This window comes from Ferrimonas gelatinilytica, from assembly GCF_039544205.1.
Classification (GTDB): Bacteria; Pseudomonadota; Gammaproteobacteria; order Enterobacterales; family Shewanellaceae; genus Ferrimonas; species Ferrimonas gelatinilytica.
The window spans coordinates 57,430-115,100 of record NZ_BAABLF010000006.1 but is presented as its reverse complement, the minus strand read 5'-3'; the positions used below and the strand labels follow the sequence as shown (position 1 = coordinate 115,100).

48 protein-coding genes (1 of these 48 running past the window's edge) are annotated in these 57,671 nt (G+C 61.7%); 21 read left to right on the top strand and 27 right to left on the bottom strand.

The window, feature by feature from the left end:
- The 4 genes from ABD997_RS05490 to ABD997_RS05475 form a co-directional block, all read left to right on the top strand.
- Positions 1-1,402 carry the 3' portion of an efflux RND transporter permease subunit gene (locus ABD997_RS05490; RefSeq protein ID WP_345316007.1) on the top strand. Its footprint begins 1,829 nt before the window's first position, so 1,402 of the gene's 3,231 nt are visible here — the last part of the coding sequence; its start codon lies beyond the left edge, outside the window; the stop codon is at positions 1,400-1,402.
- A complete protein-coding gene (locus ABD997_RS05485; protein WP_345316006.1) occupies positions 1,389-4,460 on the top strand; it encodes an efflux RND transporter permease subunit in 3,072 nt (1,023 codons plus the stop codon). Before ABD997_RS05490 ends, ABD997_RS05485 begins: the two co-directional genes overlap by 14 nt.
- A gap of 99 nt (positions 4,461-4,559) precedes the next feature.
- A complete protein-coding gene (locus ABD997_RS05480; RefSeq protein ID WP_345316005.1) occupies positions 4,560-5,420 on the top strand; it encodes an MBL fold metallo-hydrolase in 861 nt (286 codons plus the stop codon).
- Between the two features lie 13 nt (positions 5,421-5,433).
- Positions 5,434-5,817, top strand: a complete 384-nt coding sequence (locus ABD997_RS05475; protein WP_345316004.1) for a hypothetical protein — start codon at positions 5,434-5,436, stop codon at positions 5,815-5,817.
- Between the two features lie 45 nt (positions 5,818-5,862).
- Here ABD997_RS05475 and ABD997_RS05470 read toward each other — a convergent pair whose 3' ends face one another.
- The 6 genes from ABD997_RS05470 to ABD997_RS05445 all read right to left on the bottom strand — a co-directional run bounded on the left by ABD997_RS05470 (position 5,863) and on the right by ABD997_RS05445 (position 12,587).
- The gene (locus tag ABD997_RS05470) at positions 5,863-6,471 is read right to left on the bottom strand and encodes a hypothetical protein (protein ID WP_345316003.1); all 609 of its coding nucleotides are present in this window, start codon (positions 6,469-6,471) and stop codon (positions 5,863-5,865) included.
- 142 nt (positions 6,472-6,613) lie between these two features.
- Positions 6,614-7,360: a 3-deoxy-manno-octulosonate cytidylyltransferase gene (gene kdsB, locus ABD997_RS05465; RefSeq protein ID WP_345316002.1), complete on the bottom strand. Its 747-nt coding sequence runs from the start codon at positions 7,358-7,360 to the stop codon at positions 6,614-6,616.
- A complete protein-coding gene (locus ABD997_RS05460) occupies positions 7,360-7,539 on the bottom strand; it encodes a Trm112 family protein (protein WP_345316001.1) in 180 nt (59 codons plus the stop codon). The genes kdsB and ABD997_RS05460 overlap by 1 nt, the downstream gene beginning before the upstream one ends.
- Positions 7,529-8,521, bottom strand: coding sequence for a tetraacyldisaccharide 4'-kinase (gene lpxK / locus ABD997_RS05455; protein WP_425557049.1), 993 nt, complete (start codon positions 8,519-8,521; stop codon positions 7,529-7,531). Before lpxK ends, ABD997_RS05460 begins: the two co-directional genes overlap by 11 nt.
- Entirely contained in the window at positions 8,521-10,272 is a 1,752-nt protein-coding gene (gene msbA, locus ABD997_RS05450; protein WP_345316000.1) for a lipid A export permease/ATP-binding protein MsbA, read from the bottom strand. Before msbA ends, lpxK begins: the two co-directional genes overlap by 1 nt.
- Before the next feature lie 92 nt (positions 10,273-10,364).
- A complete protein-coding gene (locus ABD997_RS05445) occupies positions 10,365-12,587 on the bottom strand; it encodes a DNA internalization-related competence protein ComEC/Rec2 (RefSeq protein WP_345315999.1) in 2,223 nt (740 codons plus the stop codon).
- A 27-nt stretch (positions 12,588-12,614) separates the two neighbouring features.
- On the opposite strand from ABD997_RS05445, the gene ABD997_RS05440 reads away from it, so the two are divergent.
- Entirely contained in the window at positions 12,615-13,142 is a 528-nt protein-coding gene (locus tag ABD997_RS05440) for a DUF2062 domain-containing protein (RefSeq protein WP_345315998.1), read from the top strand.
- A gap of 128 nt (positions 13,143-13,270) precedes the next feature.
- Here the strand turns inward: ABD997_RS05440 and ppiC are convergent, their stop codons facing one another.
- From ppiC to ABD997_RS05415, 5 genes are all read right to left on the bottom strand, one after another.
- Positions 13,271-13,552: a peptidylprolyl isomerase PpiC gene (gene ppiC, locus ABD997_RS05435; protein ID WP_345315997.1), complete on the bottom strand. Its 282-nt coding sequence runs from the start codon at positions 13,550-13,552 to the stop codon at positions 13,271-13,273.
- A 181-nt stretch (positions 13,553-13,733) separates the two neighbouring features.
- Entirely contained in the window at positions 13,734-14,315 is a 582-nt protein-coding gene (gene speG, locus ABD997_RS05430; RefSeq protein ID WP_345315996.1) for a spermidine N1-acetyltransferase, read from the bottom strand.
- Positions 14,316-14,382: 67 nt separating this feature from the next.
- Positions 14,383-15,618, bottom strand: coding sequence for a lipoprotein-releasing ABC transporter permease subunit (locus ABD997_RS05425; protein ID WP_345315995.1), 1,236 nt, complete (start codon positions 15,616-15,618; stop codon positions 14,383-14,385).
- Entirely contained in the window at positions 15,611-16,309 is a 699-nt protein-coding gene (gene lolD, locus ABD997_RS05420) for a lipoprotein-releasing ABC transporter ATP-binding protein LolD (protein ID WP_345315994.1), read from the bottom strand. Before lolD ends, ABD997_RS05425 begins: the two co-directional genes overlap by 8 nt.
- Positions 16,302-17,516 carry a lipoprotein-releasing ABC transporter permease subunit gene (locus ABD997_RS05415; RefSeq protein ID WP_345315993.1) on the bottom strand — a complete coding sequence of 405 codons (1,215 nt, stop codon included), beginning with the start codon at positions 17,514-17,516 and terminating at the stop codon, positions 16,302-16,304. The genes lolD and ABD997_RS05415 overlap by 8 nt, the downstream gene beginning before the upstream one ends.
- A gap of 202 nt (positions 17,517-17,718) precedes the next feature.
- Here ABD997_RS05415 and mfd point away from each other — a divergent pair, with 202 nt between their 5' ends.
- Together mfd and ABD997_RS05405 are read left to right on the top strand one after the other, a co-directional pair.
- The gene (gene mfd, locus ABD997_RS05410; RefSeq protein WP_345315992.1) at positions 17,719-21,192 is read left to right on the top strand and encodes a transcription-repair coupling factor; all 3,474 of its coding nucleotides are present in this window, start codon (positions 17,719-17,721) and stop codon (positions 21,190-21,192) included.
- The gene (locus ABD997_RS05405) at positions 21,189-22,121 is read left to right on the top strand and encodes a CsiV family protein (protein ID WP_345315991.1); all 933 of its coding nucleotides are present in this window, start codon (positions 21,189-21,191) and stop codon (positions 22,119-22,121) included. Before mfd ends, ABD997_RS05405 begins: the two co-directional genes overlap by 4 nt.
- Positions 22,122-22,138: 17 nt before the next feature.
- Here the strand turns inward: ABD997_RS05405 and ABD997_RS05400 are convergent, their stop codons facing one another.
- Genes ABD997_RS05400 through nagZ form a run of 3 tightly spaced genes read right to left on the bottom strand, consistent with a single transcriptional unit; the run spans position 22,139 to position 24,058 of the window.
- Complete coding sequence (locus ABD997_RS05400) at positions 22,139-22,411, bottom strand: acylphosphatase (protein ID WP_345315990.1); 273 nt, start codon at positions 22,409-22,411, stop codon at positions 22,139-22,141.
- A gap of 40 nt (positions 22,412-22,451) precedes the next feature.
- Complete coding sequence (gene ycfP / locus ABD997_RS05395; protein WP_345315989.1) at positions 22,452-23,003, bottom strand: alpha/beta hydrolase YcfP; 552 nt, start codon at positions 23,001-23,003, stop codon at positions 22,452-22,454.
- A gap of 38 nt (positions 23,004-23,041) precedes the next feature.
- The gene (gene nagZ, locus ABD997_RS05390) at positions 23,042-24,058 is read right to left on the bottom strand and encodes a beta-N-acetylhexosaminidase (RefSeq protein ID WP_345315988.1); all 1,017 of its coding nucleotides are present in this window, start codon (positions 24,056-24,058) and stop codon (positions 23,042-23,044) included.
- Between the two features lie 102 nt (positions 24,059-24,160).
- Between nagZ and ABD997_RS05385 the strand changes: the two genes are divergently transcribed.
- Positions 24,161-25,534, top strand: a complete 1,374-nt coding sequence (locus tag ABD997_RS05385) for an L-serine ammonia-lyase (protein ID WP_345315987.1) — start codon at positions 24,161-24,163, stop codon at positions 25,532-25,534.
- A 34-nt stretch (positions 25,535-25,568) separates the two neighbouring features.
- Here ABD997_RS05385 and cysB read toward each other — a convergent pair whose 3' ends face one another.
- Positions 25,569-26,543, bottom strand: coding sequence for an HTH-type transcriptional regulator CysB (cysB, locus tag ABD997_RS05380; RefSeq protein WP_345315986.1), 975 nt, complete (start codon positions 26,541-26,543; stop codon positions 25,569-25,571).
- A 205-nt stretch (positions 26,544-26,748) separates the two neighbouring features.
- Positions 26,749-29,412 (bottom strand): type I DNA topoisomerase, encoded by a 2,664-nt coding sequence (topA, locus tag ABD997_RS05375; RefSeq protein WP_345315985.1) that lies wholly within the window; start codon positions 29,410-29,412, stop codon positions 26,749-26,751.
- Between the two features lie 312 nt (positions 29,413-29,724).
- On the opposite strand from topA, the gene astB reads away from it, so the two are divergent.
- Together astB and ABD997_RS05365 are read left to right on the top strand one after the other, a co-directional pair.
- A complete protein-coding gene (gene astB / locus ABD997_RS05370) occupies positions 29,725-31,059 on the top strand; it encodes an N-succinylarginine dihydrolase (protein ID WP_345315984.1) in 1,335 nt (444 codons plus the stop codon).
- Positions 31,060-31,548: 489 nt separating this feature from the next.
- Positions 31,549-32,838 (top strand): dicarboxylate/amino acid:cation symporter, encoded by a 1,290-nt coding sequence (locus ABD997_RS05365; RefSeq protein WP_345315983.1) that lies wholly within the window; start codon positions 31,549-31,551, stop codon positions 32,836-32,838.
- A 255-nt stretch (positions 32,839-33,093) separates the two neighbouring features.
- Here ABD997_RS05365 and ABD997_RS05360 read toward each other — a convergent pair whose 3' ends face one another.
- The 3 genes from ABD997_RS05360 to ABD997_RS05350 form a co-directional block, all read right to left on the bottom strand.
- Positions 33,094-34,227, bottom strand: coding sequence for a porin (locus tag ABD997_RS05360; protein WP_345315982.1), 1,134 nt, complete (start codon positions 34,225-34,227; stop codon positions 33,094-33,096).
- A 116-nt stretch (positions 34,228-34,343) separates the two neighbouring features.
- Positions 34,344-35,369: a porin gene (locus ABD997_RS05355; protein ID WP_345315981.1), complete on the bottom strand. Its 1,026-nt coding sequence runs from the start codon at positions 35,367-35,369 to the stop codon at positions 34,344-34,346.
- A gap of 238 nt (positions 35,370-35,607) precedes the next feature.
- Complete coding sequence (locus tag ABD997_RS05350; protein WP_345315980.1) at positions 35,608-37,920, bottom strand: DNA polymerase II; 2,313 nt, start codon at positions 37,918-37,920, stop codon at positions 35,608-35,610.
- A gap of 65 nt (positions 37,921-37,985) precedes the next feature.
- On the opposite strand from ABD997_RS05350, the gene dinG reads away from it, so the two are divergent.
- From dinG to ABD997_RS05310, 8 genes are all read left to right on the top strand, one after another.
- On the top strand, positions 37,986-40,061 hold the full coding sequence (gene dinG, locus ABD997_RS05345) for an ATP-dependent DNA helicase DinG (RefSeq protein ID WP_345315979.1): 2,076 nt from the start codon (positions 37,986-37,988) through the stop codon (positions 40,059-40,061).
- A gap of 19 nt (positions 40,062-40,080) precedes the next feature.
- Positions 40,081-40,860 carry a TSUP family transporter gene (locus ABD997_RS05340; protein WP_425557055.1) on the top strand — a complete coding sequence of 260 codons (780 nt, stop codon included), beginning with the start codon at positions 40,081-40,083 and terminating at the stop codon, positions 40,858-40,860.
- Entirely contained in the window at positions 40,857-41,489 is a 633-nt protein-coding gene (locus ABD997_RS05335; RefSeq protein ID WP_345315977.1) for a primosomal replication protein, read from the top strand. Before ABD997_RS05340 ends, ABD997_RS05335 begins: the two co-directional genes overlap by 4 nt.
- 26 nt (positions 41,490-41,515) lie before the next feature.
- On the top strand, positions 41,516-42,205 hold the full coding sequence (locus ABD997_RS05330; protein WP_345315976.1) for a DUF2057 domain-containing protein: 690 nt from the start codon (positions 41,516-41,518) through the stop codon (positions 42,203-42,205).
- Positions 42,206-42,230: 25 nt separating this feature from the next.
- Entirely contained in the window at positions 42,231-43,130 is a 900-nt protein-coding gene (locus ABD997_RS05325; RefSeq protein WP_345315975.1) for a histone deacetylase family protein, read from the top strand.
- Positions 43,131-43,171: 41 nt separating this feature from the next.
- Positions 43,172-43,909, top strand: coding sequence for a DUF3108 domain-containing protein (locus tag ABD997_RS05320; RefSeq protein ID WP_345315974.1), 738 nt, complete (start codon positions 43,172-43,174; stop codon positions 43,907-43,909).
- The gene (locus ABD997_RS05315; protein WP_345315973.1) at positions 43,872-44,360 is read left to right on the top strand and encodes a DUF2919 domain-containing protein; all 489 of its coding nucleotides are present in this window, start codon (positions 43,872-43,874) and stop codon (positions 44,358-44,360) included. Before ABD997_RS05320 ends, ABD997_RS05315 begins: the two co-directional genes overlap by 38 nt.
- A 204-nt stretch (positions 44,361-44,564) precedes the next feature.
- Positions 44,565-45,131, top strand: coding sequence for a chalcone isomerase family protein (locus ABD997_RS05310; RefSeq protein WP_345315972.1), 567 nt, complete (start codon positions 44,565-44,567; stop codon positions 45,129-45,131).
- 83 nt (positions 45,132-45,214) lie between these two features.
- On the opposite strand, the gene ABD997_RS05305 is transcribed toward ABD997_RS05310, so the two are convergent.
- Positions 45,215-46,084 (bottom strand): DUF6268 family outer membrane beta-barrel protein, encoded by an 870-nt coding sequence (locus ABD997_RS05305; RefSeq protein WP_345315971.1) that lies wholly within the window; start codon positions 46,082-46,084, stop codon positions 45,215-45,217.
- A gap of 54 nt (positions 46,085-46,138) precedes the next feature.
- Complete coding sequence (locus tag ABD997_RS05300; RefSeq protein ID WP_345315970.1) at positions 46,139-46,753, bottom strand: TetR/AcrR family transcriptional regulator; 615 nt, start codon at positions 46,751-46,753, stop codon at positions 46,139-46,141.
- Positions 46,754-46,858: 105 nt separating this feature from the next.
- Here ABD997_RS05300 and ABD997_RS05295 point away from each other — a divergent pair, with 105 nt between their 5' ends.
- Both ABD997_RS05295 and ABD997_RS05290 read left to right on the top strand, forming a co-directional pair.
- Positions 46,859-47,959 (top strand): efflux RND transporter periplasmic adaptor subunit, encoded by a 1,101-nt coding sequence (locus ABD997_RS05295; protein WP_345315969.1) that lies wholly within the window; start codon positions 46,859-46,861, stop codon positions 47,957-47,959.
- Positions 47,956-51,069, top strand: a complete 3,114-nt coding sequence (locus ABD997_RS05290) for an efflux RND transporter permease subunit (protein ID WP_345315968.1) — start codon at positions 47,956-47,958, stop codon at positions 51,067-51,069. The genes ABD997_RS05295 and ABD997_RS05290 overlap by 4 nt, the downstream gene beginning before the upstream one ends.
- Positions 51,070-51,141: 72 nt before the next feature.
- On the opposite strand, the gene ABD997_RS05285 is transcribed toward ABD997_RS05290, so the two are convergent.
- From ABD997_RS05285 to ABD997_RS05260, 6 genes are all read right to left on the bottom strand, one after another.
- Positions 51,142-51,384, bottom strand: a complete 243-nt coding sequence (locus ABD997_RS05285) for an HP1242/YdcH family protein (protein ID WP_345315967.1) — start codon at positions 51,382-51,384, stop codon at positions 51,142-51,144.
- An 85-nt stretch (positions 51,385-51,469) separates the two neighbouring features.
- Complete coding sequence (locus tag ABD997_RS05280) at positions 51,470-51,727, bottom strand: DUF3862 domain-containing protein (protein ID WP_345315966.1); 258 nt, start codon at positions 51,725-51,727, stop codon at positions 51,470-51,472.
- Between the two features lie 24 nt (positions 51,728-51,751).
- Positions 51,752-52,678 (bottom strand): ribonuclease T2 family protein, encoded by a 927-nt coding sequence (locus ABD997_RS05275; RefSeq protein WP_345315965.1) that lies wholly within the window; start codon positions 52,676-52,678, stop codon positions 51,752-51,754.
- A 314-nt stretch (positions 52,679-52,992) separates the two neighbouring features.
- Positions 52,993-53,100, bottom strand: coding sequence for a cytochrome bd-I oxidase subunit CydX (cydX, locus tag ABD997_RS05270; RefSeq protein WP_345315964.1), 108 nt, complete (start codon positions 53,098-53,100; stop codon positions 52,993-52,995).
- Positions 53,101-53,127: 27 nt separating this feature from the next.
- The gene (gene cydB / locus ABD997_RS05265) at positions 53,128-54,267 is read right to left on the bottom strand and encodes a cytochrome d ubiquinol oxidase subunit II (protein ID WP_345315963.1); all 1,140 of its coding nucleotides are present in this window, start codon (positions 54,265-54,267) and stop codon (positions 53,128-53,130) included.
- Positions 54,260-55,882, bottom strand: a complete 1,623-nt coding sequence (locus ABD997_RS05260; RefSeq protein WP_345315962.1) for a cytochrome ubiquinol oxidase subunit I — start codon at positions 55,880-55,882, stop codon at positions 54,260-54,262. The genes cydB and ABD997_RS05260 overlap by 8 nt, the downstream gene beginning before the upstream one ends.
- Before the next feature lie 993 nt (positions 55,883-56,875).
- On the opposite strand from ABD997_RS05260, the gene ABD997_RS05255 reads away from it, so the two are divergent.
- Positions 56,876-57,568: a hypothetical protein gene (locus ABD997_RS05255; protein WP_345315961.1), complete on the top strand. Its 693-nt coding sequence runs from the start codon at positions 56,876-56,878 to the stop codon at positions 57,566-57,568.
- Positions 57,569-57,671 lie beyond the last annotated feature (103 nt).

The following is a 57,671-nucleotide window of genomic DNA, read 5'->3' as shown; positions in this document are numbered from 1 at the left end:
CCCCATGGCGCAGGGTGAGTTTTACCTGGAACTGCAACTGCCCCCGGGCACCAACGTCAGCCGCACCGATGCGGTACTGACTCAGCTGGCCCAGGCGGTACTCGACCACCCGGGCGTGGCCCATGCCTACTCCCAGGCCGGCAGCGCGGCGCTGATGGCTTCCAGCAGTCAGCGCAGCGGCGAAAACTGGGGTCGTTTGCAAGTGGTGTTGAGTGCGCCAGAGCAGCAGGATGCGGTGATGAACGGGCTGCGCGACGCCGCAGGGCGGATCCCGGATCTCACCTACGAGCTGAAGCAGCCGCAACTGCTCACCTTTAAGCAGCCGATCACCCTGGAGCTGGCCGGCTACGATCTTGGACAACTGCGCCGTACCAGTGACCTTATGGTCGAACGGCTATCGGCGGATCCCCGTTTTCGCGACATCAGCAACAGTCTGAGGGATGGCCAACCGGAGCTGGCGATCCACTTTGACCATCCGCGCCTGGCGGCCCTGGGGCTCACCGCCCCCGACGTGGCGTCACGGATCGCCACTTTAGTGGGAGGGACCCTGGCTTCCCGCTACACCCTGGAGGATCGCAAGATCGACATCCGCGTGCGGGCCGACGAGTCTGCCCGGGATCAGATCGACGACATCGCCGCCCTGACCGTCAACCCGGAGAGTCCTCGTCCCATCGCCCTCGATGCGGTGGCCCGGATTGAGCAAAGCATTGGTCCCGCCACCATCACCCGGATCGACCAGGAGCGAGTAGCCCAGATCAGCGCAGACCTGGCGTATGGCAGTCTCAGCGAGGGGGTAGCCGCGGCGCAGCGGATATTGAGCCAACAGCCGCTGCCGCCGGGGTTGCGGCTGGATTTCGGTGGCCAAAGCGAGGAGATGGAGGCGTCTAGCCACTCCCTGAAGATCGCTTTGGCCTTGGCAATATTCCTGGTGTACATGGTGATGGCCAGCCAGTTCGAATCCCTGCTTCAACCCCTGCTGATCCTGGCGGCGGTGCCGATGGCGCTGGCGGGCAGCGTGCTGGGGCTGGCTCTGGCCGGGATGCCCCTGTCGGTGCTGGTGTTCATCGGTTTTATCCTGCTGTGCGGCATCGTGGTCAACAACGCCATCGTTCTGGTGGACTGCATCAATCAGGGGCGGCGCCAAGGCCAGGAGAAGCTGGAGGCGATCGAGCAGGCCGCCGCCCAACGACTTCGCCCCATCCTGATGACCACCCTGACTACCGTCCTCGGCCTGTTGCCGATGCTGCTGGGCCTGGGGGAGGGCTCGGAGCTGCGCGCGCCCATGGCGGTCACGGTGATCGCCGGGTTGAGCCTGGCGACCCTGCTCACCCTGGTGGTGATCCCAGTACTTTACGCTCAATTTGACGCCAGCCAGCCGGAGGTGCGCCATGATGCAGCATGATAATAACGCCGCGCCAAGCGGTGGTTCCCTAACCCGGCTGGCACTGGGCCGCCCGGTCACCGTCACCATGGCCTTCCTCGCCCTGGGACTGCTGGGACTGGTGGCGGCACGACTTCTGCCCCTGGAGATGTGGCCCGGCCTGGAGATCCCGCAGATCACCGTACAGGTCCCCTACGAAGGGGGCTCGCCCCGGGAGGTTGAGCGGGAGATCACCGAGGTATTGGAGGGTTCCCTGGCCACCTTGAGCGGGATCAAGCGGATGCGCTCCGGCTCCAGCCAGACCGAGTCCTGGATCCGGCTGGATTTTGACTGGGACGAGGCGATCGCCAGCAAGGTGGTCGAAGTTCGGGAGCGGGTCGACGCAGTGCGACACCTGCTGCCTGAGGATGTGGAGCGGGTGCTGATCTGGCAGTTTTCCACCGAGGATATGCCGATCCTCACCCTGCGTCTCTCCTCCGCCCGGGATCTCTCCGGTGCCTGGGACCTGCTGGACCAGCAACTGAAACGACCGCTGGAGCGCCTGCCCGGTGTCTCCCGGGTGGCGCTGTACGGGGTGGAACCCCAGGAGATCCAGATCCGCCTGATACCGGAGCGACTGATGGCCCACGACATTGACCCGAACTGGCTGGGGGACAGGTTGAAGCAGCAGAACTTTGTCCTCAGCGGGGGCACCCTGCGCCAGGGCGAACAACTGTGGCAGATCACCCAGAAAGGGGAGTATCGCTCCGTTGAGGCGATCCGCGCCCTGACGGTCAAACCCGGGCTCACCCTGGGGGATCTGGCCCAGATCCAGTACCAGCGCCCGGAGATCACCGAGGGAAGACTGCTGGATCGCCGCTACGCCGTGGGGCTGGATATCTTCAAGGAATCCGGTGCCAACCTGGTGGAGGTGGCCGACAGGGTGTTGGCGGTCGTGGATCAGGTCCGGGGCCAGCGGCAGTTCGACGGAATCGATCTCTACGTGATGGACGATCAGGCTGACGGGGTAAAGGCGTCCCTCAAGGACCTGGCGCTGGCCGGGGCGATCGGCGCCCTGCTCTCCTTTGCCGTGCTCTGGCTTTTTATTCGTAACCCGCTGACCACCCTGCTGATCGTCATCTCGGTACCGCTCTCCATCACCCTGACCCTGGGGGTGATGTACCTGTTGGGCTACAGCCTCAACATCCTGTCGATGATGGGGCTGTTGTTGGCGGTTGGCATGCTGATCGACAACGCCGTGGTGGTCTCAGAGAGCGTGCTGCAACAGGACAGCCGGGATCGTCGCCGGGCCGTGATCCTGGGGGTCGACCGGGTGGTACTGGCGGTGATGGCGGGCACCTTGACCACCGCCATCGTGTTCCTCCCCAACATCTTCGGCGTCAAGGTCCAGTTGACCATCTTCCTGGAGCATGTGGCCATCGCCATCTGCCTCTCCCTGCTGGCCAGCCTGCTGATCGCCCGTACCCTGCTGCCCCTGCTGCTCTATCACTTCGGACAACTGGGCCAGACCGCCGCTCCCCCGGAAGCAGCCCGCTACCGGCGTCTGCTGGGCTGGTGCCTGGACCGGCCGGTCCGCACGGGGGCGATGGCACTGCTGCTGCTTGGCTCCACGGCCTACCCCTTGTCGCAAATAAGTCAGGGCGACGATGATGAGGGCGATCCTCGGCGGCTCTACATCAACTACCAGGTGGAGGGGCGTCACAGTCTCAGGGTGACCGAGGGGATGCTGAACACCATGGAGGATTACCTCTACGCCAACCAGGCGCGCTTCGGCATCGAGTCGGTCTACAGCTACTTCTCACCGAACGACTTGCAATCAACGCTGATCCTCACCGATCCCCTGCCGATGCCGATGCCGGAGCTGAAAAAGGTGATCGCCGAGGGTTTCCCCAAACTGCCCTATGCCCGGCCGGTTTTTGGCTGGCAGGGAAATGACGACCGCGGCCTGCGCCTCTACCTGCACGGCCGCTCCACCGAGCGTCTGATGACGTTGGCGGACGACCTTCTGCCCCTGCTCGGTGAAGTGGAGGGTCTCAGCGATCTGCGTACCGAGATCAGCCGCAGCGAATCGGAGCTGGTGGTGCGTTTCGACCGGGATAAGCTGGCGCGGCTGGGACTGAGTCTGAGCGCTGCCTCCCGAACCGTCGCCACCGCACTGCGGGGGGAGAACCTGCGCTCCTTCCGCCATGATCCCAGTGGCGAGATCGCCATCCGCCTGCAGTGGCAACCGCAATGGCGACAGGCGCTGGAGCGCCTTGAGCAGTTACCCCTGGCGCGGATCCGCGGCCAGGTTGTGACCCTGCAGCAGGTGGCCACCCTGGCGGAGCAACCGCGGCTGGATGAGATCCGCCATGAGAACCGGCAAACCGCCCTGGCGATCGGCGGCAATATCGACAGTGACGTCGACTACAACCGCCTGCGCGATGCGATCCGCGCCCGGCTGGATGCATTACGCCTTCCCGAGGGCTACCACTACAGCTTTGGCGGCGGCTTCCAGTACCAGGATGAGAGCCAGGCCCTGATGGTCACCAATATGCTCCTGGCGGTGGCGATGATCTACATCGTGATGGCGGCGCTGTTCGAATCCTTGCTGCTGCCCACCGCGGTGATCAGCGCCATCCTGTTCTCCCTCACCGGCGTGTTCTGGGCCCTGCTGCTCACCGGCCAGAACCTCAGCGTCATGGCGATGATCGGGATCCTGGTGCTGATGGGGGTGGTGGTGAACAACGGCATCGTGCTGGTAGACCAGATAAACCAGCATGAGCCGGCGCCACAACGGATGCGTCAGGCGATCATCGACGCCGCCGTCAGCCGCTGGCGACCGGTGTTGATGACCGTCGCTACCACCATCCTGGGCCTGCTGCCACTGGCCCTGTGGGAGACCCGACTGGCCGGGGGGGGGCCGAGTTACTCGCCCATGGCGATCGCCATCATCGGCGGACTGGCGTTTTCCACCCTGACCAGTCTGCTGCTGGTGCCCTACCTTTACCTGATGCTCAGTCGTCTGCGCAGCCGGGTCTCGGCAGGAATAGGTCGAACCCTGGCCCGCTGTCGCCGCTGGCGACCCGCCTGGTTATAGCCGATTACAGCTAACCGGGGGCGATCATCGCCCCCGGCTTCCATCTGTCGGGCATTGCCATTACATTAACCCCACACCCAACCTGAAGGGATGGATCCCATGAACTCACACCTGATGGCGATACTGATGCTGCTGACGCCGCTCAGTGCCGTTGCCGCACCAGATTCTGACCGTTTTGCCAACACCCAGATCGACGCCACGCCGCTTCGAGCCGGGCTCTACATGCTGACCGGCAGTGGCGGTAATATCGGGGTCAGTACCGGCCCGGATGGGGTTTTGCTGGTGGACGATCAGTTCGCCCCCCTGGCGGAAAAGATCCAGGCTAAGCTCAATACCCTGGTCGATGGCGAGGGTACGCCGAAGCTGTTGATCAATACTCACTACCACGGTGACCACACCGGCGGCAACGCGATCTTTGGTCAACACGCCACCCTGATGTCCCATCACAACGTCCGGCAACAGATGCATCGCCAGGATCCAGACAACCTGGCGGCGCTGCCGGTGCTTACCTTCGGTGAGGGCGTGGATCTGCACTTCAACGGCCTGACAGTGGAGGTACGTCACCTGGGAGTTGGCCATACGGACGGCGACGCCGTGGTCTGGTTCAAGGAGGCCAATGTACTGCACACCGGCGACCTGTTCTTCCACGACCGTTTCCCCTATATCGACCAGGATCACGGCGGCACCGTCCGGGGCTACCTCGCCCGGGTTGAGACCCTGCTGACGTGGACCAACGACCAGACCCAGATCATCCCGGGCCATGGTGACCTGGCCACCCGGGACGACCTGATCCGCTTCGCCGAGATGATCCGAACCTCTCTGAGCTGGGCCGAGGCCCTGGCGGGCCAGCCCAAAGCCCAGTGGCAGCAGCAGGGATTGCCGACGGAGCTAAAGTCCTGGAGCTGGGCCTTTATCGACGAAGGGCGCTGGATAGACACCCTGTGGCGGGAGATGCAGTAAAATGGAAATGGCGATGCAACTGGGTCTCTTTCTTCTCTGTGCGCTCTTGCTAAGCCTGCTGCCGGTTTATGGCGGTGCCCGGCTTTTGGGCATCGGTAACCCAAGCTGGTGGGCGGCGCTGGCGGCCGTGGTCGCCGCCCTGGCGCTGCAGGATCTTGCCCTGCGCTTTCTCGAGGATCAAAGCCTGGCCTGGCTGGTGAGTCTGCTGGCCGGTGCCATCGCCTTCAGTCTGATGCTGGACTGCCCCTACTGGAAGGCACTGCCACTGTGTATCGTGGTGATGTCGATCCAGTGGGGGGCAACGGAGCTTCTGCTGGAGGGGGTTCCCGCCCATGTGGAGCTCAGCCGCCTGGTGGGGGAAACGCAAAAGGAGCTTTGGCCCCAGTACCACGAGTAGCCTCCCCTCGCCAAACGGGCCCGCCAACGCGGGCCCGCGCTATTTTCACGCCTCTGAGGGGCGGACCTCAAAGCGTCGACGCCGCGCTCGGCGCAACGCCTTTTTACTCTTGACCAGAGGCTGCAGCATGGCGCGCACCCCATCGGCCAGGTGCAATCCCAGGCGCTCGCCCGCCCCCAGCGCCTCGGGACAGTTGGCCCGGACCAATCGAGAGAGGTTGTACTGGGTCACCAGGGTCGCCACGACCCAAAGCGGACTGAAGCGGCAGCGGCGCAGCGTGGTGCGCTCGAAGTCCGCCATCCCCACTTCGCCATCGGTACTGACCACAAAATCCCGGATCGGTAACGAGTGGCGTGCCACCCCCTGGGCCAGCATACTCGCGACCCGCTGACGCACGAGCGCAACTTGCTGGGGGTTGAGGCTCTTAGCCATGGCACCGGGCAGTCGGCTCATGGTGATGGCGAAGTTCGACGAGTCTGCGTTGATCAGCTGCGGAAACCCCGCCACGCCCCGCAGGCGCTCGAGGGCACGCACTTCGCGGGGGAATCCGTTACGTTGCGCCTTGCTGCCGGTATAGGTTTTGGTAACGGAATGGGGGCCGATGCTCACATGCATCTTGCCGGTTTGATAAATGCCATCGATAACTTGCTTCATACGCCACCTCGCTGCTGATTGGGGCGCGAAACGTAACACGACTTTGAGCCACTCGCGGATGCGGCTGGCGGACTTTGGGATCCCAGGTACTTAAAACGGGCACCTTTCGGGCGCCCGTTTATCAAAGGTTCAGCTTCGAACGCTAGCGCGGTTCCAGCACACTCCGCACCCGGGCCAGATCCTCCGGTGTATCCACCCCCGCCTGGGGCGCTTCCAGCGCCTGGGCCACGTGGATCTTCTCACCCTGGTAGAGTACCCGAAGCTGCTCCAGGCACTCGATGGTCTCCAACGGGCTGACCGGCCAGGTGACATAGCGACGGATGAAGCCAGCCCGGTAGGCGTAGATCCCGATATGGCGCAGGGCGCCGGGGCTGACGGTGAGTTGCGCAGCAAAACCGTCCCTGTCCCAGGGAATGGGGGCACGGGAGAAGTAGAGCGCGTGGCCCTCTTTATCACACACCACCTTGACCGCGTTGGGGTTGTGCATCTCCTCGGGTTGCTCGATCGCCACCCCCAGGGTCGCCATCTGGGCCGAGCTCGATGCCAGGTTGTCCGCCACCTGGCGAATGATCCGCTCCGGGATCAGTGGCTCATCCCCCTGTACGTTGACGACGATGGTGTCATCGCTCAAGGCCAGGGTATCCACCACTTCAGCCAGCCGTTCGGTACCACTTTGGTGATCCGGGGAGGTCATCAACACTTCGCATCGGCCGGTGAGCGCATCCACCACCCGCTGATCATCGGTTGCTACCACCACACGGGTCGCTCCACAGGCCTTGGCCCGCTCCGCCACATGCTGGATCATCGGCTTCCCGGCGATCTCCGCCAGCGGCTTGCCCGGCAGGCGCGTGGACGCGTAACGCGCCGGGATCACCACCACGAAAGACATCAGTCTTGACTCTCCAGGGGGGTGGCACGATCCTCCAGCAATACCGGGATCCCCTCGGTAATGGGATACACCAGGCGATCCGCCTTGCAGATCAGGCGCTGGCCGTCATGGTCATACTCCAGCTTGCCCTTGCACACCGGGCAGGCGATGATCTCCAGCAGTTTCTTGTCAAACGCCATCGAGCTTTTCCTTCAGTTTTGCCAAAAATTGGCGGTCAAAATCTGGCCCCAAACTAGCAGTTACCGGTAGGTAATACCAGTTATCACGGGCAAAGGCGCGGCACTTAACCGCATCTTTTTCGGTCATTAATAACGCTTCTTTAGCGGGCGTTAGCGCGGCCAAAGAGGCCGGCTCATAAGCCTGGTGATCGGCAAAGCCGATGCAGCGCTTGGGATCAATGCCCATCGCCTTCAGAGTGGCAAAAAAGCGGGGCGGATGTCCTATCCCGGCCATCGCCACACAGGGCTCACTGGGCTTGGCTTCACCCCGGCCATCGACCGCTTGCCACTGGCCCGGCTCCAGGGTCATCGGCCACTCACCAGGCCCGGCTGGGCCGCCGTTGCAGAGCCGAAAATCGCACTCTTGCAGTCGCCGCACCGACTCCCGCAAGGGCCCCATCGGCAGCCGGTGACCGTTGCCGAAACGACGCTCGCCGTCAATCACCGCGACCTCCATCAAGCGACCAAGTCGGTAATGCTGCATCCCGTCGTCGCTGACGATGATGTCAACCTCGCCGGTCTCGATAAGGCTTTGCGCCACTGCCACCCGGTCCGGCCCCACCGCCACCGGCACACCGCTGCGCTGGTACATCAACAGCGGCTCATCGCCGCACTCGGCGGCAACGGTCGTCGGAGTCAGGAGCAGCGGGTAGTGTGCAGCCACACCGCCGTAACCACGGCTGATGATCCCGGGGCGGTAACCCTGTCGCTGAAGCAGCGCCACCAGCGCCAACACCGTGGGGGTCTTGCCGTTACCGCCCACGGTGATATTGCCCACCACGATCACGGGAACAGCCAGGGTGTGCTGCTGCAGCCAGCCCCGGCGATAGGCCAGCCGGCGCACGGCGGACACTGCGATGAAGATCCCCGCAAGTGGCGCCAGCGCCCATAGCAGCGGGTGCCCCTGCTGCCACGCCCGCTCCAGCCATTCTCGCAGGGCCATCAACTCTCCCCGAACTGCATCTGGTGCAGCTGACGGTAGGCACCGTTTTTGGCCAGCAACGCCTGGTGGCTGCCACGCTCGACGATACGCCCCTGGTCCATCACCACGATCTCATCCGCCGACTCGATGGTGGAGAGGCGGTGGGCGATCACCAGGGAGGTGCGGCCCCGCTGCAGAGTCTCCAACGCATCCTGGATCACCCGCTCCGACTCCGTATCCAGGGCCGAGGTGGCCTCATCAAGGATCAATACCGGCGCATCCCGCAGGATCGCTCGGGCGATGGCAATACGCTGACGCTGACCACCGGAGAGCATCACTCCATCCTCCCCCACCAGGGTTTCCAGTCCATCCGGCAGGCGGCTGGCAAACTCCATCACGTGGGCGGCCTTGGCAGCGGCCTCGATCTGCTCCCGGGAAACCCGGTCCCGACAGGCGTAGGCGATGTTGTTGGCGATGGTGTCGTTGAAGAGCACCACCTGCTGGGACACCGTGGCGATCTGGGCCCGCAGGCTGGACAGGGTCAACTGGGTAATATCCTTGCCATCCAGGCGGATGGTGCCGCTGTCCAGCTCGTAAAAACGCGGCAGCAACGTGGAGAGGGTGGTTTTACCGGAGCCGGAACGCCCCACCAGGGCCACGGTTTTACCGGCAGGAATGGTCAGGTCAATCCCCTTGATCACCGGAGCCAGGGTGTTGGGGTAGCTGAATACCACCTGCTCCAGGGCCAGGTCCCCCCGGGCATGCTCGATCACCTCGGTGCCCTTATCCTCGGCTTCCGCTTCATCCAGCACATCGAAGACGCTGGTGGCGGCGGCGATGCCGCGCTGAAACTCCGCATTGACCCGCGTCAGGCTCTTAACCGGTGACATCAGGCCCATCATGGAGCCGATGATCACCACAAAGGAACCCGGAGTCAGGTTTTGCAATACGCTCTCGAAACTGGCGACAAAGAGGACGGTTGCCAGGGCAAAGGAGCCGAGGATCTGGATAGAGGGTTGACTGATCGCCTGGGCAGCGGCCAGCTTCATGTTCTGTTGCCGGGTGCGATTGTTGACCTCGGCGAAACGGGCCGCCTCCAGCTGCTGACCACCGAAGGCCAACACGTTCTTATGCCCCTTGAGGGTCTGCTCGGCGGCACTGGTGACGCCGCCCATGGCGGCCTGGATGTTTCTCGACACCTTGCGAAAACGCCGGCTGACCAGGGCGATCACCCAGGCGATCACGGGGCCGACCAGGAAGAAGATGGCGGACAGCTGCCAGCTCTCGTTAAACATGATGAACAGCAGCGCCAGCACCGTGAACCCATCGCGCACCATGGAGACCAGGGCGCTGGAGGAGGCGCGGGAGACCTGTTCGGTGTCGTAGGTCACTTTGGAGATGAGATCGCCGCTGGAGCGAGTATCGAAGTAACTCACCGGCAGCCGCAGGTACTTCTCAAACACCGACTGGCGCATGGCGCGGATCACATGCTGGCTGACCCAGGCCATGCAGTAGGTGGAGACAAAGTTACCCAGTCCACGGATGATAAACAGTCCCACTATCAGTACCGGTGCCCAACGCAGTGCGGAGGCGTTGCCCTCGGCCAAGCCGGTGTCGATCAGGGGCTTCACCAGGTAGATCATGGCGGCATCGACGCCGCCGTACACTGCCATCGCCAGGATCGCCAGTACGAACGCCCCCTTGTAGGGACGAACATAGGGCCAGAGTCGCTTGAATGTGGGCCACACCTGGCCGGGATGTTTATCGCTCATATCTGCCGATAGTCATTGTTTCAGGAGGGCCATTCTACTCGGGCCGAGACGGGGAAACCAATGCCGGGCGCGCAAAAGCCACCGGGATGGCACTAACGACTCGCCAATTGTCGGTTATACCACCAGGGCGCCATCTGCTGACGATAGCTGCGAAACCGCGTTGGGGCCTCCTCATCGAAACGAAACTCCAATTGCCCCAGTCGCCCCGTATGCAAGGTCCGGCTGCCCAGGGCCCGATAGCGCTGCTCCACCTCAGGATGGGGGAAGCCCCAACGGTTGACCCGTCCCGCCGCATAGACCACCCAGTTCGGTTGCATCGCGTCCACAAACTCGGCGCTGCTGGAGGTGCTGGAGCCATGATGAGGAGCGAGCAACAGCTCGAACGGCCCCTTGACCCCCTGGGCCAGCAGATGGGCCTCGCCGCCGCGTTCAATATCGCCGGGCAGCAGCACCCGGCGCTGGCCATCGGAGAGCACCAGCACACAGGAGCCATCATTACCGGCCCTCTCATACTGGTACCAATGAAGATCCAGCCCCCGCCAGTGTGAGGGCCCCTGCAGGCAGGGACGCCCGCCAAACCCGACCTGCCCCCCCACCGGTATGGTTTCGCGCAGAGCGTCGACGCCCCCGCGATGATCCTGATCCCCATGGCTGACCACCAACCACTCCAGCGCCTCGACCCCCCGCTCACGAAGCAGCGGCAGGATCGCGCTCTGGGCATAACTGAACCCACTGGCAAAACCGGCACCGGTATCATAGAGCAGCGCCCCCTCTTGGCGTTGAACCAGGACCGCCAGCCCCTGACCGACATCGATCACATCGATACGCCACTCCGGCTCGGGCCGCTGGAGCAGCAGAGCAAACGGCAGCACAAGGATGGCCGCCTGCCAGCCCCAACCGCGCCAGGGACGCAGCCAAACCAAGGCAGCCGCCATCAACAACATCACCCCGGGTAACAGGATAGCTTGCGGGATCCCACCGGCCCCCCAGGGCAGCGCCGCCGCCCAGTGGGCCACCAATTCCAAAGGCCAGAGCGCCCAATCCGCCAGCAGCAAGACCTCCTGCGGCGCCCCGAGCAGGTAGCTCCCGGCAGCCAACAGGCAGAGCGGCAGTAACAACACGGAGAAAAGGGGCAGCAGCAGGAGGTTGGCCCAGAGGCCATGCAGTGTCGCTTCGCCAAACCAGGCCCCCTGCAGGAAGAAGAGGCCCAGGGTGATCACCCCCTGCAGCAGAAAGAGGCTGAGCAGGCGCTGAGTGAGGCGTTGGCCACCAAAGCCGACGCCCAGCCAGTGAAACAGCAGGATCAGCCCCACCGCACCAAACGAGAGCCAGTAGCCCGGGGCCATGGCGGCCAGCGGCTGGAACAGCAGCACCAGGGCCGCCACCCGCAGCAACACCTCCCAGGGTCGGGCGTTACGGTTGAGCCACAACAGCAGCATCCCCAGTAGCACCATCAGCAGGGCACGCTGGGTGGGCAGAGCGAAGCCGGCAAGAAGCGCGTAGCCCAATGCCGCCAGGCCAGCGGCCCACCAGACCAGCACCCGCCCACGGCCGCGGGGGTCCGGCCAGATCCTCGGCATCAGCGCATAACCCAAAGCCAGCACCAGGCCAGCCACGATGGAGAGATGCAACCCGGACACCGCCATCAGATGGATAAGCCCGGAGCGACGCAGTTGCTGCCAACGTTCCTGACTTATCCCTCGCTTGTCCGCCAACATCAAGGCACGGATAAGATCCCCTCGGGGCAGGGCTTCAACCCCCGCCTCCAACCGGGCCATCAGCGCCCGGCGCCAGTGGCCCGGATCCGTCAACAGTTCGCCCTCTCGCACGTAGCCGATGGCGGTGATCCCCTGGGCCAGACGATGGCGACGACCGTTGTGTCCCCCCAGATTACCGCTGCCATCGGGATCTTTGAGTTTAACCAGGAGACGGTAGCGCTCTCCCAGGGACAGAGTTGGGCCGTTGTACCAACTCAGCTCCAGTTGTCTAGGCTCATGCCAAGGGAAGGATTTCTTAGGGAACCTCTCGACCCGAAAATGGGTTCGTTGGTATAGTGCGTCGCCGACTGGCGCCGACGTCACTCTCGCGATCACCTCGTGATACCCCGCCGCCAGGGCCCGATCCGGGCTGGTCAGCCAATGGGCATACCCCTGGCCCCAACACAAGCCCAGCCCGATACCGATCAGAAAGGGGATCCGCCCCCAGACGGCAGCGGCCAGGGTGAGGATCATCAACACGGAGATGGGCAGCAGGAGCGGCCAAACTACACTTAGTGTCAGTGCCGCCACCCATCCCAGTAAAAGTCCATTGACCATCTGGGTTTAGGATTTCATCGCCAAAAGATGCCAAGAAGAACGTTTAAACGGATCATGCCCGACCCTGAGCGGATCCGTCAGCATAAATACCTTAGATTACTCGGCCCTTGGATGCAGAAGGCTAGCCTCTGGCATCTGAACCGTCGTTCCGCCAGCGGTGCATTGGCCCTGGGGGTATTCAGCGCCTGGATGCCGATCCCGTTCCAGATGGTGCTGGCGGCGATCCTGGCGATCATCGCCGGCGTTAACATGCCGTTGGCGATCATCGCGGTGTGGATCTCCAACCCCCTGACCATGCCCTTCATGTTCTACCTGGCCTACCTGCTCGGCACCTGGGTGATGGACTGGGAGCGCGGTGCCTTCGAGTTTCAACTCAGTTTCCAGTGGTTGGCCGACAGCCTGCACTCCTTCGGCCCCCCCTTCCTACTCGGATGTGCCCTGCTGGGCCTGATCTGCGCGGCCCTGACCTACCTGGTGATCGACAGCCTCTGGCGTTACTCGATCCTGTTTAACTGGCGCCGCCGCCGGAACGCCCGAACCCGCCCCCTGCCCTGACGCCAAGAACGCCCCGTTAACGCTCACCCTGGGCCTGCGTAAATGAAGCACAGACCGCAAGATAGGCGAAAACCCGGCAGCGTATCGTAAAAAAGAGTGGAAGGGGCCCCGGCGATGGGGCCGCATGCTCAGGTGCGGTAGAGCACCTTGATGATGTGGTAACCAAACTTGGTTTTAACCGGACCAATAGGGCTCAGGATGGGGCCGGTGAAGACCGCTTTATCAAAGGGCCCCACCATGTCGCCACGACGAAACTCCCCCAGGCTGCCACCCTTCTTGCCCGACGGACAGGTGGAGTGCTTCTTCGCCAGGGTCTGAAAGTTTGCGCCCTTCTCCAGTTGCTTAAGCAACTCCTGGGCCTTGGCCTCATGCTTTACCAGGATATGAAGGGCCGCTGCGGTTTTCGCCATGATGAACTCCAGTGAGAGATGAGGGGGCCGGATCCTAACAGACTCGCCGCCGGCGCCCTAGCATCAGTGTATCGCAGCACCGAAGCCGCTGGCAGCCTCAGGAGAAGCCCATGGCTTCTCCTACAGGAACGGTCGCACTCCCAACCGCTCTCCCTGCCACTTCCCTTTTCACTGCCCCCAATCAATGGGGAGCATCGATGGCGGTGTGGGGATCCCGCGCCAGGTAATCACTCTGCAGCATGTACATGCGGATGGCGTCACGGTAGTAACCATTGGTGAAAAACTCCTGCACAAGGCGGCCCTCCTCGACGAAGCCGAAGTCTTCATAGAGCTTGAGCGCCTTGGTATTGTCCACCGCGACTACCAGGTAGAGCTTATGAATGTTGAGCACCTTAAAGGCGTAGTTCACCGCCTGGCTCATCACCTCACGGGCGTACCCCTTCCCCTGGTGGATCGGATCGATGATGATCTGGAACTCCGCACGACGATGGATGTGGGTGATCTCCACCAGTTCCACCAGCCCCACTGCCTCACCATCCATATTCTCCGCGATGAAGCGTCGCTCCGACTGGTCATGGATATGCTTATCGTACAGCTCCTCAAGTTCAACGAATGCCTCGTAGGGCTCTTCGAACCAGTAAGCCATCACCTGACGATCGTTATTCAGGTGATGGACAAAGCTCAGGTCATCCCGCTCCAGCGCCCGCAGGCGGATGCGGGTTAAGATGGTGGAGGCTTGGTTCCGATCCGACGCGCTTTTCATAACAGACTCTCACTCCTTGTTCGTTACGACCCGACCACACGAGTACCGGGTCCTGCCGCTGCAACGCCTACAGAAGCTCGGCGGGTTGCAACCGGCTGGCTTTCCACGCTGGATACCAGGTGGCAATAAGGGTCACCCCAAACGCCAGCAGGGAAACCGTGGCCACGTCCCGCATCATCAGCTCCGACGGCAAAAAGTCGATAAAGTAAACCTCACCCGACAGAAAGTGCATGTCGAAGCGTGACTCGATAGCCGCCATGATACCGGACAGCCGCGTCGCCAGCAGGGCCCCGATAGAGGCTCCCAGGACGCAGCCGAGGGCCCCGGTGAGGGCACCCTGGACCATGAAACCGGTGAGGATCCCACCCCGGCTCATCCCCATGGTTCTCAGGATGGCGATCTCCGCCTCCTTGTCCCGTACCGACATCACCAGGGAACAGATGATGTTAAAGCTAGCCACCGCTACCACCAGCACCAGCACCAGGTAGGTCAGCATCCGTATCAGCTGAATATCCTGGTATAGATGGCCCTGGGTCCGAGTCCAGTCGGTCAGTTGCAGGTACTGGCTTTGCCGGAATCCCACCTTGCGCACCAGCTCCGGTGCCTGGAAGAGATCCGTCAGGGTCATGCGGACGCCACTGGCACCGCCAGGGGCCAAGCCGGTCATGGATGCCGCAAATGCCTGGTTGATAAAAGCCGCGGTGCGATCAATTTCGCCCCCGAGGTCGAACAGGCCGGTGACGGTAAAGATCTGGGTTCGGGGTGCACTGAGCGGTCCGGCAGCGGCGCCGGGCAGCAGCAGCGATACACGGTCCCCCACCTCGACCTCCAGCTGCCGGGCCAGGGCCTCACCCAGCACCAGGTGGTTGGCGTTTTCCCCCAAGCTAGACCAGGCCTCGGCAGACATGAACTGCGCCGCCGAGGAGACCCGCTGCTCCCACTCTGGGTCGATCCCCCTAAGCATCACGGGCTTCATCACCTCGCCGCGCTGCAACAGCCCCTCCACCTGAACGAAGGGCGCTGCCGCCCGCACCCCAGGCTCGGACTCGGCATCCGCCACCAGTGCAGGCCAATCCTGCAACGCCCCCTCCATCGCCAGCAACTCAGCGTGGGGTACCACCGCCAAGAGGCGATCTTTCAGCTCCCGTTCAAAGCCATTCATCGCCGACAGCACCAGGATCAGCACCGCCACCCCGAGGGTGATCCCCACCACCGAGGAGAGCGAGATAAAGGAGACAAACCCGTTGCCGGCCCGGCTGCGCAGGAAGCGCCAGCCGATCTGAAACGGCAGCCACCTAACCATGGGTAACCGCCTCACTGGACACCAGGTGGCCCTCTCGCATCTCCAACTGCCTATCCAGCCGCGCCGCCAACTGGCGATCATGGGTCACCACCACGAAAGCGGTGCCCCGCTCTGCCGCCAGCTCTCTCAACAGCTGGTACACCGACTCGGCGCTGTGCTCATCCAGGTTACCCGTGGGCTCATCCGCCAGCACCAGTGCCGGATGGTTGGCCAGGGCCCGGGCGATCGCCACCCGCTGGCGCTCCCCGCCGGAGAGCTCCCCGGGACGGTGGCTGAGACGGTGACTCAGCCCCACCCGTTGCAGCAGTGCCGTCGCCCGCTGCTCCGCATCCCGACGTGAGGCCCCACCGATCCTCAGCGGCATCGCTACGTTCTCCAACGCAGTAAACTCGGGCAACAGATGGTGAAACTGGTAGATAAAACCCAGCTGTTCATTGCGCAGTCGGTTGCGTTGCCGCTCACTGAGTCGGCTGAGATCCTGGCCCCTGAACAGGACTCGTCCCTCGCTGGGGCTGTCCAGGGTTCCCAGCAAGTGCAGCAGGGTACTTTTCCCAGAGCCGGAACTGCCCACCACCGCCACCAGCTCGCCGGGCGCCACCTCCAGGTTCAACTGGGCCAGAACCCGGGTTTCCTGCTTACCATCGCGGTACACCTTGCCGAGGTCCTGACATTGCAACAGGGGCTTATTCATAACGCAGAACCTCCGCGGGGTTGACCTGAGACGCCCGCCAGGCGGGATAGAGTGTGGCTAAAAAGCTGAGGAACAGGGCACCGAGCACCACCGTCAGTACCTGCAGCGGATCGATGATCACCGGTAACGGCTGGCCCGGGGGCAGCAGCCAGATCCCCAATCCCTGCAGCAGGGGCTGAAGGTGGTTAGCGAGCACGAGCCCCAGGGTCAAGCCCAGCGCAGTGCCAAGCAGGGCGCTGCTCATTCCCTGGACACAAAACACCCCGGTGATGGCGCCCCGGCTGATCCCCTGGGTTTTCAGAATCGCCACATCCGGCGTTTTGTCCGTGACCATCATCACCAGTGCCGAGACGATATTGAACGCCGCCACGGCGATGATCAGGCCAAGCAGCAGCGCCATCATTCGCTTCTCCATCTTCACCGCCGAAAACAGTTGGCCGTAATCGCTGCGCCAGTCGGCGATCTCCGGTGGCTCACTCAGCCCCTGCCACTGGGCATTGAGTCGCTCCCCTACTTCAGGGGCTCGAAAAGCATCCTCAAGATAGAGGCGCCAATTTGGCGGTGTACGCAGCAGGCGGCGGGCATCGTCGATATGGATGAGGGCCAGTGAGCTGTCGATCTGGGCGCCCATCTCGAACAGCCCCGTCACGGTGAAGGTACGCTGGGCGGGGATCCGCCCCATCGGGGTATAACGGGCCCCCTTGGCGGCCATGACACGCACCTGGTCTCCGGGGAAGATCCCAAGCTGGCGGGCAAGCTGGCTGCCAAGCAGGATCCGGTACGCCCCCCCTTCCAGGGAGTCGTAACGTCCCTGGAGCATATGGCTGGCGATGGGGGAGTAGTCCCGTTCGGCGCCGGGCTCGATCCCCAGGAGCTGAACGCCCCCCATCTGCCCTCCCCGCATCACCAGGGCTTCGCTGGTGAGCAGGGGAACGGTGGCGAGGATCTCCGGCATCCTGGCCAGGTCCGCTTCGAGGCGCGCCTGGTCGGCCTGGCCGGGGGTGATCACCAGCTGGGGCACCGCCCCGAGGATCTGTCCCTTGAGTCGCCCCTCAAGGCCGTTCATCACCGAGCTCACCAGGATCAGGGCCGCCACCCCGATGGTGATCCCCAGCACGGAGAAGAGGGTAATAAACGAAACAAAGCGCGTATCCTTGCGGGCACGCCAGTACCGTAAACCGATAAGAAGCGGCACCGGAGTGGTCATAGAGGTGGCTTGGCGAAAGTCATAAGTTCACGGATAATAATTAAAAATCAATGCCACACACAAGGACAATCCCCGATGAAACGCCAACCTGTCCTCGCACCATGGGCCGCCATCGGATCGAACTTGGGTGGGCAGAGCGGACTCCAACCTGTAGCCTTAACTCTCACCGCCGGACAACACCCGGCCTGAATACGGATCGTCCATGAGTCGTTTTTCCCCCTTAACTCCCCCGGCGCTCGGACCGGGGGACAAACAGCGTTTGACCGGCCTGGCCGGCGCCGCCCGCAGCCTCTGTGCCGACGCCCTGATCCGTCGGGACGCGGGTCTGACCGTGCTGCTCACCGAAGACACCCCCACCGCTTTGCACCTCGAGCAGGAGCTGCGTTACCTCAGCCGGGAAGACTACCCTGTGTTGCTGTTCCCCGACCGGGAAACCCTGCCCTACGACAGCTTCTCTCCCCACCAGGACATCGTCTCCCAACGGCTTCAGGCACTGGCGGCGCTGCCCACGCTCAAGCAGGGCGTGCTGATCCTACCGGTGCCCACCGCCCTGACCCGGCTCTGTCCCGTGGACTTTGTCGCCGGTAACGTGCTCAGCTTCCGTCGGGGCCAGACCCTGGATATCAACGCCCTGCGCCAGCAGCTCGCCGGTGCGGGTTATCACCACGTGGAGCAGGTCTACGAGCATGGCGAGTTCGCCGTGCGAGGGGCCATCGTCGACCTCTTCCCCATGGGGGCAGAGCAGCCGTTCCGGCTGGATCTGTTCGACGACGAGTTGGAGTCGATACGCCCCTTCGACGTCGACAGCCAGCGCTCCGAGGGGGAACTGACCGAGATCGCCCTGCTTCCTGCCCGGGAGTTTCCCACCGACGAGGTGGGGATCGAAGCGTTCCGGTTTAATTACCGCCAGCAATTTGAGCGGATCAGCAATGAACCGGAGTCCCTCTACCAGCAGGTCAGTAAGGGGATCCTGCCCGGTGGCGTGGAAGCTTACCTGCCGCTGTTTTTCGAGCATACGGCAACGGTTTTCGATTACCTGCCCAAGCAAGTTCAGCTGCTCAGTGTCGGGGATATCCCCGGGGGCTGCCAGCACTACCTGGGGGATGCCCAGAGCCGATACGACAACCAGCGGGTGGACCCGCTGCGGCCTCTGCTGCCGCCAGAGCAGCTGTTCCTGAGGGAGGAGGAGCTGTTTGCGGCCATCAAACCCCATGGCCGCATCGCCCTGGAGCAGGAGAGCGGCGCCATCACCAAGGCACCTCAGGCAAAAGCGGAAGCCATTACCGAGATCGAAGTTAACCATCAGCTGAAACGCCCCCTAGCTCCGCTGCTCAAGGGGATGCCACAGTGGCCTCGGGTCCTGTTCAGCGTCGAGTCGGAGGGGCGCCGGGAGGCGCTGCTGGAACTGCTGCGCAGCGCGGACCTGAAGCCGGTGACGTTCGAACACTGGCGCGATTTTGCCGCCGACGACGCGCCCCTGGGCCTGATTGTCAGCCCCCTGGCCCGCTCCGTGTGGCTGTCTGAAGAGAAGCTGGCGCTGATCACCGAGCAGGAACTGCTCGGTAGCCGGGTGCGCCAGCAGCGACGCAGTCGCAGCCGCAGAGGGGTCAGCTCGGATACCCTGATCCGCAACCTGGCGGAGCTCAAGGTGGGACAACCCGTGGTGCACCTCAAGCATGGCGTCGGCCGATACCTGGGGCTGGAAACCCTGGATGCCGGCGGCATGGTGTCAGAGTTTTTGAAGCTGGAGTACGCCACCGGGTCCAAACTCTATGTGCCGGTGAGCGCCCTGCACCTGATCAGCCGTTACAGCGGGGGCGATGACACCAACGCCCCGCTCAACAAACTGGGCTCCGAAGCCTGGGAGAAAACCCGCCGCAAGGCCGCAGAGAAGGTACGGGACGTAGCGGCAGAGCTGCTGGAGATCTACGCCCAGCGCGAGGCCAAGCCCGGACACCGCTTCGCCCTGGACAAAGCGGAGTATGCCCGTTTTACCGCCGGCTTCCCCTTCGAGGAAACGGCGGACCAGGCCAATGCCATCCAAGCGGTACTCAGCGACATGCGCGCCCCCAATGCGATGGACCGTCTGGTGTGCGGCGATGTGGGCTTCGGTAAAACCGAGGTGGCGATGCGGGCGGCCTTCGTTGCGGTCCATGCAGGCAAGCAGGTCGCGGTGTTGGTACCCACTACGCTGCTGGCCCAGCAGCACTACGAAAACTTTCTCGACCGCTTCGCAGACTGGCCGGTGCGGATCGAGGTGATGTCCCGCTTCAAGACCGCCAGCGAACAGAAGAAAGCGATGGCGGCCCTGGCGGAGGGCAAGATCGACATCATCATCGGCACCCACAAGCTGCTGCAGAGTGACATCCGCTTTACCGATCTGGGGCTGCTGGTGGTGGACGAGGAGCACCGGTTCGGTGTGCGTCAGAAGGAGAAGGTCAAGGCACTGAGGGCGGAGGTAGACATTCTGACCCTCACCGCCACCCCGATCCCCAGAACCCTCAACATGGCGATGTCCGGCATGCGGGATCTCTCCATCATCGCCACCCCGCCCAAGCGCCGCCTGTCGGTCAAAACTTTTGTCCGGCCCCAGGACCCTGCCCTGGTGCGCGAGGCTTTGATGCGGGAGATCCTCCGGGGTGGCCAGGTCTACTACCTGCACAACAGCGTCGAAACCATAGACAAGTGCGCCGAAGATCTGGCCGCACTGGTGCCGGAAGCCCGGGTCGTGGTGGCCCACGGCCAGATGCGGGAGCGGGAACTGGAGCGGGTGATGAGCGATTTTCACCATGGCCGGTTCAACCTGCTGGTGTGCACCACCATCATCGAGACCGGCATCGATATCCCCAGCGCCAACACCATCCTGATCGAGCGGGCCGACAAATTCGGCCTGGCCCAGTTACACCAACTGCGGGGCCGGGTAGGCCGCTCCCACCACCAGGCCTATGCCTACCTGTTGACCCCCAAAGAGGGCAAACTGACTAAGGATGCGCAAAAACGGCTCGAAGCCATTGAGCAGCTTGAAGATCTTGGGGCAGGCTTTATGCTGGCGACCCAGGATCTGGAGATCCGCGGTGCCGGTGAGCTGTTGGGGGATGAGCAGAGCGGCCACATCGCCAAGATCGGTTTTACCCTCTACATGGAGATGCTGGAGCAGACCGTCGAAGCACTCAAGGCGGGACAGCAGCCCTCCATGGACCAGTTGCTGTCGGAGCAGACAGAGCTGGAGCTACGGATCCCGGCACTGCTGCCGGAAGACTACATTCCCCACGTCAATACCCGACTGTCGATCTACAAGCAGATCGCTTCCTGTCGCAACGAGCAGGCCTTAGTGGAGGCCAAGATTGAGCTGATCGACCGTTTTGGCCGGTTGCCCGCTGCCACCGAGAACCTGCTGGCCCTGGCCAAGCTGAAACTCAGAGCCAGCCAGCTGGGGATCCGTCGCATCGAGGCCAGCGCCAAAGGCGGCAGCTTCGATTTCAGCGAACAGACTCCAGTCCAGGCCACCACCCTGATCGCCCTGCTGCAATCCCAGGCCGGTAAGCTTAGAATGGACGGACCGACCAAATTGCGATTCCAACAACCGATGGAGGATGCCGCCGAGCGCATCGCCGCGGTCAACCATTGGCTGGATCTGGTGTCCGCCGATCTTCACCAAGAGGTTCATCACTCGTGAAAACCCTGTTACTCCCCGTGCTGCTGCTCTGCCTCGCTCTGCCCGCAGCCGCCAATGCCGCCACCTGGTTCGAGGTCGAGGTTCTGGCATTCAGCCGCGATGACCAAAGCTCGGAGCGCTGGCCGGATGACACCGTCCCGCTGTCAGCCCGGCGTGGCATCGATCTGCTGAGCCCCCTGTGGCTGCCGGATACAGCCGCCATCTACCAGGCAGCGAACGGTTGCAACTCCACCCAATGGCTGCAAGATCCCGAAGGGTGCCGCCAGAAGGAGCAAGCGAACCAGCCGCCGCTGCCGACCCAGTTGCCACTGGTGGCCGCCGCCAAAACTTTGGGCAATCCGGCCAAGGGAGAAGCTTACCTGCTACCGGAATCGATGCTGCAGCTTGGCCCGCAAGCCCGGCAACTGGCCCGAAATGGCCACACCCTGCTGCTGCACACCGGTTGGCAGATGCCCGTTTACAGCCGCCGTTCCGCCAGCCCGGTGCTGCTCTTTGGCGGCCGTAACTTCTCGGAGACGTTCGAGTTCGATGGGCGCATCAAAAAGAGATCCGAGACGGAGGAAGCGTCACAGCCGAGCTACTTTAGCAGCGAAATCCTTGAACCCGAGATGGCAGTACCCGTCTGGCAACTTAATGGTTGGCTCAATATCTACCTTGACCGCTACCTCTTTATCGAGGCCCGCCTTGACCTGCGTGAACCGGGAGAGCGGCAATGGGAGCGAGAGGAGAACGAAGTATCTGAGCTGATTCAGGCAGACAGCGCCGACGACCTCGACGCGGCCGACACCCCCAGGGCCAGCGAGCCCTACCTGTTTACCATCCGGATGGATCAGAACCGTCGCGCCCGCAGTCGGGAGATCCACTACTTCGATCACCCCAAAATGGGGCTGGTGGTGCAGATCCGGCGGATGGCACAGCCTGGAGAGTGAGAAACCCCTGACAGCGGTTAATCGAGGATCTCGAAATCCAGGTAGAGATCCTCACCGTCATACTCATCGGCCAAAAGCTCGCTGACACTGGCGGAGCTGGGCCCACTTCGGGCCCAATCTATCAGCGCTTCCACAGCATTATCACCGCCCTGGGCCAGGATCTCGACGCGACCATCATCCAGGTTACGGACATAGCCGGTTACCCCGAGACGCTGGGCCTGCTCCAGGGTAGAGGCGCGAAACCACACCCCCTGGACCTTTCCCGACACCCGGGCCAATACGCTCTTCATTCACAGCCTCCTGTCAGGCCATCGCTACCAACGCTGGGCTTCAAACGGTTTCAGACTCCGACTTGAAGGCTTTGATCTCCTGCAGATGGGCACTGATCGACTTGAACTTGTGACCCTCCACCTCGTCCCAGATCACCGGGTAGTAGGGGGATAGGGCTTCCGCGATACGGCCCGTGTCCAGAACCTCGTCCTTTCGCGCCAGGATACACAGTGCCCGGCCCCGATTTTTTTGCCGAAACTGCGACACGCACTTAGAGGCGATATCCTCGTACTCCTCCGGCCGATCGATCTTGCCCGTCATGTTCTCCTCTGGCCAGAGGTTCGGATTGAAGAGCACCGAGCGGATCCCGCATAGGAAGCCAACACGCTCGGCCCAGTAGGCGCCAAGGCCGACTCCCACAACGACGGGGCTGGGGTCGTCACTGAGCTTGATGTGCTTATCCACCTCTTTGAGCAGGTGTTGCATATCGTGCTTGGGATGCAGGGTGGAGTAGCTGAGGAAACGCACATCGTCATCGATGAACTGCAGCTGCATCACCTTTTCATGGTTGCCGGGACTGGTCGCATCAAAGCCATGTAGATAGAGGATCATGCCTTTCTCCTTCGAGATCTCCGCTTAAGAATGGTGCTTTATCCGCGCCCTTGCCATTCCTCACACAAGGTTTTCGCCAGCGACTCGGCGTCCTGCCAGCGAGAGGAGCGCCGCAAGGCCACCGGCTCTTGCCGCTCTGCGCCTCTGAGTGCCCGGATGGCAGCCGGCACCGAGGACCAGGCGGGGATCGACTTAGCCACCTCAATGGCCAGCTCCGTCTGGTTACAGATCAGGGCGATATCGCATCCCGCCGCCAGTGCAGCCTGGGCTCGAGCATCCATTGCGCCCACCCCCGCCGCTCCGGCCATGCCGAGATCGTCAGAGAAGATCACGCCGTGGTACTGCATCTGATCCCGCAGTATGCTCTGGATCCAGACCGGGCTGAACCCCGCCGGACGATGGTCCACCGCCGGGTAGGTCACGTGGGCAGGCATGATCGCCTGCAGATGCGACGACAGAGCCCGGAAGGGTGCCATGTCTTGCTCCAGAGCCTCCCGGCTGCGGCTGTCCACCGGTGCACTAATGTGGGAGTCAGCCTGCACACTGCCATGACCGGGAAAGTGCTTGCCGACAGACGCCATGCCCGCTTCCCTCAACCCGGCCAGGTAGGCTCCAGCCAGAGCGATCACCGCCTCAGGCTCGGGAGCAAACGCCCGCCAACCGATCACCTCGGAGCAACCGTTGAGATCCAGTACCGGCGCAAAGCTAAAATCGATATCGACCGCCCGCAACTCCGCGGCCATCAACCAGCCCATCTCCTTGGCCCAGTCGCAGGCCAGGGGCAGGTCACCTTCGGCACAGGGCAGCAGGGCCCCCACCGGTGGCAAGCGGGTGAACCCGTCGATGAAACGCTGCACCCGTCCCCCTTCGTGGTCGACCGACAGCAGCAGCTCCGGTCGTCTGGCACGCACCTGCTCAATCAGCGCCTGCAGCTGCGAGGGGGTGTCGTAGTTGCGGGAGAAAAAGATGAGGCCGCCCAGGCTCGGGCAATCCAACAGGGCCCGGTCCGTATCGGTCAGTTCAGTACCGATCAGATCCGCCATGACAGGTCCCATTTACACGCTCCTTTGAAGAAATTGATTGGCGCTGTTTGGGGCTAGTCTACCATCGAGGTAGAGTGCTCGGCATCGGAATAAAACCAGAACAAGGACACAGGAATGATCAGCGTTTTTGACATGTTCAGTATCGGCATCGGCCCCTCCAGCTCTCACACCGTTGGACCGATGCGCGCTGCCAACCGCTTCGTCGCCGATCTGCGCCGTGAAGGCAAGCTGAATGCGGTCACCGAGGTGCAGGCGGAGCTGTTTGGCTCCCTGGGCCAGACCGGAAAAGGCCATGGCACCGGCAAAGCCGTGGTACTGGGGTTGCTTGGGGAGGAGCCTGAGCATTGTGATCCCGACACCGTTGAGCAGAAACTGGCCCAGATTGCCGAACGTCAGGCCCTGATGCTCGGCAATGAACAGCAGGTGGCCCTGACCCGAGCCAACGGCATCACCTACCATCGCCGCAAATCCCTGCCGGAGCATGCCAACGCCATGACGCTGAAGGCGATGAGTCGGGATACCCTGCTCTATCAGCGCACCTATTTCTCCATTGGTGGCGGCTTCGTTCTGGATGAGGATGAGATCAAAAGCAGCCAGCCGATCAACCAGGTGGCACAGCCCCAACCTTACCCCTTCGACACCGCTACCGAACTGATGGCCCTCTGCACTGAGCATGGACTCTCCATCTCATCGCTGATGTTGGCCAACGAAAAGGTATTGCGCGAAGAGTCGGATATCCACGATGCCCTTTGGTCGATCTGGCAGACCATGCGCGCCTGCGTCGACCGCGGCTGCCGCAGTGAAGGGATCCTCGAAGGGGGCCTGAAACTGCGCCGTCGCGCGCCAGCGCTCTACCGTCGTCTCCAGGCGGAAGGTCGCACCAGCCAGGATCCCCTGAACGCCATGGACTGGGTCAACCTGTTTGCCCTCGCGGTCAACGAGGAGAACGCTGCCGGGGGCCGGGTTGTTACCGCCCCCACCAATGGCGCCGCCGGGATCATCCCCGCAGTGTTGTGTTACTACGACAAATTCATCCAGCCGGTGGACAGAGAAACCTGCAGCCGCTACCTGCTGACCGCGGCGGCCATCGGCATCCTCTACAAGAAAAACGCCTCCATCTCTGGCGCCGAAGTCGGGTGCCAGGGCGAGGTTGGCGTCGCCTGCTCCATGGCGGCAGCGGCACTGACCGAGATCCTTGGGGGGACCGTGATGAACGTGGAGAACGCCGCCGAGATCGGAATGGAGCACAACCTGGGGCTGACCTGCGATCCTGTCGGCGGCCTGGTTCAGGTCCCCTGCATCGAGCGAAACGCCATGGGGGCGGTAAAGGCGATCAACGCCTCTCGCCTGGCCCTCCGGGGGGATGGTCTGCACAAGGTGACCCTGGATAAGGTGATCAAGACCATGTGGGATACCGGCAAGGATATGCGCTCCAAGTACAAAGAGACCGCCAAGGGGGGCTTGGCGGTCAATATCGTCGAGTGCTAAGCAGAGCGCCGGGCTCTTGGGCCCGGCGCTCACCCTATCGGATCGGCAGAGTCATCTCTGCAAAGAGTTCGTCGATCTGCTTCTGATCCCTCAGCCCCAGCGCCTGCTCCACCACGGGGCGGGTCAGGTGGGGAGCGAAACGCTCCATGAAGTCATACATGTAGCTGCGCAGGAAGCTGCCCTTTCGAAAGGCGATCTTGGTGGTGTTGGGTTCAAACAGCGCCGAAGCATCCACCACCACCAGGTCCTCTGCATCCCCCGGCTCCAGCGCCATGGTCGCCATCACGCCGACGCCAAGCCCCATGCGGACATAGGTCTTAAGCACATCCGCGCTGGCGGCAGAAAACACCACCCTCGGCTCGCCCTCCACCTGAGCAAAGGCCTTTTCCAGAGACGAATTACGGTTAAAGCCGAACACGTAAGTCACCAGCGGATACTTGACCAGCTCCTGCAGATCCAGGGTCTTGCACTTCGCCAACGGGTGATCCTTATGGAACACAATGGAGCGGTTCCAGTGGTAACAGGGCAGCATGATGAGGTCGTGGTAGAGGTGGATCCCTTCGGTGGCGATGGCGAAGTCCGCCTCGCCCCGGGCCACCATGTCACAGATCTGCTCCGGTGTGCCCTGGTGCATCATCAGATTGATGTCCGGGTAGCGCTGGATAAAACGCTGAATCACCTCCGGCAGGGCGTACCGAGCCTGGGTATGGGTGGTGGCGATATGCAGATCCCCCCGATCCGGCTGGGTATACTCCGCCGCCACCTTCTTGATCCCCTCAACCTTTCCAAGAATATCCCCGGCAATCGCAATCACCTGCTCACCCGCTGGGGTGACATGGGTGAGGTGCTTACCGCTACGGCCGAAGATCTGGATCCCCAGCTCATCCTCCAGCATCCGCACCTGCTTGGAGATCCCAGGCTGCGAGGTGTAAAGGCTCTCGGCGGTGGCCGAAACATTGAGGTTGTTATTCACTACCTCGACGATGTATCTCAGTTGCTGCAGCTTCATCGCTTCCCTGCTTCTCTCATGCTTTTAAGTTATATTGTTAGCATAATTGCAAGCCTCAATGGAATAAGTTGTCCACCGCAGAGGGGACGAATCTTCTCTGGTCGCCGAAAACGCAAACCATTTTCGACGGTTCGAGAACAGAAAAGGAGGACCACAGGGCCCTCCTTTTCGATCACCGTTACCGGCAGCTCCCTCGACTCAGGGGCTAGTCGTCCTTGGCTTTTTTCGCCTTGCTCTTTTTCGTCTGCTCTTCGTGCCACTGCTTGCCGTCAAACTTGGCCACCCAGCCAGTGGCCTTGCCATCCAGCTCCGACGCCACGTACTGCTCCTTGCTCTTACGGCTGAACTTGAGCAGGTAGGGGTGACCATCGGGATCCGCCGCTGGTGCTTCCGCCAGGTAGTGGAACTTTGGCGAGATCCGGTCCTTGAAGCGCTGCAACTCCTCCACCTTGGGCGCCCGGGTCTCCCGACTCTTCGGGAAGGTGCTTGCCGCCAGGAACAGCCCCGCCGCCCCGTCCCGCAGGACAAAGTGGGCATCGGACTTTTCACAGGGCAGCTCCGGCAGCGGCACCGGATCCTCCTTCGGAGGCGCTACTTCGCCGTTTTTCAGCAGCTTGCGGGTGTTTTTGCAAGACTCGGTGTTGGTGCAGGCGAAGTACTTACCGAAGCGACCATTCTTCAGCTCCATATCGGCGCCGCAGCGGTCACATTCGATGATAGGGCCATCGTAGCCCTTGATCTTGAAGCTGCCCTTCTCCACCTCGTAGCCTTCGCACACCGGGTTGTTCCCGCACACATGGAGCTTGCGGGTCTCATCGATGAGGTAGCTGTCCATGGTACTGCCGCAGATCTCGCAGCGACGGCGGGTGATCAACGCCTCCGCCTCCTGATCATCCGAGGTGATCGCTTCCGCTTCCTCGCCCGGCGTCAGGTTAACCGTGGTCTTGCAACGCTCCTTGGGGGGCAGGGCATAGCCGGAACAACCGAGGAAAACCCCGGTCGTCGCCGTTCGAATTCCCATGGGACGGTCGCAGGTCGGACAGGGGATGTCGGTCAGCACCATCTGGTTGGGGCGCATTCCGCCCTCGTCCACATCCAGTTCGGCGGTGTCCAGCTTCTGGCTCAGGTCCAGGTAGAACTCGTCCAAAACGTGCTTCCAGTCGAGTTCGGCCCGCGCGACCTTGTCCAAGGTCTCCTCCATGGACGCGGTAAAGTCGTAGCTAAGCAGCTCGGGGAAGTTCTCCACCAGGCGATCGGTGACGATCTCCCCCATCTTCTCGGCAAAGAAGCGCCGGTTTTCCACCCGAACGTAGCCCCTGTCCTGGATGGTACCGATGATCGCAGCATAGGTAGAGGGGCGGCCGATGCCCCGCTTCTCCAACTCTTTCACCAGGGAGGCTTCGTTGAAGCGCGCCACGGGCTTGGTGAAGTGCTGTTTCGGGTCCAGTGCGTTGAGGGTCATTGACTCTCCCACAGTGACATTGGGAAGGGTCTTGTCCTCCTCCCCTTTACGTCCCGCCGGCGGTTGGGCACGGGTCCAACCATCGAACACCATGATGCGGCCCTTGGCCTTTAACTCATAGTCGCCAGCCTTGGCGGTGATGGTGGTGGCATCGTATTTCGCCGGCGTCATCTGGCACGCCACGAACTGGCGCCAGATCAGCTCGTAAAGACGTTGCGCATCCCGCTCCATGTTAGAAAGGCTGGCGGCCTTGACCGTCACATCCGAGGGACGGATCGCTTCGTGAGCTTCCTGGGCGCCCTCTTTCGAGCCGTAGCGGTTCGGGGCTTCGGGCAGGTACTTCTTCCCATACTCGCTGCCGATGTAATCCCGCACATTGGCCACCGCCTCCTTGGAGAGGTTGGTGGAGTCGGTACGCATGTAGGTGATGTGCCCCGCCTCGTAGAGGCGCTGGGCAAGGGTCATGGTCTTTTTCACCCCGAAGCCCAGCCGGGTACTGGCGGCCTGCTGCAGGGTGGAGGTGATGTACGGGGCGGAGGGACGGCTGGAGCTGGGCTTATCTTCCCGGTTACTGATCACGTAGCTGGCTGCGTTCAGCGCCGCCAGTGCCTTATCGGCCTGGGCTTTGTTTTCCAGCTTCAGCGCTGAACCCTGGTATTTCGCCACCTCCATACGCAAAGCTGGGCCACTGGCCAGGCCCAGATCCGCATGGATATCCCAGAACTCCTCCGGCACGAAGGCACGGATCTCCCGCTCCCGCTCCACAATCAGGCGGACCGCCACGGATTGAACCCGACCGGCGGAGAGGCCTCGGGCCAGCTTCTTCCACAGCAGCGGAGACACTGAAAAGCCTACCAGGCGGTCCAGGAAGCGACGAGCCTGCTGAGCATCCACCTTGGCGTGATCCAGATGCAGCGGATGGGCAAATGCCTCCTGGATCGCCGACTTGGTGATCTCGTTAAAGACCACCCGACGGTAGCGGGCATCGTCACCGCCGATCACCTCTTGCAGGTGCCAGGCGATCGCCTCCCCCTCTCTATCCAAATCCGTTGCGAGATAAACGGTATCGGCTTTCTCCGCCAGGGTCTGCAACTCTTTGACCACCTTCTCCTTGCCAGGCAGGATCTGGTAGTCGGCACTCCAGCCGTTTTTCGGGTCGATCCCCATCCTTGCAATCAATGACTTGTAGTCACGCTCTGCTTTATATCGGGCTTTATCTTCCGGTGCCATCTTACGCACTTCGGCGGCGGTCTTAGTGGGGACCGGCTTATTCGCGGCTTGACTGGCGGAAGTCGGCAGATCACGAATGTGACCCACCGAAGACTTCACGACAAAATCTTTGCCGAGATACTTATTGATGGTTTTCGCCTTGGCTGGCGACTCCACAATGACCAGGGATTTGCCCATTGACAGGTTCGGACCTTATAAAATGCGGTGGAATTAGATTGGCTCATATATAGAGGCATGAGGGATCAACTTCAACCCTAGCGCCGGGTTAAGCCCTCTGCTAAGCCGATTTTTGCGCAGTTTAACTTTTTATCGACTGAACACGCAGTTGCGCAAAGTACTAATGCATTGGTTGGCGACAAGCAAGAAATAGTTATGCAGATGTTGGCTTTTTGTGCTGTTTCTCACCCTTGTCCACCCCTCCTAAGCCCGTATACTGAGCCTCTTTACGGGGATGTCCCGAACTGCAGTGTTTAAAAACGGAGGGAACCGATGCACCTCGAAGCCAATTTTGATGGACTGGTGGGGCCGACACACAATTATGCCGGCCTCTCTTTCGGCAATGTCGCCTCACAGTCCAACGCGGACGCCCACTCTAACCCCAAGGCAGCGGCACTGCAGGGGTTGGACAAGATGGTGTCGCTCTCCCGTCTCGGCCTCTGCCAGGGGGTGCTTGCCCCCCAGGCCAGGCCTGACCTGGATACCCTGAAGCAACTTGGATTTAGCGGTACGCCGGGGCAGATCCTGGATCGCGCCTACCAGCAGGCCCCGCAGCTGTTGATGGCCTGCTACTCCGCCTCCAGCATGTGGAGTGCCAACGCCGCCACCGTCTCCCCCAGTGCTGACAGCGCTGACGGCAAGGTGCACTTCACACCAGCCAACCTGGTCAATAAACTGCACCGGGCCATTGAACCGGCCCAGACCGGACGAACCCTGAAAGCGGTCTTTGGCGATCCCAACCATTTCGTGCATCACAGTGCCCTGCCGGGGCACGAAGCCTTCGGGGATGAAGGTGCCGCCAACCACACCCGGCTCTGCAGCGCCTATGGCGATCAGGGCCTGCAGCTGTTTGTTTACGGGCGTAGCGCTTACGATTCCAGCAAACCCGCGCCCCAGCGTTACCCCGCCCGCCATACCCTGGAAGCCAGCCAGGCGGTGGCCCGTCTCCATCAACTGGATCCGGCCCACACCCTCTATATTCAACAAAACCCCGAGGTGATCGATCAGGGGGTATTTCACAACGACGTGATCGCCGTGGGGAACCGCAACCTGCTGCTGTGCCACGAGCAGGCCTTCCTCAACCAAAAGGACGCGCTGGCTCAGATCCGGCAGCGGTTTGGCGAGCAACTGCACATTATGGAGGTGCCCACCAGCGCAGTATCCATCTCCTCTGCCGTCAGCAGCTACCTGTTCAATACCCAGCTGGTCACCCTGCCCGATGGCCGCCATGTCATCATCGCGCCCACCGAGTGCCAGGAAAATGGCGAAGTGGCCGCTTACCTTCAGTACCTTGTCGAGGGGGACAGTCCCATCAGCGACGTGATCCACTTCGATGTTAAGCAGAGCATGAAAAACGGTGGTGGTCCCGCCTGCCTTCGACTACGGGTGGCCCTGTCGGCGGCGGAGCGTCAGGCCGTCAACAGCGCCTGCCTGATGGACGAGGAGAACTACCAGCACCTGAGTGCCTGGGTAGAGCGTCACTACCGGGATCGTCTCAGTCGCGATGATCTGCGGGACCCCAGCCTTCTGCTGGAGAGTCAGACGGCCCTCGATGAGCTGACCCAGCTGCTGAAGCTCGGCAGCATCTACCCCTTCCAGCGTGTTTGACAATCACTCGCTCAGCAGCAGGGGGCCAGCCAATGCTGGCCCCCTGCTCGTTCTCGGCGACCCTCACACCGGATGCCATTGGTCTCTCGCCCACCCATACCTTTCACGCCCACCATGCGGGAAAGCCAAACCGAGTCACGCCGGTTAAAGTCTTGCGCTAATAAAGGCATGGGTGCGCAGAAGCGTCTGAAATGAAAAAGGGAACATCCACCCCCTGAGCAATCTCCGGCATCGGACTCAACCGCAACGCCAGCCGATTTAGGTGCAACACTGGCGACAACATTCGTTAAAACATCCGGCAACACTCAACAAACACACAAGCCACCAAACCGCCAATGCTCAGTTACAAATGCCACGTAATGAGATCATCGCATCACAATTCTCCACGGAAATCACGAAACCCTTTCACCTAAGGACTTTTTTGTTGCCTGACGTTCCTGATAGGCTATCGGCCATTAGAAAAACGATAAAAGATGTAAAGGAAGTTACATGATGACGAAATCGCCAAATAAAATGGGGCTGACCACCCAGATCCTACTCGGTATGTTTGCCGGGATCCTGGCAGCCATGCTGCTTCGAAATCTTCTGCCGGGCAGTGAATGGGTTCAAACCCTCTTTACTGACGGGATCTTTAATGTCCTGGGCTCCGTGTTCGTGTCAGCCCTTCGCATGCTGGTGGTTCCCCTGGTATTTGTCTCCCTGGTCTGCGGAACCTGTAACCTGTCCGAGCCCTCGAAGCTGGGACGGCTCGGTGGCAAGACCGTGGCCCTCTACCTTTTGACCACCGCCATCGCCATCTCCGTTGCCATGGCCGCCGCCATCCTTATCCACCCGGGCAGTGCTTCGCTGCAACAGGAGGAGATGGCCTTTGCCGCCAAGGAGGCGCCCTCATTGGCCCAGGTGGTGATCGACCTGGTTCCCCGTAACCCTCTGGCTGCCATGGTCGAAGGCAACATGCTGCAGATCATTGTTTTTGCAATTATCTTTGGCTTCGCTATCGCCCAGCTCGGCGACAAGACCCGCCAGGTCCGTGCGCTGTTCAATGAGCTTAACGAGGTGGTCCTTAAGATCGTCAACATCGTGATGATCCTGGCCCCGTTCGGCGTCTTCGGCCTGATCGCCAAGCTGGGGATGACCCTGGACCTGGCAGCCTTCGAATCCGTTGTGAAGTACTTCTTCGTCGTACTGGGCGTCCTGATCTTCCACGCGCTGGTGGTTTACCCGTTACTGCTGAGCGTTGTCGGCGGGCAAAACCCCATCACCTTCCTGAAGAAGATGGCCAGCGTCCAGATGTACGCCTTCTCCACCGCCAGCTCCGCGGCAACCCTGCCGATCACCATGGATAACGCCGAGAAGCGCCTGGGTGTTCACAACCGGGTCGGCTCCTTCACCCTGCCCCTGGGCGCAACCGTCAACATGGACGGCACCGCCATCATGCAGGGGGTCGCCACCATCTTCATCGCCCAGGTCTTCAATGTGGACCTCTCCGTCGCAGACATGCTGATGGTGATCCTGACCGCCACCCTCGCCTCCATCGGCACCGCCGGGGTACCTGGGGTCGGCCTCATCATGCTGGCCATGGTGCTGCAGCAGGTGGGCCTGCCGGTAGAGGGGATCGCCCTGATCCTGGGGGTTGACCGTCTGCTGGATATGGTCCGGACCGCCGTCAACATCACCGGGGACAGCGCCGTTTCCGTCATCGTCGCCAAGAGCGAAGGGGAGCTCGATGCCGAAGTCTACGGCAACCCCGATGCCGGTGCCGAACCGCAGCGGGCCTGATAGGTACAGATTCACAAAACTTCCCAGGGCAGCCATTGGCTGCCCTGTTTTTGTGAGGCACTACCAAAGTGCCGGCGCATTTAATGACATGACGCACAAAAAATACCGGCCCAGGCCGGTGTTTTTTATCCAGTACCTCTGTAACTCCTCCTGACCCTGACCTTCTGGTGCGCACCAGAGGTCTTAAGAGCGCATGTTCATGCCAGGGTTTGCAAAAGCTGTTACCCCTGGGCCTCGGTCAACCAAGGCTGCCGGTTAGAAGAAGTAACGGGCGCCGACGCCGTAGAGGTTCTCCTCCGAGGTTTTCTCAAAGCCAAACTCGCTGTCATCGATCTTAATCTCGGCAAACACCCTCAGTTGGCTCCCCCACTGGTAGTGCACCCCGATGACATACAGGTTCTTGAGATAGTCACCATTCACCTCCTCGTAGGCGCTGTCGGAGGACTCAAGCCGGTTTAACCCCGCCACCAGGGTGGCATCGCCGGCAAAGGTGTACCCAAACATCAGTTCGTAACCGTTGGCATCGTAGGGCACGTTCTGGTGATCGATCTCATGGTTCTCGCTGTCGGCGTAGTTCAGCGCCAAAAAAGCTCCGGGCCGATAGAGCTCGCCATAGCTAAATCCGACGATCCAGGCCTCATCCTTACCTTTCCCGGCGCGGGATGACTCAAAGTCCCCACGGTTGTAGGCCACGCCGATGGAGAAATCGTAGAAGGGATACACCAGCGAAAGCCCCCAGCTGTCATCATAATCCACCGACAAGGCGTCAAGCTCATCGCAAGGCGTGACTGTGGTCTCCGGGTCACAAATCACACTGATGGTGCCCTCCCCCTTAGCCTGGTACTGCAAACCTATCTTCAATCCGGCAACGCTGTTGCGGTACTGAAGGGCATTGTCGGCCCGCCCCGTCCCGGACAGCCCCCCGTCACTGTCAAAGTTATAGGTACCCGACGCCAGTCCCCCGGTAAAGATAAAGTAATCGGTGATCCCGGCGACGTCGTAGTAGACCGACCATTGCTTCCCAGCGGAGAAGCGACCGTAGCTCTCGTGAGAGAAGGCGAGGAAGCCCTGTCGGCTAAACAGGAAGTCCCCCTCACGAATCGACTGGAATGAGTCCCCGTTGGTTTGCAGTTTAGTGCCCGAGTCCACCAGGTTGAACCCCCACTCCATAAGGGCTTCCGACTGCCAGCCGTTTCGCATTTGACGGGCAAAGTGGAAGCGCACCCGCGACGAGCTGTCCACCAGCGCGTTGTCACCCCCGGTGTTGGCAAACCCGATGCCGGCGTGGCCGCCCACGGAGAGCAGGTTGACGTTATCGTCGTAAACATCCAGTGCGAAAGCGGGGGAGATGATGAGGCAAGCTGAAAGGGAGAGAGCTGAAATGCGCATTGAACCATCCTCTGGGTACCAAGGTATACGCCATCAGTCTAGTCCAGCCGTCCGGGTACGCCAGAGACAACAAAGCCACCGCAGGGCGGTGGCTTTGTGAGTAATCCCGGAAGGAATTACAGGAAGATACGCATACCAACTGCGAAGGAGTTGTCGGTATCGTGGAGATCGTTACCGTGGTCGACCTTGTAGGCACCGTAGACAACAACGCTTTCGGTCATCTTGTACTCAGCACCGAAGTTGGTGTACTCCTGAACGGTGAGATCGTTGGTGTCATCCTCGATGCCCTGGTACAGGACGTAAATGTTTACGCCGTTCTCCAGGCCGTAGGCCGCCAGGGCCTCAATGCCGGTGGCTTCTTCGGCAATGATGGTATTACCACCAGCGTTTTGAGAGTTCTGCAGGTTCTCAGAATTGGCGTAGGCCACGGCCAGGTTCAGGCCATCACTGTAGGTACCGTAGGACACGGAGAAAGCGTTAACGCTGGCATCCTGAATCCCACCATCAACACCGTAGTCAACGTCACCGCCGCTGTAGGCGTAGCCCAGGCGAACGCCAGCGATGTCGTAGGTCACAGATGCGGATACGCGATCGTCGTATTTATCATTAGTACCCTGCCACTGCAGACCGAAGTTCAGGTCACCACCTTTACCGAAGTCAACGCCATTGCGGTACTGGATGGAGTTGTTAGCGCGGCCCAGACCCAGGTCGCCACCATCGGTGCCGTTGGCGTAGGTGAACAGGGAGTCGGAACCGTAGGCGATCGGCATATCGGTCACGGAGGTTACATCGTAGTAGACGGACCACTGTTTACCGGCAGAGACGCGACCGGCCTGATCATGGCTTACGCCGATGTAGCCCAGACGGGTGGAGAAGGTGTTGCCACCGCTAACAAAGTTGCTCAGGCCCCACTCAACGCGGCTGTCCAGCGCAAAGCCGTTGCCCAGGTCGCGGTTGAAGCTGAAGTTGATACGCGGGGAGTTGGCGTTCAGCTGGGTGTCGCCGTTGTTGTCGTTCAGTTCAACGGTCAGGTGACCGCCCATGGACAGGGAGTTTTTACCGTCGTTGAACAGTTCAACGGCACCAACGCCGTTAGCAAAAGTCAAAGCAGGGATAGCAGCAGCAAGCAGTGTTTTTTTCATCGAGAATGCCTAACCAATCAAGCGTCTAAATTTGTTTTTTGTCCCGGGGTATTCCGTGGGAACTTATGTTGTCTTCCGTTAACGACGTGGACACTATCAAAGGGCAGGAATCATCAAAAGAGAGCTAGATCACACTTTTCTACTGATGAACAAAATTACTATCAATTAAAACGCTTTGGTTACAAACTTACTGCTACGGAATACACGAAAAGCAACATGATGCGACTGGGTGAAACATTCAGAAGAGACCCAGCTGGTCGCTGTCGAGATCATTGAGAGTCAGATCACAAGCCGCAAGCACAGGTTCCACCACGGGACGCAGTTGTTTGTCGACGTAGTGCTCTCTGTCGAGCTCCCCGTTACGCTCCTCCTTTGGAAAGGCGCCGTTGACGCCGATGTAGTAGCCGATAACGCTGCCTTTACGGTACCGGGGTTGATTCAGCAAGGCATTAGCGCGCCGGGCGGCGAGGACGTGCGGCGGCTGAGCCTGGTACTCCTCTAGGGGGCGCCGCAGACGCTTTCGGTAGAGAAGCAGTTCGTCACACTCTCCGTTGCGGATGCGGGCGACCCAACGCTTAACCAGGGGGGCCACCGGTTTCCCCATGAACCAGGCCTGGTACAACTCCCGCTGCAGGCGCCGAGCCATCTCGGTCCAGTCGCTACGCACCGTCTCCATCCCTTTGAACACCAGGGTCAGCGCATCGCCGTCGGCGACGGCGCCGACATAGCGTTTCTTTGAACCGGTTAAGGCGCCACGCAGGGTGGGCATGAAGAAGTGATCGAACTGGGTTTCAAACTCCAGCTCCAGGGCGCTGGTGAGCCCCAGCTGAGACAGTGTGTCCTGCCAGTAGGCATTGACCCGCTCAACCAGCGCCTGCCCCCAGGCAGTTGCCCGTGATGGGGGGCAGTCGTCCCCCACATGGACAAACAGGGAGTCGGTATCGCCGTAGATAACGGAAGCGCCCTCGGCTTCGATAAGTGCCCGGCTGCGTTTCATGATCTCATGGCCACGCAGGGTGATGGAACTGGCCAGTCTCGGATCATGGAAACGGCAACCCGCCGCACCGAGGACGCCGTAGAAGGAGTTCATCAGGATCTTTATCGCCTGGGAGAGGGGCTGGTCGTTGGCCCCCTTGGCCGCTTCCCGCTGCTCGGCCAGCTCGGCAATGAGCGCTGGCAACTGGTGCTGCTGGCGATGGAAACGGGCGCCCCGAAACCCCTCGATAGAGTCCGCGTCAGGGGCCTGTTGCGCGGCCAACATCCCCATGGGGTCGATGAGGTAGCTGCGGATGATGGAGGGGTAGAGGCTCTTGAAGTCCAGCACCAGGACATTGCGGTACTTGCCCGGCACCGAGTCCATCACGTAGCCGCCGGGACTGGGAGGGATCTCATGCGTGGTGAGATCCGGTGCCACATAGCCGCTACGGTGCAAAAGCGGCAGGTAGCGAAAGGTAAAGGCCGCCACCGAACCGCCGAGACGGTCCAACGCCAGGCCAGTCATCTGGCCCCGGGCCAGCACGAAGGGCAGCAACTGGGTTTTCTCGAAGATCCGCCACACCAGCTCACAATCCTTCAGGTTGTAGTGGGCCAGGGCCAGGGGATCGTGGTGAAAGTTATGCTCGATCTCCCCCATGCGATCCTCCGGCTGCTGGCAAGCCTTGCCCTCCCCAAGCAAGGCGTTGGCCACCGCATCCAGAGCAAAGCTGTCGAACTGGTAGAACGCCGCCTTGAGCCACTCGATCCCATCCAGGATCAACCGGCCGCTGATGGCGCAGCCCCGACCGGGCCCCGCGCGCTCCTCCCAGCGTGGTTCACTGCCATCCCGCCCCAGTGCCAGCCTCAGCCCGTGATGCTGGGCCCGCTTCTGCAGCAGACGGATATCGAACTGGGCCACCGACCAACCGATGATCACGTCCGGATCTGCCCGCTCAAACCAATCCAGCAGGCTGCGCAGCAGGGTCACCTCATCGGCCACGAAGGTCAGATAGTCTGGCCCTGGGCGTGCCTCGCCAATCATCCAGACCCGCTGTGCCGAGTCGCTGTAGAGGCCAATGGAGTAAAGCTCCCCCTCCCGACTGCACTCGATATCCAGGGAGACCATGCTGGGGGCGTGCGAAGGCACTGCGTGCCTGGCAGCCAGGATCCGATGGTCCTTTACCTTGGCTGCCATACCGGCGCGGATAAAGCGCTCCATGAGATAGCGCTCCTGGGGGGCAATGTCCGACTCCAGCAGGGGCCATCCCTGCGCCTGAGACTGACGCCGGCACTGCTGCCAAAGCTCACTGTCCCAGATATCCAGCGCCCACACCGGGCGATGCTCAAAATCGGTGGCGGGCACCGATTGCCACTGCCAGCCCTGCCGGCTGCCGAGCCAGGTCTGCCACTGGGGCTTTTGCTGTGCCAGCACATAACCTCGGTGTGGCTGGTCCGGCAAGGTGAGGCATACCGGCCCCCCTGAGGTGCTGAGCCAGTAGATAAGCTCAACGCCCCGGGGGCCGCTGCGCTGCTCACGGCTTAAAATCCAGCCGCTGTAAATTGAAGTGCGATCCATCTGCCCATTGTCCGGCAACGACTGGTAATATGTACAGCCGTTTCCCGCCAGCCTCAGAAGGTATTATGCTCAGCGACAAAGTAAAAAAGGCCACCCGCACGGCCTATAACAATCTCGCCGAGGCGATCCCAAACTTTGTCCGCCGCAAAGAGCAGAACTTCCTGATTGCCGAGATCGCCAAGACCCTGGCCGGCAGCTACGACAAACAGCGTCGGATCCTGGTGGTCCAAGCCGGAACCGGGACCGGCAAGTCCCTCGCCTATGCCCTGGGTGCCCTGCCCCTGGCCCTGGCCCAGGGGAAGAAGATCTGCATCTCCACCGCCACCGTCGCCCTGCAGGAGCAGCTGGTCAATAAGGACCTGCCCCTGCTCCAGCGCCACAGCGGACTGGAGTTTCGCTACGGCCTGGCCAAGGGGCGTAGCCGCTATGTCTGCCTTTCCAAGCTGGAGCTGCTGGCCGGTGAAGTGCCGGACAACCAGCAGGCCCTTTGGGAAACCAAGCCCGCCGACAAAGATGTAGCCCTGCTGAAGAAGCTGCACCAGGCCTACCACGAGGGGCAGTGGGACGGCGAGATCGACTCGGTCCCCGAGCCGGTGCCTGAACACCTCTGGGCGCAGATCGCGTCCGACAAACACAGCTGCAATCGCCAGCTGCCGGCTCACCGGGGCTGCCCCTTCCACAAGAGCCGCGAAAAGATGGACAGCTGGGATGTGCTGATCATCAACCACAGCCTGCTGATGGCGGATCTGGAACTCGGTGGCGGCAAGATCCTGCCGGACCCGGACAGCATGTATTACGTCCTCGACGAGGCCCATCACCTGCCACAGGTAGCGCGGGACTTCTCCGCCGCCAGCGCCACCATCAAAGGCTCCCTGGATGCCCTGAACAAGATGGAGAAGATGGCGCACAAGCTGGCCCGGGAGCTGGCTAACGACAAGGCCGCCATCCTCGCCTCGGACCTGTCGGAAGATATCGATGCCCAGAGCCAGGGGTTGGGGCAGTGGCAGAGCTTTTGCGACAACAACGCCTTCCTGTTCGACAACGAAGATCAGCGTCACCGCTTTGCCGGGGGCGTCCTGCCGGATCCCCTGGTCACCCTGGTGGAAAACCTCAAAGCCGCCAGCAGCCAGTCGCTGAAGAAGCTCACCAAGCTGCAGCTGATGCTGATGGAGGCCCTGAAGGATGGTGAGTTGAAAAGCCACAAGGCGGAGCCGCTGGTGGCGGAGCTGGGGATCACCCTCCAGCGCCAGGAGAGCCAGCACGCCGCCTGGCAGATGCTTGCCAAACCGGTGCCGGAGCAGGGCGCTCCCCAGGCCCGCTGGATAGACAAGCTGGACAGCAAGCGGGATGACTACCTGATCTGCGCCTCCCCTATCGAGATCGGCTTCCTGCTGGAGGAGCTGCTGTGGAGCAAGGCCGCCGGGGTGGCACTGCTCTCCGCCACCCTGATGGCGATGGGCAACTTCGAGCACTACCGTCACCAGGTGGGGCTGCGCCGTGATGACGGCACCCGGTTTTTTAACCTCCCCTCCCCCTTCGATTACCAGAAAAACGCCACCCTAGTGATCCCTAAGGTCCCGGTGGAACCCACCCACGATGGGTTCAGTGAGGCGCTGAACCAGCTGATCCCGGAGCTGTTGGAGGAGCAGGGTGCCAGCCTGGTGCTCTTTACCTCCTATCGCCAGATGGAATCGGTCGCGGAGTCCCTGCGCCGCTTCCAGCGCCTGCCGGTGCTGGTCCAGGGGGAGTCGCCCCGGCAGGAGCTTATCCGGGAGCACAAGGCCCGCATCGATGCGGGCAAAGCCTCCATCCTGCTGGGCACCGGCAGCTTCTCCGAGGGGTTGGATCTGCCCGGAGATTACCTGACCAACCTCATTATCACGCGGCTGCCCTTCACCGTCCCTACCTCGCCGGTGGACCAGGCCCACGCCGAGTACATCAAGACCCGGGGTGGTAACCCCTTCCTGCAGCTGACGGTGCCGGACGCGGCCAAGAAACTGGTTCAGGCTTGCGGCCGGCTGCTGCGCAACGAGCAGGATTATGGCAGGATCGTGATCCTCGACCGCCGCCTGGTGACCAAACGCTACGGTTCGGCGCTGCTGGATTCCCTGCCGCCCTACGGTCGTCAAATCGATTACTGAGCCTGGCTCATCAAGGAGTATTGTTTTGGAGCTGGCTCTCTCGACGGATCTTATCCTGATACTGGCTGCCGTGGCCTTCCTCGCCGGTTTTGTCGACGCCATCGCCGGCGGTGGTGGCCTGCTGACCATCCCGGCACTGCTGGCTGCCGGCCTGCCGCCGCACCTGGCACTGGGCACCAACAAGCTGGCCGCCACCTTTGGCTCCGCCACCGCCAGCTTCACCTTCTACCGCAAGAAGCTGTTTCAGCCCGGTGCCTGGGTGCGCTCCTTCTGGGCAACCCTGATCGGCGCCGCTCTGGGGACCCTGGCGGTCAACGTGGTCGAGGTGGCCTGGTTGGAGAAGTTCCTGCCGCTGCTGATCATCGCCATCGCCTTTCACAGCCTGTTCAGCCGGGCTCCGAAAGAGGACCAGCACCAGTTGCCCGCTCGCACCCCATCGCTGTTCCGGCGCCAGTGGGGACAGGGACTCACCATCGGCTTCTACGATGGCTTTGCCGGGCCCGGCACCGGGGCGTTCTGGACCGCCTCCTCCATGGTGCTCTACCGGATGAATATCCTGCTCAGCTCAGGCCTGGCCCGGAGCATGAACTTTGTCAGTAACGCCACGTCCCTGGGCTTTTTCATCGCCCTGGGGCATGTCCACTTCGGCATCGGCATCGCCATGGGCCTCTCTTTAATGGCCGGTGCCTGGCTCGGTGCCCACAGCGCCATCCGCTTCGGCGGACGCTTCATCCGCCCGGTCTTTATCACCATGGTGGTGCTGATCGCCGCGAAGCTGGCATGGCAGGCCTGGCTATGAGCGCCTACCCCCAACTGGTCAACACCCTGCGTCAACAGCTTCAGCAGCTGGAGCGCAAGCTGGGTGAGCATGACGCGGCCCTCTCCGAGGCGGACAAAAAGTGGCTCAACCACAAGTCCCGCTTCCATGAGCAACTGTTCGATCACCAGGGCGCCAGCCTCTCCGGCTGTCTCCGGGTGTTGCGACGGGACCTGCAGCAGATTGAACAGCTGATCCAGCTGGATGCCGGGGGCGAGACCCTTGCCCTGGCCTGCCAGCGTTTCAGCACCCGCTTCGAAGCGCTGCTCAGCGCCCTCAAAAACACCGACACCGCCCGACGGGGTGTGCAAAATAGCGCCCGACGCCGGCGCGCACCCGCCCGCCAGCAGCAGGGCTATGAATGGATCGCCCAGTCGGTGATGAACTCCAGCCACCACCTTTACCAGGAACTCAACAAGCATCAGCAGTGGGAGCAAAAAATGGTGCTGAAGATCCAACAGCTGGATCAAGCGCTTGACAAATATGAGGGGAGCGACAAGATCGAACGTCAGAACGCGATTTTGACGCTGCATAAACGACTGGGTAAATGCCGCCAGGCGATGACCTACATCGAGCAACGCATCGCCTGGTTGGAAAAGCCGAAATACTGAATCGCCCACGCCTTTAAGGAGCCCCCATGTACAAGGCCCTCGTCTGTCTGCTTGCCCTGGCCCTGAGCCCGGCCCTCAACGCGGCTTCCCTCACCATCCCGTTGGAGTTTGAATTTCTCGCCGTCAATGGTGAGCCCATCGGCACCTCGATGTTCAAACATAAAGACAACCTCAACCTGGTTCCGGGAGAAAACCGGGTGGCACTTCGATACAAGGATCTGGTTCGGGAAACCCTCGGTGATGGCCACTCGCGGGTGAACTCCAACCCTTTCGTGATCACCTTCACCATCGGTGCCGAGGAGAAGTACCATCTGGCCGCGGCCAGTGCGATCCGTGACCTCGACCAGGCCCGTCGCTTCGCGGACAATCCCCAAGTGGTGCTCACCGATGGCAAAGGAAACCCGATGGAGTTCGCAATGGCCCTGACCCAGGGGGAGGACCCCGGACTGCTGGAGAGAATGACCGGTTCCGACGGTCCGGACCTTGAGGAGCAGGCGATCGCCGCCACGGCCACCGGGGGCGCCCTCGCCGCCGCCGCGGATACCCAGAGCGCCAGCGCCGAACCATTCAAGGCCGACAGCAAGCCCTCCGAAGCGGCCACGGCACCAGTGACTGCCGATCCCGCCAACCCGGAAGCGATGCTCAAGTACTGGTGGCAGCAGGCGGATGAACCCACCCGCAAAGCCTTCATGAGCTGGGCCGTACAGCAGCTGTGACCCCGCTCGTTTTAAGGCGGGTCGAATGATGCACTGCGTCTATGACCCGCTCTACTCCCAGCTGGTTCTGCCCGAGCGACACCGCTACCCCATCAGCAAGTACGGCCTGCTGCACCAGGCACTGCAGGCCACCGACCTGCCGATACAGTGGCACCGGCCCCAGGGGATCACGCCGGAGCAGCTGGCCCTGGTGCACGATACCGACTACCTGACCCGCTTTCTCAACGGCACCCTCTCCAGCACGGCGTTGCGTCGCATCGGATTTCCCTGGAGCGAGCAGCTGGTTCAGCGCACCCTGCGCTCCTGCGGGGGCACCCTGGCAACGGCGACCCTGGCCGTCGAGCATGGGGTCGCCTGTCACCTCTCCGGCGGTTACCACCACGCTCACCATGATTTCGGCAGCGGTTTCTGCATCTTCAACGATCTGGTTGTCACGGCCGCCACCCTGCAGCAGCAGGGGCTGGGGCGGGTGCTGATCTTTGACTGCGATGTACACCAGGGGGATGGCAGCGCCACCCTGGCCGCGGATAAGCCGGAGATCATCACCGTTTCCCTTCACTGTGAGAAAAACTTCCCCGCCCGCAAGCCCCCCTCGGACGTGGACATCCCCCTGCCACGGCAGATGGGGGACGACGCCTACCTGGACTCCGTGACCACCGTCCTGCCCTGGGTGCTGTCGTTGTATCAACCGGAGCTGGTGCTGTACGATGCCGGCGTTGATATTCACCAGGAGGACGCGCTGGGGCATCTGGCGGTCAGCACCGAGGGGCTCTATCGCCGCGACCGTGCCGTGCTGGCAGAGTGCCGGCAAAGAGGGATCCCGGTGGCCGCAGTGATCGGCGGGGGCTATGCCGACGACCCTGCCGCCCTGACCCCGCGCCACCTGCAGCTGTTTCACGCTGCAGAGGATACCCGCCACCTCTGAGTGGCGTCGCCGCACCCACCTCCATTTTGAAGGAGCCGTTGTTGTTCTTACACCGACGCGCCGCCCCCTTGGCGGCCATGATGCTGACCCTACTGTTCTGCGCGCCCTCGGCCCTGGCCGAGCTGGCGACCTTTACCGCGGAGTACCGCGCTTACGCCAGCGGCCTGCCCTGCGGCAGAGGGCGCTGGTCACTGCACCCCATGGACGGCGTTGACGAGATACCCCGCTATCAATACCGGGCCGAAGGCAAGCTCTGCATCATGGGGCAGCGGGTCGACCACCGCAGTAACTTCCTGCTCATGGAGCGGGGGCCGGTACCGGAAAACTACCGGAGCCAATTCAAAGGCGTGTTCCGATCCCGCACCCTTGAGGGGGAGTTCGATGGCCAGCATTTCCAGGTCACGCTCGATGGTCAACCGCTGGAGAACGAAGACAGCTTTCCCCCCGCACGGTGGGAACCGGGCCTGCTGCTTTACCACCTCGGTCTGGCGCGCGAGTCCCTCACGCTCTCCTACACCTGGGGTGAAGAGACCCGGGAGTACCTGTTCGAGTACCACGGCAGCGAAGAGATCGAGACCCCCCTCGGCCCAGTGCTCGCCCACAAACTGGTCCAGGATCACCCGGGCAAGGAGCGGGTTGCTCAGTTCTGGTTTGCGCCTGCGCTCAATAACGCCCTGGTGCAGATGAAGGTGTCCCGCCTTGGTCTGCCCTGGCTCACGGTAAAAATGACGGACTATCGCAGTGACGCCACTTCCCTTCCCGCCCCATCGGCTGACTGATCACGGCTGGGTTAACCCCAGCCCCTGGCTCTACCTGCTGATGCTGTTCCTGGCCCGCACCTGGCTGCTGCTGACAGTCGCCGCGGTCAGTCGCCGCCATGGCAGTGATCTGCTAGGGCTCTTCTACCCCCAGCAGCGTGACTTTTACCTGGGGTTGGCCCTGGGGCTGGTACCGATGTTGCTGCTCTGGTTGCAGGGCCAGCGCCACCGATGGGCGCTCGCCGGGCGTGTCTGGCAGTGGGGATGGTGGCTGATGTTGCTGGTCCTGCTGCTGGATCTCGCCCTGCAGGGCAGCAGCCTCTATCGCCACCACGGCACCTTCTCCTGGGGCCCGGCCACCGTACTCATGCTCTCTGTCTGGTCACTCTGGTACCTGCTGCGAAGCCCCGATTGCCGTCGGGTTTTTCATCTGAAGGGGGAGCTGGAAGGTGGTGACCCCATGAAGGGTTAAGCGATTTTCAACCGAAACCCGCTGCGATTACGGGGTCGTGATGAGCCCACAGAGCAACATGGACAGGCGGACTTTGGAGCCGCTTTACCCCCGCTGAGCCCCTTCACAGGGACAACTGGTCGAGCCTGTTTCCGGTTGTCCACACACAGGCTGCATGGTACTTATGTCCGCCGAAATCCCATTCATCAGCATGAAGTATCGCGAATGAAAGCTATTGTGACCGCTGCGGCCCTCGCCGCCGCCCTGCTCCTGCCGGCCCACGCCGCCCCCATTACCGTCCAGGGCGTCGACGTCCCGGAGCAGATCCAGACCCAGGGAGAGGAGCTGGTTCGCTACGGCGCCGGTGTCCGCTCCAAGTTCTTCATGAAACTCTACGTGGGCTCCCTGTTTTCCCAGAAGCCGGGTCAGGACGCTGAGGCGATCCTCAACAGCGAGGCGATCAGTGCCGTGCGCCTGAACATCATCTCCAGCATGATCACCTCTGACCGGATGATCGAAACCATCGAGGAGGGGTTCGATGCCGCCAGCGGTGGCAAGGTGGCGCCCCTGCGCGAGCGTCTGGACACCTTCCTCTCCCTCTTTGATGAGCCGGTAGAGGTCGATGACCAGTTCACCATGGTCTCCATTCCCGGTGTCGGCGTGGAAGCCTACAAAAACGGCGAGTTACTGACCCTGATCGAGGGCGACGATTTCCGTCGGACGCTGTTTGGGATCTGGCTCGGTGACCAACCTGCCGATAAGAAACTGAAAAAGGCGATGCTGGGGCAGTAATCCTCGGCGCTTAACGCCAAAAGGGCCCCAAACGGGGCCCTTTTTTATGGCATTGTTACTGCGGTCGACTTCTCGGTAGTCAATCAAAACTTGAACGCGAGACTGGCACCGACGCCCAATCTCGCATCGATGTTCTGCTTCCGTCGACCGCTTCCGTTCGGATCCCACTCCATCTCGCCACTAAAGCGGTACCCCAGCAAAATCGACAGGTCCCAATCCCCCTCCGGAAAGTAGCTCCAGCGCAGGAAGGCCAGTGGTGCCTGGGTTTCTACCGCCCCATCGTTCACCACGAAACGATCCGACCGGTAGGCGCCCCCAAACGCAAACTCGTAATGGGGGTTCCAGCGGTAGCTCAGCTCCAACCCTGCCCCGCCGGAGAAGCCCGGCTCGAAGGGGTTATCCAGCTTCCATCGCTCCGAGATCTGCCACTTGACCAGGATAATAGGAAAGAAGGTGGTGTCCTTGACGTCGTTGAGGTAGGAGAAGCCCACCCCAAGTTGCAGATCCGGATTCACCTTTGCCATCCCACCGGCCAGCAGACCATAGCTGAAGCCATCGGAGAGCGAAGCCTCCTGCGCCGCCGACCACTGAACACGAGGGGCCAGGATCAGGCTCCAACGCTGATTAAGCAGGTGAATGGCGTTAAAACCCAGGCCAACCCGCTGACGGTGGGACCAGGTCTCCAGTGCGCCGTCAAACAGCGCCGTGCGGTCGAAATCAAAGCGGCGGTAGTCGTAATTGACCCGGGCGCCCAAAATCCACTTCGGCCCCAGGCGGGTGCTGTAGCCAAACTGCAGGCCCAGCTCGCTGTCGTCGAAATCCCCATCCTGGGCCAACTCCCCCTTCTGCATCTGGATGCCGTAAATATCCAGGGTCCAGGGGGGCGGGGCCGGCGGGCGCGCATGGGCGGACAAACTGAGCGTGGCGAGGAGCAGGAGATATAGGGACTTCATCATCTTTCCTTGAATATTTAGACACTTTCTCAACGTAGCTTCGAATGCACGAGATCAGCCTTGGTAGCCGTACCCGCTTAAAAACAGTGTGATGGCCGAACTGAGGCGCTGCTCGCTCTTCCGCTGCGACTCCTCGCAGGGCAGGCCCAACTCACACGCCAGGTGGCGCATGCCCCGTCCCATCAGCAGCAGTTGCTCCGCCGCCAGCATGGGATCCGGCAGGCTTAACTTCCCGCTGCGCTGCAGCTTGGCCAGGTAGTCGGCCAGCACCCGCTGGACCCTTAGGGGGCCGGCCTCGAAGTAACGTCGGGATAACTCGGGGTGCGACTCCGCCTGAGTGACACAGAGACGATAGACGTAGAGCGCCTCTTCACTGTGGATCATCTCGCTGAAGGCACGCATGAACTCCGTCAGAACCTGCTGGGGATCCTGCCCCTCCAGGGTGTCGGGGATCCGGGTCGCCACCACGCATTTGCTCTCGATACAGTAGGTAAAGAGATCATCCTTGCTGCCAAAGTGGGCGTACACCGTCTGCTTGGAGACGCCCGCCTGCTGCGCCACCTCGTCCATGCTGGTGGAGAGGTAGCCATGCTGCATAAACAGACTGCTGGCCGCGGCCACAATCTGTTGACGCTTCTGCTCGCTGCGGGTGCGTTGTGCTTCGATCATCCCGTTTACCTTGTCTACCTTATGTTTACATTCAAACTAGACAGTCCAGTTTTGTCAAACTAGACTCGTGAGTACAGTTTACATCCAAGCAACATCAAGGTCCCCATGGAGACGTTTGCTCGCATCTTCCTTGCCCTTAGCCTGACCACCCTCACCGCCTGTCTTCCCAAGGAGCAGGCCGACACACCGCCGCAGGCGACCCCGGTGCGCGTCGTGCCCGTCCACTTTTCCGACCACTACCCGGTCACCCATCGCTTTGTCGGCCAGATCCGCAACGCCGCCACCAGCGAACTCGGCTTCGAACTGCCGGGCATGGTAGAACAGATCGGGGTGCAGGTGGGCGATACCGTGGTCGCGGGGCAGGCGCTGGCTCGGCTCGATACCGCCCTGCTGAATACCGAGGCAAAGCAGCTCAGGGCAGGCTTGGTCCAGGTGGAGGCAGAGCGCGATCTGGTCCTGGCCACCCAAAAACGGCAGCAAACCCTGGGGGACCAGGGCTACCAGTCGCAACAGCAGCTCGACGAGCTGCGCAGCCAGAAACAGCGGCTCGACGCCCGGCTACTGGAGCTGCAAGCCGCCCTTGAAGCCAACACCCTTCGGCGGGAAAAAAGCATTTTACGGGCGCCCTTCGCCGGGCGTGTCGCGCAACGTCAATTGGCCCCGGGCCAGGTTGTTGCGGCGGGGCAGCCGGTCCTCACTCTGGTACCCACGGAGGGCGCCGAAGCCAAGATCGGTATCCCGGTGGATCTGCTCCGACGACTGCCACCGGGCCAGCCCTACCAGTTAAGCCACCGGGGCCAGCCGCTCACCGCGACCTTGCTGGGCCGCGGCGCAGAAGTGGACGCCACTACGCGCACCGTGCCCCTGCGCTTCGCCCTGCCCGGTGATGGAGATTGGCTCAACGGCGACCTGATCTACCTGAGCTTGGAGCAGCGGATGACCCATCGGGCCATGGCGGTCAGTCCGGAAGTGCTGCTGGCAGGACTGCGGGGCCAATGGAACGTCCTGGTGGCGAAACAGGCCCCCGATGGCGAGCACCATCTTGAGCGCCGGGATGTCACCCTGCTTCACACCGAGCCCCGCCGTGTTTACCTGGATGGGGCACTGAAGGAGGGCGAGTGGCTGGTGGTGGCTGGCCTGCATACCCTGGTGCAGGGCCAGCGGGTCAAACCACAGACCCTGCCGGCTGAGGAGCCCACCCCATGACCGCCTCCGGCCCAACGCCCGGACTGGGCGGCGCGCTTTACCGGGCGCTCATCGGCAATCCACGCCTCAACCTGCTGCTGATCGCCTTGATCCTGGTCGCCGGGCTCGGCGCCCTGAACCAGCTGGCCCGCACCGAGGATCCCGCCTTCATCAACCGGTTTGCCGCCCTGATCACCCCCTACCCCGGCGCCAGTGCCGAGAAGGTCGAACTTTTGGTGACCGAGCGACTGGAATCCGCGCTGCGGCAGTTGGATGAGCTCAAGCTGATCAGCTCAAGCTCCCGCCCCGGCCTGTCCGTGATCACCCTGGAGCTCAAGGACAGCATCACCGAGGTGGAGCCGGTATGGAGCCGGGCGCGGGATCTGGCCGCCGAAGCCGCTGTCGTGCTGCCCCCGGGAACGGGCACCCCCTCGCTGGATGATCGTATCGGTTATGCCTTCACCCGGATCTTCGCCCTGCGCTGGCGGGGCAACGGCGATCCGGACTTGGCAGCGCTGGGACGCTACAGCGAAGCCTGGGCCAACCAGCTTCGCCTGCTGCCGGGCACCGATTTCGTCAAAGTGCAGGGTCGGTTGCAGGAGGAGATCCTGGTCTCCATCGAGGAGGCCCAGCTTCAGGTGCTGGGGATCGCCCCGCAACAGCTGGCCGCTCAGATCGCCGCCTCCGACAGCAAAACCGCCGCCGGCACCCTGGATAATGACCAGGTCAGAGCCCAGGTGGAGATCGGCGGCGAGCTGGACTCCCTCACCCGGATCCGGCAGATCCCGCTGCGCCTCGCCAGTGAGCAGCAGGCAGTGCGACTGGGGGACCTGGCCGAGGTCCGACGCCAGCCCTACCGCCCCGCTGAGGACACCGCACTGGTACAGGGCGAGTCGGCGGTGCTGGTGTCGGTCCGGATGCTGCCGGATACCCGTATCGATCGTTGGGATGAGCAGGTTGAGGAGCAGCTCGAACAGTTCCTCACTGCACTGCCCGCCAATGTTCAGCTGGACACCCTCTTTACCCAGCGACGCTACACCGAGGCCCGATTAGGGGAGCTGAGCGTCAACCTGGCCCAGGGTTTTGTGCTTATCCTGCTGGTGCTGATGCTCACCCTGGGCCTGCGTAGTGCCCTGCTGGTGGCCGCAGCCCTGCCCATCACCGCCCTGATCACCCTGGCCTGCATGCGGGTCTACGGCCTGCCCATCCACCAGATGTCGGTCACCGGGTTGGTGGTGGCACTGGGGATCATGGTGGACAACGCCATCGTCGTGGTGGACGCCATCGGCCAGCGACGCCGGGAGGGGGAGCGTCCGCTGGCCGCGGTACTGCACACCATCCATCACCTCTGGCTGCCCCTGCTGGCCAGCACCCTGACCACAGTGCTGGCGTTTGCCCCCATCTGGATGATGCCCGGACCCGCCGGCGAGTTTGTTGGCGGCATTGCGCTCTCCGTCAGTTTCGCCCTGCTGGCCTCCTACCTGGTCTCCCATACCCTGATCGCGGGGCTGGCTGGCCGCTTTATCCGGGCGGAAACCGGCCAGCACTGGTGGCAAGGGGGGCTGCAGCTTCCCTGGCTGGCCACGACGTTCCAGCGGCTTCTCCAGAGTGCCCTGGCCCGACCCAAACGCACCTTGCTGGCGATGACCCTGCTTCCCCTGCTGGGCTTTGTCGCTGCCACCCAGATGGCGGAACAGTTCTTTCCCCCCTCGGACCGTGACATGTTTCAGATAGAGCTGTGGATGCCTGCCAGCGTCAGCCAGGCAGCCAGCGAGCAACGAACCCGCGAGCTGGATCGCTGGCTGCGCCAACAACCGGGTATCACCCAGACTGCCTGGAGTGTCGGCCGCAATATTCCCGCGTTCTACTACAACCTGCAGCAGCGTCAGCAAGGCCTGGCCAACTACGCCCAGGGAATGATCACCACCACCGATTTCAAGGTGGCCAACCGGCTGATCCCCAGGTTGCAGAGCGAGTTGACAGCGCGTTACCCGGATATCCAGGTGCTGGTGCGCAAGTTGGAGCAGGGCCCACCGTTCGAGGCCCCGATCGAGATCCGACTTCAGGGCTCGGAGTTGCCGGTACTGGACCAACTGGGAGAGACGGTTCGCCTCCGCCTGCAACAACACCCGGACATACTCCACACCCGCGCTTCCCTGACCGCGGGTCTGCCCAAGGTGCAACTGCAATTGGATGAAACCGCGGTGCGTCGTGCCGGGCTGACCCTGAACGGGATCAACGCCCAGCTGAGGGACAATCTCAATGGCCACTTGGGCGGGACCATCCTGGAGGGGCCGGAATCGCTCCCGGTGCGGGTGCGAATTGGCCAGGGGCAACGTCAGGGAGGCAGCGATCTGGCCAACCTTCTGATCATCACCCCGACTGGCCAATGGCTGCCCCTCTCCGCCCTGGGTGACAGCGTGGTGCAGTCCGCCCGAACCGACATCCCCCGTCGCAACGGAGAACGACTCAACAGCATTCAGGCCTTCGTGCGCACCGGGGTGCTGCCCTCCACGGTGCTCGAGTCGGTGTTAGCGCAGATGGAGCGCGACGGCTTCGCCCTGCCGCCGGGCTACCGGCTCAGCATCGGTGGCGAGAGTGCGGAACGGAACAATGCCGTCGGCAAGCTGCTCTCCAGTGTCGCCCTGGTGATGGCGCTGCTGGTGAGCATCGTGGTGCTCTCCTTCAACTCCTTCCGCCTCACTCTTGTGATCCTCGCCAGTGCCCTGCAATCCACCGGCCTGGGACTGCTGTGTGTCTACCTGGCCGGCTACCCCTTCGGCTTCAACGTGATCATCGGCCTGATGGGGCTGATGGGACTGTCAATCAACGCCGCCATCGTGATCCTGGCGGAGCTGGAGGCCTCGCCGGAGGCGAAACAGGGGGTGTTGGCAGAGATCACCGCTGCGGTAGCCCGCTGCGGCCGGCACATCGGCTCCACCACCATCACCACCATCGGCGGCTTTTTGCCGCTGATCCTGGCCGGCGGCGGGTTCTGGCCCCCCTTCTCCATCGCCATTGCCGGCGGCACCCTACTTACCACCCTCCTCTCCTTCCTGTTTGTGCCAGCCGCCTACCGTCTGGTGCGGGCGCCGGGGCGACAACGAGTGCCCCTGTCGGTCGCCGCCTGACGCTCAGAGTAAAGAGGGGTGCAAACACAACAAAGCGGGCCAGAGGCCCGCTTTGTTTCGAAGGGTTAGGGGTCAGGCGCCATTCATCAGGCGCTGGTGCAGTTGGTCTTTCAGGGAGACCCGGCGAGCCTTGAGTTCGACGAAGTGTTGGTCGGACGTGGGCACACCATTGACCTCGAGGCCACGGATCTGGTGGTCCAGATCGTGGTACTCCTTCGCCATCTGGGCAAAGGCCTCGTCCGACTGCTTGAGCTGCTGGATCTTCTCCTTATGCTCCGGATACTCGTACATCAAGGCGTGATTCTCTCCAAGCATGGTGTGCCCTCTTTGGCTGCAGTGAGTATGATTTCTAACCATAGCCCATTACACACCGGACGCTAAAACCCCCCACGCAACCGGATCAGAGCGCCCCTTTGCTGCTAAACAGCATCGCAGTATCCCCGGCAAACGCCACCTTGATATGCCGCTTCTCATCGCCCCAGATGCAGCTCTTTGCCCCCAGTGCGGCTTCACACTGATCCGGCTTACCCAGCAGCTGCTCGACCTCCTGTCGCTCCATCCCCACATCCAGCTTCGCGTAGTTTTCCGCGGTGACCTTGCTGCAGCCACTCAGTACCCCTGCCGCGGCAACCAGCGCCACCATCCATTGCTGTTTCATCGTTCACTCCTTGATGGAAAAATCTCATGGTAACAGAAGGATCTGCTCAGGGCAGCGGCTTCGTTCAACGCCGCCATCCAGCGCCGTCAGGCCCGGCTGTACCGGCAACGGGGCCTTCAGCCTCAGGCGGATCTCCTCCAGCCGGTTCTGCCGGCAGTGCAAGCTCACCTGGGCCCCCCACTGTTGAAACCAACCCAGCAACTCGCTTCGACTCAGGGTTTGCCCCGCCTGCTGCTGCATCCGCTTGACCGGCGGCGCGCTGCGCAACCACTGGCTGTAGCGAATGGCCAGCTCAAAGTAGGTCTCCATGGGCAGGCCGGAGCAGCGGCCATGCTTCTGCCACTGGTAGCGACCGAGGCAGCTGGCCACACCCGGCATCACCGATGCCAACTCGGCCTTCCGGGTCTCCTCCAGCGACAGCGGCGGGTAGGAGCAGAAGCCGCGCCGCTGCGCCTCACCGCACCAGGCCGGGTGGGATCCCCGTCGATTGGAGGGCCAGAGGCCATGGAGCACCAACTCACCGGCGGGATCCGCGCACTCCGGTCGCCGGCTGGCACCGGCACAGAAACCGCTGTGCCAGCTCATCGCCAGGGTGTAGTAATCAAACTCGACAGAGGACGGGGCCGGTACCCCGGTGGTGGCATGGGCGGCCGCCCCAGCGTCACCTGGTTGCGCCGACGATGCCAGGGAAACCTGGCCACAGCCGTTATCTACCCAGCGCGTCTGCCCCTTCACCCGGACCAGCCACCAAGGGCCATCCGGCCGGTTCCGGGCCAGCAACGGGTAGCTTTCTCCCGGCGTCAGTTGCCAGTTGCCAGGATTGGTACCTCGACGGATCGACTGGTAGAGGGGACAGGGCTGCTCCGCCAGCAAGGTGCCGGAAACCGGTACCTGGCCCTGGGCGGCAGGGAGGAGAAGAAAAAGGGAGAGCAGGAGTAAAACAGCGCGCATCTGGGTTCCGTGGTCTTCGGGACTAATAGGGTTAAGTCATTGAGCAATAGGCGCCAATGGTGGGCCCAGTGTACCAGAGAGGTAGGCCCCGGCGACGCCGTCAGACTCAACCGGCGCATCGACAGTGCCCGAGCCCGCTAGCACCGTCCGCAAACATCGCCCACAAACCTCACTTCGGGCTCACTTGGGATTGGGCGCCAACACCGCGGGCAGGTAATAAAAAGCGCCGCCCGAGGGCGACGCTTTGAATTGGGTCGGCCCACCCGAGGCGTATGCCTGCGGGCAGACCTAAGGAGCCGGACTGAAGAGGAGGTTCAGTCGTCGTCCTTGTCCAGGGCTTCCTGGGCTTCCAGCCAGAGGCCGTTGATGATGCCAAAGGCGCAAGCCAGCAGCACACCCAGGATCCAAGCGAAATACCACATAGTGTTTAACTCCTTTAATCCCAGGCCTTAGTACAGGGAGGTCGAATTGCTCTCGATATGGTCGTCAGTAATACGGCCGTACATCTTGATGTAACACCAGATGGTGTAACCCAGCACGATAGGCACGAAGATCAGCGCCGCCACCAACATCACCTTTAGGGTCAGCTCTGAACTGGTGGCATCCCACATGGTCAGAGACTGGTTCGGGTTGAGGCTGGAGGGCATCACGAACGGGAACAGTGCCACCACTGCGGTGGTGATAACGCCGACGATGTTCAGGGCCGAGGCCAGGAACGCCAGGCCGTGCCTGTGGGCGCGGGTTGCAACAATCACCAGCAGCGGCATCACCACCGCCAGAGTCGGCAGGATAAACAGCGCCGGATAGGCGTAGAAGTTGTTCCACCAGGCGCCAGACACCATCTCAACGGTCTTGTTGAGCGGGTTTGAGGCAGCATTGGTATCGATAACCGAGGTGATCACGTAGCCGTCGATGAAGCCGTACTGCACCACACCGGCCAGAACGAACAGCAGGGCAGAAGCCAGCGCCAGCACAATGGAGGCGGTGCGAGCCCGGGCCAGCAGTGCGCCATCGGTCTTCATCTGCAGCCAGGTGGCGCCGTGCAGCACCAGCATCGCCGCAGAGAGCAGACCCACCAGCAGACCGAACGGGTTCAGCAGGCCGAAGAAGCCGCCTTCGTAGTAGTTACGCATCCACTCGTCGTAGTAGAACGGGACGCCCAGGAACAGGTTGCCAAAGGCCACACCGAACACCACAGGCGGGACAAAGCCGCCAATAAACAGCCCCCAGTCCCACGCGTTACGCCAGCGCGGATCATCGATCTTGGAGCGGTAATCGAACCCGATCGGCCGGAAGAACAGGGCGAACAGGGTCAGCACCATGGCGATGTAGAAGCCTGAGAAGGACGCGGCATAAACCATCGGCCAGGCGGCAAACAAGGCGCCACCGGCGGTCAGCAACCAGACCTGGTTGCCGTCCCAGTGCGGGGCGATGGAGTTGATCATCACCCGGCGTTCATTGTTGGTTTTGCCCAGGATCGGCAGCAAAGCGCCGACCCCCATGTCGAAACCGTCGGTGACGGCGAAGCCGATCAGCAGGACAACAACCAGCCCCCACCAGATCAGTCGTAGCATTTCGTAATCAAGCATTGCTTGGGCTCTCCTTGTCAGAGGTGGTCAGCGCTGCGTCGAAACTGTCGTTGGCAGAGGACGCATTCTCCTGTTCGAAGTGGTAGCGGCCGGTCTTGAGGCTGCTCGGGCCCAGGCGGGCAAAGCGGAACATCAGGAACATCTCCACCACCAGCGCCACGGTGTAGAAGCCGCAGATCAGAATGATGGAGAACCAGAGCTCACCCACGCTGAGGCTGGATGCCGACATGTAGGTGGGCAGCACTTCGGCGATGGTCCAGGGCTGACGACCGTACTCGGCCACGAACCAACCACAGAGGATGGCGATCCAGGGGGCCGGCAGGATAAACAGCAGCGCCTTGAGCAGCCAGGGCTTCTCGTCCACTTTCTGCTTGCAGCTCTGGTAGAACGCCAGAGTGATCAGCAGCAGCATGGCAAAACCCAGACCCACCATGATGCGGAAGGTCCAGAACATTGGGCCAACCGCGGGGATGGAGTCATCAACCGCCTTCATCACCATTTCGTCGGTGGCGTTGGAAATGTCATCGGTGTAGCGCTTGAGCAGGAAGCCGTAGCCCAGGTCCACCTTCTTCTCTTCGTACAGGGCACGGTCTTCGTCGCTGATGGTGCCCGCACGCACTTGCTGCAGCAGATCGAAGGCGACCATACCGCTGCGGATCCGCACCTCGTGCTCATCCTTCAGATCCTTGATACCGGTGACCTGCTCGTCCAGGGAGCGGGTGGCGATGATACCCATCACGTAGGGGATCTGCAGGGCGAAGTTGGTCTTCATCTCGTCGCTGTCGGGAATACCGAAAGCGGTGAAGGCCGCCGGTGCCGGGTGGGTCTCCCACTCCGCTTCCACCGCCGCCAGTTTCACCTTCTGCACATCACCCATCTCGTAGCCGGATTCGTCACCCAGGACGATAACGGACAGGATGGAGGCCATACCGAATGCCGCGGCCACGGAGAAAGAGCGACGCGCGAAGGGCAGGTCACGCTTCTTCAGCAGGAAGTAGGAGCTGATGGCCAGAACAAAGACGGCGCCGGTCACGTAACCTGCCGCCACGGTATGAACGAATTTCACCTGCGCGACCGGGTTGAAGATCAGGTCCGCAAAGGAGGCCATCTCCATACGCATGGTTTCAAAGTTGAACTCGGAACCGATCGGGTTCTGCATCCAAGCGTTGGCGATCAGGATCCACAGCGCAGACATGTTGGAACCCAGTGCGACCAGCCAGGTGACCGCCAGGTGTTGACGCTTGGAGAGACGGTCCCAGCCGAAGAACATCAGGCCCACCAGGGTGGACTCCAGGAAGAAGGCCATCAGGCCCTCAATGGCCAGGGGTGCACCGAAGATGTCCCCCACGTAATGGGAGTAGTAAGCCCAGTTGGTACCGAACTGGAACTCCATGGTGATCCCTGTGGTCACCCCCAGGGCAAAGTTGATGGCAAACAACTTACCCCAGTACTTACACATGTCCTTGTAGACCTGCTTGTTGGTCATCACATAGAGGGACTCCATGATCGCCAACAGGAATGCCAGACCCAACGTCAGGGGCACAAACAGAAAGTGGTACATCGCGGTGAGCGCGAACTGTAACCTCGATAGATCGACGACTTCATCGATAATCATTGCGTTCTCCTCAACGCCGGCAGGTCTTCATGATCCCGCCGGCAACGCCTTACTAAAAACCGGTGATGGCCCGGGGCCAACCCACAAATGGAAAAGCGTGGCAGTAAGCCATCAAAGCGGCCAGGAACGAGCGGGGGGCATCACCAACAGAAGGGGTTTAAGTTCGCGGGCCGACTCAGAAGGCTACATACACACTTTTTTAACACTCAACACTAACGCGCTGAGTGCCTATTGAATAGTGAAAAATCGGGTAGCATGAGCGATGCCACTAAGATTTATCGCGAAATTTATACCATCCCCAGCACAAGGCGCTCAATCCCTGCCACGAAGCGTCAGGCTCTTTTGTGACTCAGCTCCCAACTAATAACAATTAGGGAAAACCTTTGTTGTTATTAACAAAACGTTGCATCCACCTGTGAGTCACTAACGGCCCCGCAGATGCACCCTCAGCCAGGGTTCATCCCCTGACCCAAAAGGCGTAGTTAACATAAGCATTTATCAGACTGTTTTTTCAGCAAAGTGCCACTATGATGGAGTAAGCTTCTGATATTTATATTTTTGAATGATTATCTGGCTGAAACGTGCAGACAGAGAGATTAATTTTGCTAATGGTTAATCGGAACATTATTCATTTGTCGCCCCGGGGCCGCGGCACTAAGATGGCGCTCGAAATTAAGACAGGCTCGGAGTACCGAGCCTGATGAAGCGGAGCCCCCCATGAAACTCTTTATCCAAGCTCTGGCTGCCCGCTACCAGCGCAGCTTCAGCGAGCTTTACCAGATGCACGCCAAGTAAGGCGACGACTCAGGCACCTTCGGGTGCCTGAGTTGTTTCTGGCGATTCGTGACACCGATACAGGGGGCTAGAACCGGGAGATAGCAAAGCCCATGAGCGTCTACCCTTGTCGTGAAACGGGTTGAAAACTGGACAAGCTCCAAATATAACTGTACATATAACCAGTGTTTGTTTATCCAGTCATTTAAGGATAGGGATATGTCCAGCTTTCAACTACGCCATGCCGCCGCACTGGACTGGTTATGCCAACTGGGTGACCAGTCCGTCGACCGCCTGCTGACCTCCCTTTGTCGGGCAGCCAGCCAGAGCCAGCTACGCTGCCATAACGGCCGCTCGCGACAAAATACCTGGTACCAGCTGTTTCCCTCCCAAAGCATCAGTGGCGTCTTTGCCCAGCTCTACCGGGTAATGAAACCCGATACTCTCGGCCTCATTCTTTGTGAGCAGGGGGACCTGCCCAGCCTGATCCCCATGGCCCAGGCCGCCGGCTTCAAAATCGGCCCAACCCGGATCTGGCAACAAACCAACAAGCCAGCACGCCTGCTTATCCTGCTGCAACTCTACAAGGGCAAACCCGTCCCCAGCTGGCGCCAACAGCCTCAACTCCACAGCCTTCCCGCCGACAAGAGCCAGGCGCTGCCGGAAGCACTGGTGGCGGAGCTGCTGCAGGATCTGGATGCGGGGCTGGTGATCGACCCCTTCATGCAGGATCACAGCATCGCCCTCGGCGCCCTGCACCAGGGACTTCGTTTCACCGGTGCCCATCGGGACGGTAACCAGCTCGCCCCCATACGCCAGCACCTGCTTAAGCACACTAACGCCACCGAACTGATGCGCCAGAAGCCCCCCTCCCCTACTCCACAGCATGGGCAGTTGGCGCTCCTGCCGTGAACACCCAAAGTGACAAGGGGGTTGGGATCGCTGGCTCCCCTCCCGGGGAACTTAGGGCAAAGCGAACCTGGCGCATTAGTAAGAGGCAATAGAGAGCGGGACA

Coding starts and splice junctions, on each gene's coding strand:
- ABD997_RS05360 (WP_345315982.1), bottom strand. CDS start 34,227: ATGCGCATTTCAGCTCTCTCCCTTTCAGCTTGCCTCATCATCTCCCCC.
- ABD997_RS05350 (WP_345315980.1), bottom strand. CDS start 37,920: ATGGATCGCACTTCAATTTACAGCGGCTGGATTTTAAGCCGTGAGCAG.
- ABD997_RS05365 (WP_345315983.1), top strand. CDS start 31,549: ATGATGACGAAATCGCCAAATAAAATGGGGCTGACCACCCAGATCCTA.
- ABD997_RS05255 (WP_345315961.1), top strand. CDS start 56,876: ATGTCCAGCTTTCAACTACGCCATGCCGCCGCACTGGACTGGTTATGC.
- ABD997_RS05470 (WP_345316003.1), bottom strand. CDS start 6,471: ATGAAGCAAGTTATCGATGGCATTTATCAAACCGGCAAGATGCATGTG.
- ABD997_RS05480 (WP_345316005.1), top strand. CDS start 4,560: ATGAACTCACACCTGATGGCGATACTGATGCTGCTGACGCCGCTCAGT.
- ABD997_RS05275 (WP_345315965.1), bottom strand. CDS start 52,678: ATGCGCGCTGTTTTACTCCTGCTCTCCCTTTTTCTTCTCCTCCCTGCC.
- speG (WP_345315996.1), bottom strand. CDS start 14,315: ATGAAAAGCGCGTCGGATCGGAACCAAGCCTCCACCATCTTAACCCGC.
- ABD997_RS05335 (WP_345315977.1), top strand. CDS start 40,857: ATGAGCGCCTACCCCCAACTGGTCAACACCCTGCGTCAACAGCTTCAG.
- lpxK (WP_425557049.1), bottom strand. CDS start 8,521: ATGGCCCTGCGAGAATGGCTGGAGCGGGCGTGGCAGCAGGGGCACCCG.
- ABD997_RS05415 (WP_345315993.1), bottom strand. CDS start 17,516: ATGACCACTCCGGTGCCGCTTCTTATCGGTTTACGGTACTGGCGTGCC.
- ABD997_RS05475 (WP_345316004.1), top strand. CDS start 5,434: ATGCAACTGGGTCTCTTTCTTCTCTGTGCGCTCTTGCTAAGCCTGCTG.
- ABD997_RS05325 (WP_345315975.1), top strand. CDS start 42,231: ATGATGCACTGCGTCTATGACCCGCTCTACTCCCAGCTGGTTCTGCCC.
- ABD997_RS05385 (WP_345315987.1), top strand. CDS start 24,161: ATGATCAGCGTTTTTGACATGTTCAGTATCGGCATCGGCCCCTCCAGC.
- mfd (WP_345315992.1), top strand. CDS start 17,719: ATGAGTCGTTTTTCCCCCTTAACTCCCCCGGCGCTCGGACCGGGGGAC.
- topA (WP_345315985.1), bottom strand. CDS start 29,412: ATGGGCAAATCCCTGGTCATTGTGGAGTCGCCAGCCAAGGCGAAAACC.
- ABD997_RS05300 (WP_345315970.1), bottom strand. CDS start 46,753: ATGATCGAAGCACAACGCACCCGCAGCGAGCAGAAGCGTCAACAGATT.
- ppiC (WP_345315997.1), bottom strand. CDS start 13,552: ATGGCGAAAACCGCAGCGGCCCTTCATATCCTGGTAAAGCATGAGGCC.
- ABD997_RS05260 (WP_345315962.1), bottom strand. CDS start 55,882: ATGATTATCGATGAAGTCGTCGATCTATCGAGGTTACAGTTCGCGCTC.
- msbA (WP_345316000.1), bottom strand. CDS start 10,272: ATGAGCGATAAACATCCCGGCCAGGTGTGGCCCACATTCAAGCGACTC.
- cydB (WP_345315963.1), bottom strand. CDS start 54,267: ATGCTTGATTACGAAATGCTACGACTGATCTGGTGGGGGCTGGTTGTT.
- ABD997_RS05440 (WP_345315998.1), top strand. CDS start 12,615: ATGCCAAGAAGAACGTTTAAACGGATCATGCCCGACCCTGAGCGGATC.
- ABD997_RS05355 (WP_345315981.1), bottom strand. CDS start 35,369: ATGAAAAAAACACTGCTTGCTGCTGCTATCCCTGCTTTGACTTTTGCT.
- cysB (WP_345315986.1), bottom strand. CDS start 26,543: ATGAAGCTGCAGCAACTGAGATACATCGTCGAGGTAGTGAATAACAAC.
- ABD997_RS05295 (WP_345315969.1), top strand. CDS start 46,859: ATGGAGACGTTTGCTCGCATCTTCCTTGCCCTTAGCCTGACCACCCTC.
- cydX (WP_345315964.1), bottom strand. CDS start 53,100: ATGTGGTATTTCGCTTGGATCCTGGGTGTGCTGCTGGCTTGCGCCTTT.
- ABD997_RS05290 (WP_345315968.1), top strand. CDS start 47,956: ATGACCGCCTCCGGCCCAACGCCCGGACTGGGCGGCGCGCTTTACCGG.
- ABD997_RS05305 (WP_345315971.1), bottom strand. CDS start 46,084: ATGAAGTCCCTATATCTCCTGCTCCTCGCCACGCTCAGTTTGTCCGCC.
- ABD997_RS05445 (WP_345315999.1), bottom strand. CDS start 12,587: ATGGTCAATGGACTTTTACTGGGATGGGTGGCGGCACTGACACTAAGT.
- ABD997_RS05425 (WP_345315995.1), bottom strand. CDS start 15,618: ATGGTTAGGTGGCTGCCGTTTCAGATCGGCTGGCGCTTCCTGCGCAGC.
- ABD997_RS05485 (WP_345316006.1), top strand. CDS start 1,389: ATGATGCAGCATGATAATAACGCCGCGCCAAGCGGTGGTTCCCTAACC.
- ABD997_RS05280 (WP_345315966.1), bottom strand. CDS start 51,727: ATGAAACAGCAATGGATGGTGGCGCTGGTTGCCGCGGCAGGGGTACTG.
- ABD997_RS05330 (WP_345315976.1), top strand. CDS start 41,516: ATGTACAAGGCCCTCGTCTGTCTGCTTGCCCTGGCCCTGAGCCCGGCC.
- ABD997_RS05310 (WP_345315972.1), top strand. CDS start 44,565: ATGAAAGCTATTGTGACCGCTGCGGCCCTCGCCGCCGCCCTGCTCCTG.
- ABD997_RS05285 (WP_345315967.1), bottom strand. CDS start 51,384: ATGCTTGGAGAGAATCACGCCTTGATGTACGAGTATCCGGAGCATAAG.
- lolD (WP_345315994.1), bottom strand. CDS start 16,309: ATGAATAAGCCCCTGTTGCAATGTCAGGACCTCGGCAAGGTGTACCGC.
- ycfP (WP_345315989.1), bottom strand. CDS start 23,003: ATGATCCTCTATCTACATGGCTTTGATGCGACCAGTCCCGGCAACCAT.
- ABD997_RS05460 (WP_345316001.1), bottom strand. CDS start 7,539: ATGGCGTTTGACAAGAAACTGCTGGAGATCATCGCCTGCCCGGTGTGC.
- nagZ (WP_345315988.1), bottom strand. CDS start 24,058: ATGGGACCTGTCATGGCGGATCTGATCGGTACTGAACTGACCGATACG.
- dinG (WP_345315979.1), top strand. CDS start 37,986: ATGCTCAGCGACAAAGTAAAAAAGGCCACCCGCACGGCCTATAACAAT.
- astB (WP_345315984.1), top strand. CDS start 29,725: ATGCACCTCGAAGCCAATTTTGATGGACTGGTGGGGCCGACACACAAT.
- ABD997_RS05400 (WP_345315990.1), bottom strand. CDS start 22,411: ATGAAGAGCGTATTGGCCCGGGTGTCGGGAAAGGTCCAGGGGGTGTGG.
- kdsB (WP_345316002.1), bottom strand. CDS start 7,360: ATGTCTTTCGTGGTGGTGATCCCGGCGCGTTACGCGTCCACGCGCCTG.